This is a genomic window from Butyrivibrio sp. WCD2001 (genome assembly GCF_000424485.1).
Lineage (GTDB): Bacteria > Bacillota > Clostridia > Lachnospirales > Lachnospiraceae > Butyrivibrio.
The window spans coordinates 1-57,671 of sequence record NZ_AUJZ01000006.1; the positions used below are offsets into that span (position 1 = coordinate 1).

Annotated in this window: 62 protein-coding genes (1 of these 62 running past the window's edge); 21 read left to right on the forward strand and 41 right to left on the reverse strand. The window is 40.3% G+C overall.

The annotated features are described in order from the left end of the window. Positions 1–96: 96 nt before the first annotated feature. From G630_RS21010 to G630_RS24595, 5 genes are read right to left on the reverse strand one after another with little or no spacing between them, the layout of a single operon-like run. Entirely contained in the window at positions 97–558 is a 462-nt protein-coding gene (locus G630_RS21010) for an NAD(P)H-dependent oxidoreductase (RefSeq protein WP_155831945.1), read from the reverse strand. 42 nt (positions 559–600) lie between these two features. Continuing rightward, the gene (locus G630_RS0106475; RefSeq protein ID WP_026498105.1) at positions 601–1,200 is read right to left on the reverse strand and encodes a DUF1349 domain-containing protein; all 600 of its coding nucleotides are present in this window, start codon (positions 1,198–1,200) and stop codon (positions 601–603) included. Between the two features lie 2 nt (positions 1,201–1,202). Next, complete coding sequence (locus G630_RS0106480; RefSeq protein WP_081667822.1) at positions 1,203–1,535, reverse strand: SDR family oxidoreductase; 333 nt, start codon at positions 1,533–1,535, stop codon at positions 1,203–1,205. Continuing rightward, the gene (locus tag G630_RS0106485; RefSeq protein WP_026498107.1) at positions 1,504–1,965 is read right to left on the reverse strand and encodes an HD domain-containing protein; all 462 of its coding nucleotides are present in this window, start codon (positions 1,963–1,965) and stop codon (positions 1,504–1,506) included. The genes G630_RS0106480 and G630_RS0106485 overlap by 32 nt, the downstream gene beginning before the upstream one ends. A gap of 47 nt (positions 1,966–2,012) precedes the next feature. Next, positions 2,013–2,162: a hypothetical protein gene (locus tag G630_RS24595; RefSeq protein WP_155829706.1), complete on the reverse strand. Its 150-nt coding sequence runs from the start codon at positions 2,160–2,162 to the stop codon at positions 2,013–2,015. Between the two features lie 440 nt (positions 2,163–2,602). On the opposite strand from G630_RS24595, the gene G630_RS21015 reads away from it, so the two are divergent. Further along, the gene (locus tag G630_RS21015; RefSeq protein ID WP_022761155.1) at positions 2,603–2,950 is read left to right on the forward strand and encodes a hypothetical protein; all 348 of its coding nucleotides are present in this window, start codon (positions 2,603–2,605) and stop codon (positions 2,948–2,950) included. A gap of 125 nt (positions 2,951–3,075) precedes the next feature. Here G630_RS21015 and G630_RS21020 read toward each other — a convergent pair whose 3' ends face one another. From G630_RS21020 to G630_RS0106575, 15 genes are all read right to left on the reverse strand, one after another. Continuing rightward, positions 3,076–3,588 (reverse strand): YfcE family phosphodiesterase, encoded by a 513-nt coding sequence (locus G630_RS21020; protein ID WP_044958889.1) that lies wholly within the window; start codon positions 3,586–3,588, stop codon positions 3,076–3,078. A gap of 256 nt (positions 3,589–3,844) precedes the next feature. After that, on the reverse strand, positions 3,845–4,972 hold the full coding sequence (locus G630_RS0106510; RefSeq protein WP_026498108.1) for a tyrosine-type recombinase/integrase: 1,128 nt from the start codon (positions 4,970–4,972) through the stop codon (positions 3,845–3,847). A gap of 326 nt (positions 4,973–5,298) precedes the next feature. Then, positions 5,299–5,436 carry a hypothetical protein gene (locus G630_RS24140; RefSeq protein WP_196805759.1) on the reverse strand — a complete coding sequence of 46 codons (138 nt, stop codon included), beginning with the start codon at positions 5,434–5,436 and terminating at the stop codon, positions 5,299–5,301. Positions 5,437–5,732: 296 nt separating this feature from the next. After that, positions 5,733–6,044 carry a type II toxin-antitoxin system PemK/MazF family toxin gene (locus G630_RS0106520; protein ID WP_022761159.1) on the reverse strand — a complete coding sequence of 104 codons (312 nt, stop codon included), beginning with the start codon at positions 6,042–6,044 and terminating at the stop codon, positions 5,733–5,735. Further along, complete coding sequence (locus G630_RS0106525; RefSeq protein ID WP_022761160.1) at positions 6,041–6,283, reverse strand: AbrB/MazE/SpoVT family DNA-binding domain-containing protein; 243 nt, start codon at positions 6,281–6,283, stop codon at positions 6,041–6,043. The genes G630_RS0106520 and G630_RS0106525 overlap by 4 nt, the downstream gene beginning before the upstream one ends. Before the next feature lie 104 nt (positions 6,284–6,387). Continuing rightward, positions 6,388–6,846, reverse strand: coding sequence for a GNAT family N-acetyltransferase (locus G630_RS0106530; protein ID WP_026498110.1), 459 nt, complete (start codon positions 6,844–6,846; stop codon positions 6,388–6,390). Beyond that, on the reverse strand, positions 6,843–7,529 hold the full coding sequence (locus G630_RS0106535) for a hypothetical protein (RefSeq protein ID WP_026498111.1): 687 nt from the start codon (positions 7,527–7,529) through the stop codon (positions 6,843–6,845). The genes G630_RS0106530 and G630_RS0106535 overlap by 4 nt, the downstream gene beginning before the upstream one ends. A gap of 49 nt (positions 7,530–7,578) precedes the next feature. Further along, on the reverse strand, positions 7,579–8,541 hold the full coding sequence (locus G630_RS0106540) for an alpha/beta fold hydrolase (RefSeq protein ID WP_026498112.1): 963 nt from the start codon (positions 8,539–8,541) through the stop codon (positions 7,579–7,581). After that, complete coding sequence (locus G630_RS0106545) at positions 8,528–9,259, reverse strand: glycerophosphodiester phosphodiesterase (RefSeq protein WP_026498113.1); 732 nt, start codon at positions 9,257–9,259, stop codon at positions 8,528–8,530. Before G630_RS0106545 ends, G630_RS0106540 begins: the two co-directional genes overlap by 14 nt. A 16-nt stretch (positions 9,260–9,275) precedes the next feature. Continuing rightward, the gene (locus G630_RS21025) at positions 9,276–10,754 is read right to left on the reverse strand and encodes an MFS transporter (RefSeq protein WP_044958891.1); all 1,479 of its coding nucleotides are present in this window, start codon (positions 10,752–10,754) and stop codon (positions 9,276–9,278) included. A gap of 197 nt (positions 10,755–10,951) precedes the next feature. Further along, positions 10,952–11,692, reverse strand: coding sequence for an HAD family hydrolase (locus G630_RS21030; RefSeq protein ID WP_049946127.1), 741 nt, complete (start codon positions 11,690–11,692; stop codon positions 10,952–10,954). Further along, positions 11,682–11,846 (reverse strand): hypothetical protein, encoded by a 165-nt coding sequence (locus G630_RS24600; protein WP_155831946.1) that lies wholly within the window; start codon positions 11,844–11,846, stop codon positions 11,682–11,684. The genes G630_RS21030 and G630_RS24600 overlap by 11 nt, the downstream gene beginning before the upstream one ends. A gap of 13 nt (positions 11,847–11,859) precedes the next feature. Beyond that, positions 11,860–12,618 (reverse strand): YwaF family protein, encoded by a 759-nt coding sequence (locus G630_RS0106565; RefSeq protein ID WP_196805760.1) that lies wholly within the window; start codon positions 12,616–12,618, stop codon positions 11,860–11,862. Between the two features lie 28 nt (positions 12,619–12,646). Further along, the gene (locus tag G630_RS0106570; RefSeq protein WP_026498115.1) at positions 12,647–13,063 is read right to left on the reverse strand and encodes a DUF3592 domain-containing protein; all 417 of its coding nucleotides are present in this window, start codon (positions 13,061–13,063) and stop codon (positions 12,647–12,649) included. A gap of 9 nt (positions 13,064–13,072) precedes the next feature. Continuing rightward, the gene (locus G630_RS0106575) at positions 13,073–13,441 is read right to left on the reverse strand and encodes a hypothetical protein (RefSeq protein WP_026498116.1); all 369 of its coding nucleotides are present in this window, start codon (positions 13,439–13,441) and stop codon (positions 13,073–13,075) included. Between the two features lie 267 nt (positions 13,442–13,708). Between G630_RS0106575 and G630_RS0106580 the strand changes: the two genes are divergently transcribed. Next, positions 13,709–14,629: a hypothetical protein gene (locus tag G630_RS0106580; protein ID WP_155831948.1), complete on the forward strand. Its 921-nt coding sequence runs from the start codon at positions 13,709–13,711 to the stop codon at positions 14,627–14,629. A 71-nt stretch (positions 14,630–14,700) separates the two neighbouring features. Here the strand turns inward: G630_RS0106580 and G630_RS0106585 are convergent, their stop codons facing one another. From G630_RS0106585 to G630_RS0106610, 5 genes are all read right to left on the reverse strand, one after another. Then, positions 14,701–15,207 (reverse strand): shikimate kinase, encoded by a 507-nt coding sequence (locus G630_RS0106585; RefSeq protein WP_022761172.1) that lies wholly within the window; start codon positions 15,205–15,207, stop codon positions 14,701–14,703. Positions 15,208–15,231: 24 nt separating this feature from the next. Continuing rightward, a complete protein-coding gene (locus G630_RS0106590; RefSeq protein WP_026498118.1) occupies positions 15,232–15,756 on the reverse strand; it encodes a sprT domain-containing protein in 525 nt (174 codons plus the stop codon). Positions 15,757–15,774: 18 nt separating this feature from the next. Further along, positions 15,775–16,356: a xanthine phosphoribosyltransferase gene (locus G630_RS0106595; protein ID WP_022761174.1), complete on the reverse strand. Its 582-nt coding sequence runs from the start codon at positions 16,354–16,356 to the stop codon at positions 15,775–15,777. Positions 16,357–16,506: 150 nt separating this feature from the next. Further along, positions 16,507–17,400: a LysR family transcriptional regulator gene (locus G630_RS0106600; RefSeq protein ID WP_022761175.1), complete on the reverse strand. Its 894-nt coding sequence runs from the start codon at positions 17,398–17,400 to the stop codon at positions 16,507–16,509. Positions 17,401–17,705: 305 nt separating this feature from the next. After that, positions 17,706–19,265: an ABC-F family ATP-binding cassette domain-containing protein gene (locus tag G630_RS0106610; RefSeq protein WP_026498120.1), complete on the reverse strand. Its 1,560-nt coding sequence runs from the start codon at positions 19,263–19,265 to the stop codon at positions 17,706–17,708. Between the two features lie 192 nt (positions 19,266–19,457). Here G630_RS0106610 and G630_RS0106615 point away from each other — a divergent pair, with 192 nt between their 5' ends. The 4 genes from G630_RS0106615 (at position 19,458) to G630_RS0106630 (ending at position 22,369) form a co-directional block, all read left to right on the forward strand. Next, the gene (locus G630_RS0106615; protein ID WP_026498121.1) at positions 19,458–20,279 is read left to right on the forward strand and encodes a transporter substrate-binding domain-containing protein; all 822 of its coding nucleotides are present in this window, start codon (positions 19,458–19,460) and stop codon (positions 20,277–20,279) included. Positions 20,280–20,358: 79 nt separating this feature from the next. After that, complete coding sequence (locus G630_RS0106620; protein WP_026498122.1) at positions 20,359–21,030, forward strand: amino acid ABC transporter permease; 672 nt, start codon at positions 20,359–20,361, stop codon at positions 21,028–21,030. Then, positions 21,020–21,763 carry an amino acid ABC transporter ATP-binding protein gene (locus G630_RS0106625; protein WP_026498123.1) on the forward strand — a complete coding sequence of 248 codons (744 nt, stop codon included), beginning with the start codon at positions 21,020–21,022 and terminating at the stop codon, positions 21,761–21,763. The genes G630_RS0106620 and G630_RS0106625 overlap by 11 nt, the downstream gene beginning before the upstream one ends. Positions 21,764–21,778: 15 nt before the next feature. Then, positions 21,779–22,369, forward strand: coding sequence for a cytidylate kinase-like family protein (locus G630_RS0106630; RefSeq protein ID WP_022761178.1), 591 nt, complete (start codon positions 21,779–21,781; stop codon positions 22,367–22,369). Positions 22,370–22,449: 80 nt separating this feature from the next. Here the strand turns inward: G630_RS0106630 and G630_RS0106635 are convergent, their stop codons facing one another. Beyond that, positions 22,450–23,883, reverse strand: coding sequence for a hypothetical protein (locus G630_RS0106635; protein ID WP_026498124.1), 1,434 nt, complete (start codon positions 23,881–23,883; stop codon positions 22,450–22,452). Positions 23,884–24,114: 231 nt separating this feature from the next. On the opposite strand from G630_RS0106635, the gene G630_RS24605 reads away from it, so the two are divergent. Next, positions 24,115–24,723 carry a hypothetical protein gene (locus G630_RS24605; RefSeq protein ID WP_196805761.1) on the forward strand — a complete coding sequence of 203 codons (609 nt, stop codon included), beginning with the start codon at positions 24,115–24,117 and terminating at the stop codon, positions 24,721–24,723. Between the two features lie 38 nt (positions 24,724–24,761). On the opposite strand, the gene G630_RS0106645 is transcribed toward G630_RS24605, so the two are convergent. From G630_RS0106645 to G630_RS0106655, 3 genes are all read right to left on the reverse strand, one after another. Beyond that, positions 24,762–25,493 carry a spermidine synthase gene (locus G630_RS0106645; protein WP_026498125.1) on the reverse strand — a complete coding sequence of 244 codons (732 nt, stop codon included), beginning with the start codon at positions 25,491–25,493 and terminating at the stop codon, positions 24,762–24,764. Positions 25,494–25,499: 6 nt separating this feature from the next. Further along, positions 25,500–26,429: an AEC family transporter gene (locus tag G630_RS0106650; RefSeq protein ID WP_026498126.1), complete on the reverse strand. Its 930-nt coding sequence runs from the start codon at positions 26,427–26,429 to the stop codon at positions 25,500–25,502. A 116-nt stretch (positions 26,430–26,545) separates the two neighbouring features. After that, positions 26,546–26,935 (reverse strand): DUF4342 domain-containing protein, encoded by a 390-nt coding sequence (locus G630_RS0106655; protein ID WP_026498127.1) that lies wholly within the window; start codon positions 26,933–26,935, stop codon positions 26,546–26,548. Positions 26,936–27,142: 207 nt separating this feature from the next. Between G630_RS0106655 and G630_RS0106660 the strand changes: the two genes are divergently transcribed. Beyond that, complete coding sequence (locus G630_RS0106660) at positions 27,143–27,556, forward strand: ATP-binding protein (RefSeq protein WP_026498128.1); 414 nt, start codon at positions 27,143–27,145, stop codon at positions 27,554–27,556. Here G630_RS0106660 and G630_RS0106665 read toward each other — a convergent pair. Both G630_RS0106665 and G630_RS0106670 read right to left on the reverse strand, forming a co-directional pair. Beyond that, positions 27,542–28,717, reverse strand: coding sequence for a phosphotransferase (locus G630_RS0106665; RefSeq protein WP_022761185.1), 1,176 nt, complete (start codon positions 28,715–28,717; stop codon positions 27,542–27,544). The genes G630_RS0106660 and G630_RS0106665 overlap by 15 nt on opposite strands. 58 nt (positions 28,718–28,775) lie before the next feature. Continuing rightward, a complete protein-coding gene (locus G630_RS0106670) occupies positions 28,776–30,401 on the reverse strand; it encodes a hypothetical protein (protein ID WP_022761186.1) in 1,626 nt (541 codons plus the stop codon). A gap of 139 nt (positions 30,402–30,540) precedes the next feature. Here G630_RS0106670 and G630_RS0106675 point away from each other — a divergent pair, with 139 nt between their 5' ends. Next, a complete protein-coding gene (locus tag G630_RS0106675; protein WP_022761187.1) occupies positions 30,541–31,857 on the forward strand; it encodes a diguanylate cyclase domain-containing protein in 1,317 nt (438 codons plus the stop codon). Positions 31,858–31,867: 10 nt separating this feature from the next. Here G630_RS0106675 and G630_RS0106680 read toward each other — a convergent pair whose 3' ends face one another. Further along, positions 31,868–32,227, reverse strand: a complete 360-nt coding sequence (locus tag G630_RS0106680; protein WP_196805762.1) for a hypothetical protein — start codon at positions 32,225–32,227, stop codon at positions 31,868–31,870. Positions 32,228–32,381: 154 nt separating this feature from the next. Between G630_RS0106680 and G630_RS21035 the strand changes: the two genes are divergently transcribed. Further along, positions 32,382–32,972, forward strand: coding sequence for a hypothetical protein (locus G630_RS21035; RefSeq protein ID WP_049946128.1), 591 nt, complete (start codon positions 32,382–32,384; stop codon positions 32,970–32,972). Positions 32,973–33,010: 38 nt separating this feature from the next. Beyond that, positions 33,011–34,762 (forward strand): carbon starvation CstA family protein, encoded by a 1,752-nt coding sequence (locus G630_RS0106690; protein ID WP_022761190.1) that lies wholly within the window; start codon positions 33,011–33,013, stop codon positions 34,760–34,762. 163 nt (positions 34,763–34,925) lie between these two features. On the opposite strand, the gene G630_RS0106695 is transcribed toward G630_RS0106690, so the two are convergent. Beyond that, entirely contained in the window at positions 34,926–36,068 is a 1,143-nt protein-coding gene (locus tag G630_RS0106695; protein WP_026498130.1) for a hypothetical protein, read from the reverse strand. A 240-nt stretch (positions 36,069–36,308) separates the two neighbouring features. Then, positions 36,309–37,253 carry a type I phosphomannose isomerase catalytic subunit gene (locus tag G630_RS0106705; RefSeq protein WP_026498131.1) on the reverse strand — a complete coding sequence of 315 codons (945 nt, stop codon included), beginning with the start codon at positions 37,251–37,253 and terminating at the stop codon, positions 36,309–36,311. Positions 37,254–37,396: 143 nt separating this feature from the next. Between G630_RS0106705 and G630_RS0106710 the strand changes: the two genes are divergently transcribed. Continuing rightward, positions 37,397–38,203 (forward strand): alpha/beta hydrolase, encoded by an 807-nt coding sequence (locus G630_RS0106710; protein ID WP_044958895.1) that lies wholly within the window; start codon positions 37,397–37,399, stop codon positions 38,201–38,203. A 30-nt stretch (positions 38,204–38,233) separates the two neighbouring features. On the opposite strand, the gene G630_RS0106715 is transcribed toward G630_RS0106710, so the two are convergent. Both G630_RS0106715 and G630_RS0106720 read right to left on the reverse strand, forming a co-directional pair. Further along, positions 38,234–38,887 (reverse strand): phosphatase PAP2 family protein, encoded by a 654-nt coding sequence (locus tag G630_RS0106715; RefSeq protein WP_026498133.1) that lies wholly within the window; start codon positions 38,885–38,887, stop codon positions 38,234–38,236. Positions 38,888–38,905: 18 nt separating this feature from the next. Then, positions 38,906–40,216: an FIST signal transduction protein gene (locus G630_RS0106720; protein ID WP_026498134.1), complete on the reverse strand. Its 1,311-nt coding sequence runs from the start codon at positions 40,214–40,216 to the stop codon at positions 38,906–38,908. A 237-nt stretch (positions 40,217–40,453) separates the two neighbouring features. Here G630_RS0106720 and G630_RS0106725 point away from each other — a divergent pair, with 237 nt between their 5' ends. Continuing rightward, the gene (locus G630_RS0106725; RefSeq protein ID WP_026498135.1) at positions 40,454–42,856 is read left to right on the forward strand and encodes a ribonucleoside triphosphate reductase; all 2,403 of its coding nucleotides are present in this window, start codon (positions 40,454–40,456) and stop codon (positions 42,854–42,856) included. Positions 42,857–43,004: 148 nt separating this feature from the next. Then, complete coding sequence (locus tag G630_RS0106730) at positions 43,005–43,517, forward strand: helix-turn-helix domain-containing protein (RefSeq protein WP_026498136.1); 513 nt, start codon at positions 43,005–43,007, stop codon at positions 43,515–43,517. A gap of 72 nt (positions 43,518–43,589) precedes the next feature. Here the strand turns inward: G630_RS0106730 and G630_RS0106735 are convergent, their stop codons facing one another. After that, positions 43,590–45,269: a M3 family oligoendopeptidase gene (locus G630_RS0106735; protein ID WP_026498137.1), complete on the reverse strand. Its 1,680-nt coding sequence runs from the start codon at positions 45,267–45,269 to the stop codon at positions 43,590–43,592. A 281-nt stretch (positions 45,270–45,550) separates the two neighbouring features. Between G630_RS0106735 and G630_RS0106740 the strand changes: the two genes are divergently transcribed. Next, positions 45,551–46,846: an ABC transporter substrate-binding protein gene (locus tag G630_RS0106740; RefSeq protein ID WP_026498138.1), complete on the forward strand. Its 1,296-nt coding sequence runs from the start codon at positions 45,551–45,553 to the stop codon at positions 46,844–46,846. A gap of 13 nt (positions 46,847–46,859) precedes the next feature. Beyond that, the gene (locus G630_RS0106745) at positions 46,860–48,647 is read left to right on the forward strand and encodes a methyl-accepting chemotaxis protein (protein ID WP_026498139.1); all 1,788 of its coding nucleotides are present in this window, start codon (positions 46,860–46,862) and stop codon (positions 48,645–48,647) included. 92 nt (positions 48,648–48,739) lie between these two features. On the opposite strand, the gene G630_RS0106750 is transcribed toward G630_RS0106745, so the two are convergent. The 3 genes from G630_RS0106750 to G630_RS0106760 form a co-directional block, all read right to left on the reverse strand. Continuing rightward, on the reverse strand, positions 48,740–49,606 hold the full coding sequence (locus G630_RS0106750) for a methylenetetrahydrofolate reductase (RefSeq protein WP_196805763.1): 867 nt from the start codon (positions 49,604–49,606) through the stop codon (positions 48,740–48,742). 326 nt (positions 49,607–49,932) lie between these two features. After that, a complete protein-coding gene (locus tag G630_RS0106755) occupies positions 49,933–50,295 on the reverse strand; it encodes a response regulator (RefSeq protein WP_022761203.1) in 363 nt (120 codons plus the stop codon). Between the two features lie 281 nt (positions 50,296–50,576). Next, positions 50,577–50,987 (reverse strand): hydrogenase maturation nickel metallochaperone HypA/HybF, encoded by a 411-nt coding sequence (locus G630_RS0106760; RefSeq protein WP_242829912.1) that lies wholly within the window; start codon positions 50,985–50,987, stop codon positions 50,577–50,579. Positions 50,988–52,493: 1,506 nt separating this feature from the next. Here G630_RS0106760 and G630_RS0106770 point away from each other — a divergent pair. From G630_RS0106770 to G630_RS0106780, 3 genes are all read left to right on the forward strand, one after another. Next, entirely contained in the window at positions 52,494–53,282 is a 789-nt protein-coding gene (locus G630_RS0106770) for a ParA family protein (RefSeq protein ID WP_022761206.1), read from the forward strand. Next, the gene (locus G630_RS0106775) at positions 53,279–54,016 is read left to right on the forward strand and encodes a hypothetical protein (protein WP_026498142.1); all 738 of its coding nucleotides are present in this window, start codon (positions 53,279–53,281) and stop codon (positions 54,014–54,016) included. The genes G630_RS0106770 and G630_RS0106775 overlap by 4 nt, the downstream gene beginning before the upstream one ends. A gap of 943 nt (positions 54,017–54,959) precedes the next feature. Then, the gene (locus G630_RS0106780; RefSeq protein ID WP_022761208.1) at positions 54,960–56,189 is read left to right on the forward strand and encodes a replication initiation protein; all 1,230 of its coding nucleotides are present in this window, start codon (positions 54,960–54,962) and stop codon (positions 56,187–56,189) included. A gap of 68 nt (positions 56,190–56,257) precedes the next feature. Here the strand turns inward: G630_RS0106780 and G630_RS21040 are convergent, their stop codons facing one another. Then, entirely contained in the window at positions 56,258–56,503 is a 246-nt protein-coding gene (locus G630_RS21040; protein WP_022761209.1) for a PTS sugar transporter, read from the reverse strand. A 301-nt stretch (positions 56,504–56,804) separates the two neighbouring features. Here G630_RS21040 and G630_RS0106790 point away from each other — a divergent pair, with 301 nt between their 5' ends. Continuing rightward, positions 56,805–57,458, forward strand: a complete 654-nt coding sequence (locus tag G630_RS0106790; protein ID WP_196805764.1) for a GDSL-type esterase/lipase family protein — start codon at positions 56,805–56,807, stop codon at positions 57,456–57,458. Positions 57,459–57,668: 210 nt separating this feature from the next. Then, on the forward strand, positions 57,669–57,671 hold the start of the coding sequence (locus G630_RS0106795) for a GNAT family N-acetyltransferase (RefSeq protein ID WP_026498144.1). 555 nt of this gene lie beyond the right edge of the window; 3 of the gene's 558 nt are visible here — the first part of the coding sequence; the start codon lies at positions 57,669–57,671; the stop codon falls past the right edge of the window.

Here is a 57,671-nt window from a genome sequence, read left to right on the forward strand (position 1 = left end):
CCCCACCGACTATGTCGGAAGGAGTTTTCTCGCTGATACATCATAATCTGTACATGTACAAAATTGGCTTAGATTCTCCATTTTATTCCTTTCCACTTACACTATAAGCGATTTTCCCATCTCATAGGCCTTTTTGCATTCCTGCGGAAATACTGTCTCATGCCGTTCTTTCTTATGTTCAGGATCAAAGAAGGACCATTCCCAGTCAGTTTTACTGTAATCATTTAGCTGTAATGTATCTCCACTTACAAGTACAGTAGTAGGACCAACGAATTTATCGAGGGTATCCTTGTAACTGTTTAGTAGTTCTGTATAAGCCGTATCAGGTGCATTACTGGTCATTATAAGGAGAACTGGTATCACGTTCTTATTACAGCACGGTGTTTCAGCATTATAAGTAAGGCTCTGAAAAACAAGTCTCTCATATAGAGCTCTGAAAGATGCTGTTAAGTTCGACAGATAATTAGGTGAACCCAATATAAGTCCATCTGCTTCCCTTATGTCATCAAGCACCTTTGTAAGTCCATCCCTACAAATGCAATGCCCTTGGTCCAGCATTTACAACTACAATCCTCTTTGCCATCCTCCTACCTCCTTAAGTTAATCCGGCTGCTGTCCGTCATGCGCCTTCCAGACACATTCTGTTATCTGCATATCACTAAATACAGCCGTAAATGATGAATCTTCCGGTGAACATGCATATATACCAAACTGTATCTCACCACCACCCTTTTCCATATGGCAGATTCTCATCTGCTTCCACGTTTCTCCATTATCAGAGCTTTCTATACAATAATCATCTTCCCTTCTGCTGAAGCGGTACCACATGGATTTAATATCCGCGGGGATTTCTGTAGTAGCCCAGTCTGAATACCCATTATTTGTTACAACGCTCCCAAGGTGCTGGAATCTATCATTTTCATATTCTACAGATCCCTTGATCCAGTTATCGCTGTCCAGATACATAACTATTCCGCATTGATCGAATCTATGATGGCTATCCTCAAAGCTAGTCTTTACTACAAAGCTAAAGAACTTATCACTAGTCTTCATCTGATATACAGGGGCATTATCATTCCGGAAATGATAATAAGTTCTCTGCCACAAATCTGTATGAGGAAGTGTGGTAACAGAAATCGTGCCATCCTTTATCTCAAAACTCTTTGGCTCTCTTGTCCATCTAAATTCATTCAGATCCATCGTTATTCTCCCTTACTGTAATTCCAACCATGTTCTCCGTGATATATCATAAGTTTTGTCATTCCACCATCAATGCAGATATTCTCTCCATTAGTGAAACCTGCTTTATCTGAACACAGAAACATCACCATCTCTACTATATCTTCCGGCTTTCCAACTCGCCCAACAGGCTGCTGAATAGCATCAAGTCCTGTTATGTCAGATCCAGTTATATCGATCCATCCAGGAGATATACTGTTAACTCGATCTTTTCCTGCAAGACTTCCATCCCTTGTATATACATCTATGTATTCCATGAAATGGTCACAGCCCCAATTCTTTGCAGAGAGCGTCATATCTCTTCTGCTCTTTTTCTTTTACAGGCTTCGATGAATCTTTAAAACAATGGTCGATAACATCTGCATCCTTTAGAAGCTCATCCATCGGAGAATCTGTCACAAGTTTATCATCGTGATGATATATTGCAGAACAAATGATATCAGTTTCTTCTTTTGAAGTGATGCTAAGTTCTTCAAGGACCTTTCTTGCCAGATCTGCTCCGAGATGGGCGTGATCATCGTAAGACCCACTCTTATATGCATGAAGATCGTGAAGCATTCCTGATATAGCACCTAATTCCTCATTAAGTCCGCGCTTCTTTGCGAGAATTGTTGCCGCAAGTGATACGCCGTAAAGATGAGCTGTTGCGCTAGTCCTTTTGTCTGAGTCAGTAATGTTAGCAAGTTCCTTGTCGATATATGTCCTCAAATCTTTTAATCTACTCATGTGTACCTCCGGATGCTATGAATTATTTTTTTAATAAATTGGTATTATTACATTTCATCTTCTGTTTCACAGGGGCGGTCTATGATAAAATCCCTTGCATCAAGCTCCTCTTCTTCTCCAAAAAGATTGAGTTGCTTTGCTCCCTGTATCATTTTGTTATACTCATTCTGCTCTTTTTCAGATAGTTCTCTTGCCACAGATAAATTTCCTGCCGGTTAAGTGTTGCAAAGTGCTCTTTTATTATATTCCCTTATTGATTAATAGGCGAGACCAGACAATGCTGAGTTCTGGAACGTCTCGGCACCACCTGGCCTCTGTTGTTTTCTTATGTGTGGGTAAAGGTGTTCCTTTCCCTGTATCAATATTTTAAGATGTCCTAAGCTCGGATTTATATCAGCAAAAGTACCAAAAACAGCCGTTACTGAAAGATATATCCAAACTGAGTTTCAAATTGAAGTAGTTGAATGAACAACTTATCCTGAGAGCGTATTTAATCATACTTCACTTAGCGATCCAAGGGAAATTACACGGATCACAAAAATTTAAGAAAGTGTTCTATTGCAAGATGAGCAATTCAGGGTTATTATTAATGAACATAAGTTCGAGAACATACATTCGCCATTATGAGGAATTGCTTATGGAAAAGAATTATACGATTTATGCTGTGGATTTTGATAATACGCTCTGCTACTCAGCTTGGCCGGAACTCGGAGATCCCAACATCCTACTAATTGAGTATTTGTTGAAAGAAAAGGCTGCTGGAAACAAGCTGATTCTCTGGACATGCAGAGCTGGAAAACCTCTTTCAGATGCCATTAAGTGGTGCAGGGATTACGGACTTACTTTTGACGCGATAAATGACAATTTGCCGGAAGTTGTAGAGTTTTACGGCAACAATAGCCGGAAGATTACCTGTGATATTTATATTGATGACAGAAACGCATACATAGATCCGGACGGCAAGCTTCAGGGAGTTGCGATATAAGTCTCCTTCATGCGTGCAGCCCAAAATAGAATTAGGAGTTTTTTATGAGCAGGATTATTGATGAAGTTGATGTTATCTATAAGGTACCGTCACTGTGGCAGGCTCCCGGTGGCGGTGCTTTGGGGTTATAGATCTTCTCCTATTTCTTTGATTTCTGGGATAATCTCGTAGTCATCCGTAACTGTTATAACTGCATATGTAGGTTTGTCACCTGTGACCTGGGGATAGCAGATACTTCCGGGGTTTACTAGAGTAATGCCGGCTTCCTTATCCTTTACTATCTCTGCATAGTGGCTGTGACCAAAAAGGACAAGATCAGCGCATCTTGACTTGGCTGCTTCCTTTAAGGTCTTAAGGCTTTCCTCATATTTTACGTTGTAGGCATTTCCGTGTGTTGCCCATACGCTTAAGAAACCTGCCTTGAATTCTTCATCAGTGGGAAGGCTGTTTCCAAAGTCGCAGTTACCACGGACTATCTTTACCTCATAAGGCGGATTTTCTCCCGTTATGGAAGAAATGGAGTCCTGGATATCTCCGCAGTGGACGAGGATATCAAAGGGTGATTCTTTTTCGATAGCCTTTTTAGCATATCCCGGATAGCCATGTGAATCTGATATTACAAGGATTTTTACGTTCATAGTGATATTTCCTGTTCATTATGATTTGCTCTTATCTTATTTCAGCCCCTCTAAAAAGTTCTTTACGGTATCAGCCGCATCTCTTCCTTTTTGTTCCCAGTCAGTCGACTCTGCATACTCTCCAAGTATTATATGTAATCAGAGTCACTTAGATTGATGCGCACAATTACGCGTATAATTACATGTAATTGTGTTAAATAAGGACTTTCTGCCATGTTTTACTCTTATGTCCCTCTAGGGTATTCATCATTAATTCCTATGATTTGCCCTCTAGTTGCAACTTATATTCCTGCAAAGTATTCCTTGAGCTCTCAACTTCTTTTTCTACGGCCTTGGCATACACAGTGGTAGTGGTGACTGACGCGTGATTAAGCCTTTTTTGCACAAGTAACAGATTGTAATTACTTGCTTCATATAGTGACATTGCAAAGCTTGATCTGAGTTTGTGAGGAGATATGAGATGGGCTTTATTGGGAAGAGCAGCCTTCACATATTTCTTCACAAGCGTCTCAACAGCCCTGACACTGAGTCTTTCGCCCTTTGTGGTAGTAAATGCAGGTAGTTCGACCTCTGAGGTATAAGGGAATCTGGCTTTCTGTGATTCAAAATAGTCCCATAAATATCCTGCACATTCGTCAGAATAGTAGGCATCCTGCTGATCGCCGCCTTTTCTGATGACGGTAACTTTCCCTTTATTCAGATCAAAATCGACTATATTGGTGTTAAGCATCTCGGATACACGAAGCCCGGTATCCAAAAGCAGCATAAACATTGCAGCATCACGTTCTGCATATATGCTGTGATATTTTCGCGTATTATCGCCAAGCCCTGTGCCATTGATTACGGTATCAATCAGTTTATTCTGTTCTTCAAAATCCAGATATATGAGTTTTTTCTTGGGAATATCAATTTTTCTGGACGCAAGGACCGGATTCATTGTGACCTTACCATTGCTCAAAAGGTATGAATAAAAAGCGGATATAGTGGCCTTTTTTCTCTTTAAAGTGGCTTCACTGGTTTCATCATCCTTTTTCTTTGGCCCTGTAAGGGAATTTTTCTTAGGCCGCATACTTTTTTCATATGCATCATCCGTTCTTTTAAATCTTTTATCCTTAGTATTCCGCAGCGTTGCGATGAAATTATCGATATCCTCGGGAAGAAGTTTTCCAAGATCATCCGTAGTAATATCGATCATTTTCTTATCACAGAATTCCGGGTGAAAATTGATCAGATATTCAAAAAACACGAAAATATCGCGGCTATATTCAAACATAGTTGCAGCTTTGCCGCGTCCGCTATATCTGTTTATAAAACTGACCACATAATCCGGCATATCTTCAAGCAGTTTTGAGGTTCTATCAGTATAATTTATTCCTTCAGACATGTTATTAATCCCCATAAAATAACTGTTTTTTCATCAAAAATCTCCTATATTTATTTTATCATAATCTTATGTATGCGTAAAACTGTTCTTTTACGCATAGCTAACATATTCTTTTCTACCCAAGCTATTAATCGTAGAAGCTATCTAAACTTTTAGCTGATAGTTCACGAATATTTCTCGTTTTTCATAATATAATCCAATTCATACCATGAAATGCTATAATATACCTGTAGTGTGAGTTTTTTAATAAGGACAAATACTCTATGATGAAAAGCATTTCCGCTATCCGAGCATTAAAAAAAATCCACGCCGCAATATAACGGTTGTTATCGTAGCTGCTCTAGTATTTCCGCCTGTTCCTCTGCCGGCAGCTCAGAAAGGTATATGCAGTACTCATTTGGATATCCCCCGACAAACTTCATATGCTCCATACTTATCTGTTTCGGATCAGTAATCCATAACACCTGCTCTCCCCAGAAATTCTTTCCATATCCTGCTTGTATATATTGTATTTCTGTAAAAAATCAAGTATTTCCATCGTGGTCTCCTCCACAAGTAATCATAGAAATCATTGTATCACAGAGTCAAGGCAGGACGGAATGCAAAGAACATGCAATATTTGTGCAATATAAAAATAGTGACCACCTCTCACAGTGATCACCATTTTCCATTTTATCTTTCAAATATTACTCCAAGAACAACCCCGGGCATAAGAACCCCAACCATGTACTGCCATCTTTTCAGCGGAACATGACTACTATTAATCGTACTCAAAAATTCCCTGCACCGCATCCGATACATTCATAATGTCCTCATATGCAAGAAAATCAACTCTATTACACCCTCTTGCCCTAGGATCTATTGCTTTAAACTGCTCACAAATTACAGTTCCAGACTCACCCTTTTTCCCGCACACCGGAATATGTAAAGGCCCGGCGTGAATATTAGAAAGCATAGGGCATACATGAAATATACCTGTTGCCTTTATAAAAGCATTTTTGCTAACTATAACAAACAGCTGTCTTTTGAAACCTGTAATCTTTATAATATCCCCTTGATTAAACTCGCTCATAAAATCTCTCTCCCTACCGGTTCGCCCCAATCAAAATCACAAACCGTTATTTCACCATTAAACTCTGCAAGTCTTTCTTCAAAAGTTTTATGAACAAACTGTTTTCTAAGAACAATACTGTCATTTTCTATTTCTATATCCAACACATCAGAAACCTTTAACTGCAATTTTTCCAAAATATCCTTAGGAATTCGTATTCCCTGGCTATTGCCCCAAGCCCTTATTGCAACCTGCTCCATGTGATCACCTCCTTTTATTGTATATACATTATGCCGTATATACTCCATGTGTACAATCACCTGATATAGCCCCCATAATAATGAGATATGAGGGCTAGTTCATGCTAATTTATTTTGATTGTCATGGGATATTTCAATTTCATCTCTTCCATTCCGCATTCGATAAGGTCTGTATCTTCGAAACCTACGGACTTATATAAGTCTTTAGCCACTGTATTCCCCGGTGCAACTCCGGTGTATATATCCGGCGGATTGAATTTTTCTTTTATATATTCAAGGCCCAATACAAGCGCCTGTCGCCCATACCCCTTATTCTGGTATCTATAATCGATAAGGAATTTCCACAAGGTATAATACTGCTTCACCTCGTAATAGCCCATCATGATAAAACCAACTAAGATATCGTCTTCATAGACAGCAAACGGATAAGCATTTTCGGAATACACATATGCCTGGGCAAGCGATTCCGCAACAGTAGAAACAAAACTCTGCTGGTCCTCTCTTACAGAAAGTTCTATCAATTCTTCGATATTATCCCGTGTAACGGATTCTAAATGGATCATAACCTCAAACCGCCTTTATTATATTCCTTTACTTCGCTTCCACCCCACTCAACAACGGTAAACCCGTTTCTGGAAGGAGTGATTATTTCTTCAGGCTGAGCAATTTCCACAGGGTTGTCACAACCTGTATATGTCATATATACACGGATCAGCGTGTCCGGAGAAGGATTTATCAAAAGCTTTGCTTTCTCCAGATACTGTGAGTTATCAAAAGAAATCAGATTATAGCTGTTCTGGCTAAGCCTTGGAAGCCAGAAAGTGATGAAATCGTCTTTTTCCTTGTCGGTCAGTCCCAGCGCGGTTAGTTTATCTTCGAGGAAGGGGACGAGATCTTCCTTAGCCACACAGTCTCCGCTGGTAATGGTATAGTTTCCGTTATGAGTTCCTTCCCAGAAAAGGTAGCCATATTCCTTATCACTTATACTTATGGTACCGTCTTTATCAGCAATAAAATTCCATGTGTTATCTGATGAAAAGTCGGGATAAACCGTGGAAAATACTCCGTCATAGTCTATAGACGCAGATATTGCAGAATTGTCTTCCGTAGGATAGAAGTACATAACAGGTTTAAGATCTCCATCTTCATCGCTTGTTACTTCTCCTGAATTATTGCAAGCTGATAGCAGCATCGACATAGAGAAAATAAGAGCTGTTAGAATAACGTGTGTTTTTGTTTTGCGCATAAATCCGACTCCTTTCCGTTAATATCCTGAATTTTAAATGGTTTCAATATCAATCCCTATCTATAATCTCCAGTACCTGCCTGAAATATTCATTACGCGTTTCTTCCTCTGCATTGAAAATCTCATGCCTCGAATCCTCAAAAGCAATAATCTTCGCACCGGGAACCTTCCCTGCAAATTCCGTATAACCATCGGAATCAATCAGATGGTCCTGACCTGCAGTAAATACAGTTATCGGCAGCGCGAGTCTTGAAGCATTTTTGAAAATCCTGTCATACACCTTATAGCTTGCCAGCCCCCAGCCAATGGAGGCGCCATAGGTCTGATAATGCTCGTCCTTTAATCGCATCTCAAACATATAGTCATAGCGGGCTCTGGACTTAGTACTGCTTGTCTCAAACACAGACACCCCATCAAAGTGCTTCTGCCCCGGCGCCATAGCTTTGCGCTTACCAAATAGAAATGCATAGATACTAAGCAGACTGCACAACAATTTCGAAGGAACCGACTTCATCTTAAGCATAGGAGAACTTAGAATAGCCTTGTCAAAATAACCCGGATATTTCTCGAGGAAAAGAGTACCCACAGCGCCTCCCATGGAATGCGCAATAAGAATTCGCTTCTTTTCAGGAGTAGCAGGCATAACCACCTTATCCATAAAAATATGAAAATCTTCGACATATGTATCGTAATCATCGATATAGACGACATCCGGCTCCTTCATCTTGCCCTCAGAGTAGCCGTGTCCTCGCTGCTCCGGGAAAAAGAACCCAAATCCGGCCTGGTACAGATACCAGACATACTCATGATATTTTCCGAAGAATTCACAAAAGCCATGAGCAAAGACAACTACCTTAGTCGAATTTTCAGGTATGGCAAAATAGTAATTAAGCGTAGCCCCGTCAAAAGACTGAAATTTTCCCTGTTTTACATGGGTCTTTCGAAACTCACTGTTTTCAGTTTTCATTATCCGGATGAAATCATCTTCACCCAGGAAATTAACCTTGTTCATAGATTTTCCTTGCCTTATCGGGATAGTTGGTAATTACGGCATTTACGCCCATATCACGGCATTTAATCATGTCCGCCTCTTTGTTGACTGTCCATACATTAACGTCAATCTCAAACATGTTGCAGTCATCCATAAAATCAGGATATTGCAGATTATATAAAGCCGGATGGAGCGCATCTACTCCATTTTCTGCGGCGTATCCGGGCATGTTAAGATGGCCGTCCGCATATAGGAAACCAACCTTTGATTCAGGGCTTATATCCTTAATTTTCATCACTGAGTAATGGTTGAAAGAAGAATAGATAACTCTGTCCGAAAAGCCCTTTTTCTTCACAAGTTCGACGATTTTATCCTCCAGATCGGGATAGAATATCTCCCCGGTCTTGAGTTCGATGTTTATGGTAAGTCCTGTCGGTGCCAGTAAATCAAACACTTCTTCCATAGTGGGAATATGTACACCTTCATAAGCCTGATTGCCATTACAAAAATCAAACTTAAGCAGTTCTTCATAGGTGTAATTCTTGATAAAACCCGCACCATTACTGGTTCTGTCTATGGTTTCATCGTGACAGACCACAATGACATCATCTTTTGTAAGCTGAATATCAAGCTCAACTCCGTCAGCTTTCATGTCCGCAGCCATTTTGAATGCGGGAAGTGTGTTTTCAGGCGCATAGCCACTGGCTCCTCGGTGAGCCCATATCAAAGGATAGCTCATAGTTTTACCTTCTTTCTTATTTTTTATTTGAATTCTTTATATCCCACAGATTATCGTAAGCAAAACCCGTGACTTTCTCGCAGATACGCTTCTCTTCTTCTGTCGGAGCTGATGAATCTTCACCTTTTCTGCGGGCGATGTCCTTCTGAATTACTGCAAATTCTTTGCCGGTTATAGGGAAAATCACCGCCACAACAAACAGAAGTGTTATCAGAATTGCAGGACATATAATGAAAATCAGGGATATACCCTGCTGAGTTCCCAGAGACTGACATCCGCCGCTGTTGGCGATCACTTCATCGTAACCTACCGCAGATAAAAGAATTCCGATTACTGCTGCAGATACGCCTGCGGAGATTTTTCTTATAAAGGTAGCCATACCCGAGACGATACCGGGTCTTCTGATTGAAGTGATAAGCTCGTCAACTTCAGCCATATCAGCCATTATCGCAAATATACTGGTGAGAGTCGCAGCGTTACCGATTCCGATAAGAGCTGTCAGAATCAGTATCAGAACAATACTTGCTCCTTCATAGGAAAAGGCCAAAAGTCCCAATGTTCCAAGGAGTCTTATGGGTGCTCCAATGAGTATTGTTGTTCTCTTGGAGGTTTTACTCATCACAGGTCCCCAAATCAGCATGCCGACAAGCTGCGAGATCAGAAGAACCGCCATCAGATAGGTAAAGTAACCGTTTCCATATCCGTTTAGAACATCATCCACATAATAAACAGCCATACCGGAAACAAAGTCCATTCCGCACTGTCCAAAGAGATAGAGACCAAGGAAAAGCCTGAAAGATCTGCTCTTTAAGACACTTACAGATTGAGGGAAGCTCTCGGCAAGAGTTGTGTTAATGGGCTCTTTTTTCTTTTCCCAGGTTCCAAAGAAAGTAACAAGTGATGTGCACAGGAAAAGAACGCTGAAAATAAATGCGCATTTCATATATAGTGATTTATTCAGCGTATCTGTAATTATGAATGTAGGTATGAGTCCGCATACCATGGATCCCAGGGTTGACCAGATCATGCGGCAGTTGGAGAATTTTGCGCGCATTGCATAGTCATCCATCATGTCAGGAAGCAGCCCGTAATATGGAACAAAAAGGATGGTAAAGCCCGTTGAAAACAGGCAATACATAAACAGATAAAAGATATAAAGAATAACAGGTGATGTGGTCGGAATGCTCACCCATAGCAGAAGAAACGTAATCGCCGAAGCAAAAGCACCAATAAGAATATAAAATCTTTTAGGTCCGAATTTTGATGTGGTTCTGTCAGTAATATTGCCCATCATGGGATCTGTGATGGCATCCCACACTTTTCCCACAAGCGGGATCGTACCTGCAAGAGCTGCAGGCATACCAAGAGCCTTGGTCATAAACACCGCAAAAAACGTGTTGATGATGACAAAGGCTCCCCCGTTATAAAACTCCGCCATGCCAAACATCATTCTGTGAAGAAAATTATAATTGGGTTTTCTCCCGTAATACTCCATATGCTTCCCCCTAAACCTTTCTCTTTTTTATATTGTATGTAGAGCATTCCTATAGTTGATGTTCTACTAATATATTTTATATCAAAAAAGGCGGGCTGCATATTTGGAATTGATGCTTAGCAGTTACCTCTTACTAATTTGTATTATCCCGGAGCAATATGATTTTTGCTCTAATTTAACCTGCGGAAATTCTTTCCTTATCTCCTCAATAAACTCAAAATATTTCCGTCATCAACAATATTGACTCTATCAGTATCCGCATGGCATATCTTAAGATCTCGCTGTATTTCCTTCTGCGTGTGAGCATAGGTATTCAGGTAGATTGCATCAATACCGGCGGCAGTTGCAACGCCCACATCCGCAAGAACTTCATTGCCGATCATTACCGATTCTTCTTTCTTTAAACCGTGTTTTTCAAAAAGTGCAAGAAGAAACCTTTCATCGGGCTTCTTTACACCCATATCGGATGAAATGAAGATGTCGTCAAAAAAGTTAGTCAGATTTGTATCCTCAAGCTCCTTCTCCGTAAAAAGTCTTTGAGCATTGGAAAGAAGGAATACCTTTCCACCGGATTTTTTTATGGCTGTTAAAGTCTCAGCCACACCTTCATATTGTACAAGCTTGTCCCTGGATCTCTCCCTGAAGGTATTACAAAGAAGACGCATATCGGCATCAGAGCATGGCTTGCCAATAAGCCTTTCCCATACCCATTCGATCTTTATTTCGGGGAACTTGCTTCCGTTTGCTTTAGCGAGCTTTTCTTCTTCATCTCTGCAAATTCTCAGGTAATCTTTTCTGAGTTTTTTGGCATCGTACTGACATGAGAAGTTTATTGCAAGATAATCCGCCATGAATTCCCACAGGTCCGGCTGCTCCTCGTCGGTATGTATGTCTATTAGCGTTCCGTACAGATCAAAAATGTAATTCTTATACTTCATATTCATTACTTTCCTTTTGAACAAGCTTTTCCGATTTTCTTATCACATACAGTAAAAGAGTTAATGATACAGCCATCATTACAGCTTCCGTGGCAGGTTTTTCCTTGCTAAAGGTGTATATTCGTTTATCTTCTTTTTCTTCTTTGTTTTCCATATAAAAATATCCTTCAGTTTTTGCGGGCTGTAAGCTTATCAATGGTGCCCGTAACGACATACACAATAAAAAGAACTGCAAGTGTAAGCATTCCATAGCCCACAAGGTAATACTTTATTCCGAGTTTATCTGCTATAAAAGCAAGCGGAGTCCCCCTAATGGGCCAGTTTACAAAAAAGTAATTACATCCGAATGCCCTATCAAAAAGGAGAATTGGCGGAACCACAATCAAAAGAAAAATTATCTCGTAATGGATATGCCTTAGAGTCGGTTTTATTTTTCCTTCCAGCTTCAGAAGTAACGGATACAGTACAAGAAGCCCATGCCATAAGTAGCTGTAGAGATTCATGAAATTCCAGACAGGGTACAGATCCGCCCAATCAGGGAAAAGAAGCGCACAAACAGAAGCAGGCATAATGAGGATATATGCTATCTCCCCAAATATGCCCTTTATCTTCACTGATGGAACATATTCCCTTATCAGAAAGACAAATATTCCTATGCTGCATATATGGAGTGGAAGGTATCCTATCCCAAAATGTCCTACCCTTACAAGGTAGAGGTCTTTGAAAATCTCCAATATCAGCATTATCGGCGGTATTGCCTTACAGATTCTTACTTTTTTATCTTCACTGAAACGCCTAATAAGAATGGCTACCAAAACCACAAGAGCAAGGACAACAACGATGCTTATCATATGCTCTGTGCTAAACAAACCATAACCTATACCTTCAGGAAGGTCATCCTGCTGTTTCCAAAAATACTCCATCATTTTCATCACGCCATGCTTCCGGCCTGTTTCACACCTTAATGACTATAAATGCTATTATACTGGCTATGAGCAACCCTGCTGCAAGAACAAAAAATACATAGGTTGAATATTTGAATGTCTCCGCGCTGGTTTCAGTAATCATCCCGGTTTCGGGACTGTAATACATACTTGATATATCTTCATCAGGTCTGAAATCAGACTTCTCTCTCTCCTCATATTCCTGACCGTCATAAGTATAATGAACTGTATACTCATATTGGGTACGAGATGATTTCATTGATCTTATAGTGGTTTCCCTTACATCAGTTATATATGCCGGTACTTCTACGAATGTCTCTCCGAGCTTTGAGGCAATAGAGCATCCTATGCCCAAAATACACATCATTAAAGACGCAAAAAGTAAAACGCCTGATATTATCAGTCGTACCAATTTTCTGTTATTCATATTCACTCCTTAAAACTCATACTTGTTTGCTTTTTTATTATGCTTTTCAAAAGCGCTCTTGATGATAAGACCTGTTCCGACAACTATGGGAACAAACACAAGCAGTATGTCTGTAAGTGATGAATATGCAAAATAAAGGTCTGTACCAAGAATAAGCGATACAACCAAAAAGCACAGGGACAGCACCAGGCATCCCCATGTAAACTTATTTTTATTAACAATAACAGCTATCGCTGAAATAATGAGAAGTACCAGAACTATTGCAGATGTGCTTACCCTGCCGATCCTGTAGAAGCCAAATGATGATACGCGTACCATTTTGAACAGCATGAATAAGCCAATAATGACCAGTATCCATCCAACATTTCTTTTTGTCATACGTTTTTCCTCCAAAAATAACAATTCCCCCGAGCTTCAATTATATGATAAAAAACGTTTTAATTGAAGCTATTAATAATCAGATTAAATTGTCCGATATACTATATGGCTAAGGATAGCGTTTTAATGCAAATGGATTGCATTATGACGCTATTTTTGTACTTTTTAGAAAGGAGAAAAAACAAGTGACGTAATAATGGTTTGCCACTCGGCCCTTTGGGGAGTGGCGTGCACCCGAATGACAGAGGTTGCACAGAAAGGGTATATATGGAAGATCTCAACAATATCGGTGGTTACAGAAGCGTCTATATGGCTTTCGGCGCCTTTAAGGTTGGAACAGGTGCTTCCGAGGTGAAAAACACTGTAAACAGTGACTCGGAAGTTCCAAGCTTTCTTACCGCAATGAACCTTGCCACTGAAAAAGCAACTGAAACGGGGGATGTAACAAATACAGGAGATGATGCCAAAGTAATAAAGGCAAGCGAGTCAAGCCCTTACGGTCAAGGCGCATTCCTGTCATATACGAGAATAATAACTGCCAAGATGCCTTCTGACATAACAGGTGCTACGGAAAAAAGCACCGGTTCGTCAGCATTTGACGTTAGTAGCGGACAGCAGGAGCTGAAGATAACAATAAATGTGTCGGGTGGTTCCAGAATCTATACTGCATCCGGAATAGATAAGGATGGTAATTCATTCTCAAAAGAGATAGATCCCTACAGCGTTGATCCCACAAATACAGATTACGCAGGTTTTGCCACACTCTGCGCCTATATCAGAGATACGGAAGGACTTGCAGACAATGCCATGAAAGCAGTAAAGAATGCAATGCCGGAGGACATTACCGAGAATGGTAATTACCTTTACAAGGTCGGATTTGCTGCAGAAACAGATGGAAATCTTTCCGGTGCAAAGAAGCTGTTTGAGCAAATGGAGACGTTCTTTGAAAAGCTGATGAATATCGGCAGGGAAGATACTACTTCCGAAAAAACCGGCGTAACGTCCGTTTCCACCAAAAGCTATAACAATATTGTAGATGAGCTTAACTCCATGATTCAGCAAATGATCCAGCAGATGCTGAATGAAATTATGGGAAACCGTGACGATGAAAAAGATGTGGCTGACTCGAAAGAAGATGCACCTACTGCTGAGGATGCACTTGATTTAGAAAATGCTAAAACCATATAAACTAAAAGATTCCCCTCATCCGGCACTTCGTGCCACCTTCCCCCCAAGGGGAAGGCTTTGACGGGGAAGTTTTACTTTCCACCTAGTGCATGTAGAGTAAGTTCCACCACTTCTTCAAGGTTGTGATCCTTTTCCTCAATCGTGATGTCCGCATACTTTTCATAAAGCGCGCTTCTCTCGTTATAGAGGGATAATAGAGTCTGCCCTTCTCTCATGACTACTCCGCGCTGTTTCGCATCCTGCAGGCGGTTTGTCAACTCTTCCATATCCACCTTGAGATATACTACCTTCCCTATATTCTTGTAGTGTTCCATTGCCTCCTTGCCGTAAACTACGCTTCCACCGGTAGCAATGACACTTTTTTCTTCCTCTATCTCGGAATTTGTCCTGTTTTCAATCTCAATGAATTTCTCAATTCCCTGCTCTTCGATGATTTCGGACAGCCTTTTTCCTTCCCGCTTCTGGATTACCAGATCGGCGTCCACAAAGTTGTATCCGAGAATCTTCGCAAGAACAACTCCCATCGTGCTCTTACCCGAAGCCGGCATACCAATCAATATAATATTGTCTTTCTTCATTTCCTGTTTATCCAATCTCTAAAATTACAATTTAATTTCGGCTACAGTCTGCCTGGACCATGCAACTGCGCCGCACCTTGTACAACCATAACGCCTGTAATTTCTTGTGAATTTCGAATCGCGTTTTCTGTATATTTTGGCGCCGCAGCCTCTGCAGGTAAAAACATATTTTATCGCCAGCGGAGTGCTCTTGTAATCCTCTACTCCCTTCTCACTGCCCCTGGTTATGCGTTTTATGTTATAGCCGTAGATTCTATTCATAATATCCGCATTTTTCTTCCAGCGCCCTGTATGATTCATACTATCCTTGCAGGTATGCAGTATCTCATGGATCATGGTCTCCAACACGGCTTTTTCGGAAATTCGGTCATCCGTCAGAAGCGCTGATGATATCTGTATTGCGTACGTACCATCAATATTCTTTTTACACTGTCCCCATCTTGTTTTTGCTCTTTTGTTAATCTCCCAGGATACAATATTGCCTATTTGTATCCCCGCGCTTTTTACATCGCTGAGACTCTTTTCTTTTAATGCTTCAAAATCCTTCATGTAGTTCTGTTATCTCCGTTAGTCAGCCTCTCTGAAAATAATCTCGCCGTTGTCCTTCATCTCATCGATAATAGCAAGAGAAGTGACGTCGTATCCCATCTGCCTTAAGTCCGCGCCTCCCTGCTGGAAGCCCTTTTCTATGCAAATTCCTATGCCTTCCACCTTTGCTCCTGCCTGGTCACAGATTTCTACCAGTCCTTTCATGGCATTCCCGATAGCTATGAAATCATCGATTAAGAGAACATGGTCATCCGAATTTAAATATTCTCTCGAAACTGTTGCATCATATTCTTTTCCATATGTGAAGGAACTCACCCTTGATACATATACATCATCACCAATATTAAGACTCTTGGATTTCTTGGCAAAAACAACCGGAACTCCAAAGTACTTCGCTACTGCGCAGGCTATCGGTATCCCTGATGCTTCGATGGTAAGAATTCTGGTGATCTTCCTGTCCTTATACTTCTCATAAAAAGCTTCTCCTATCACTTCCAGAAGCCCTACATCAATCTGATGGTTCAAAAAGCTGTCCACTTTAAGAATGTTTCCGGGATATACCTTGCCACACTCAAGAATCTTTTCCTCAAGAATCTTCATGATTGTTCCTCCTCATAAAAAACTACTATATCCGTTCCTGCTTTTAAACACCAAAGCTGTATATTTATTATATAATAATTTGCTTTGGTAGATTTCTAAATTATTAGTGAAATAAAAAAGCTGCCCGAAGACAGCTTTTTGTATATATACTCATTTTTTGTCTTCGTCATATATCCCGTTAACCATGTTCCAGAATTCCTCTGCGACCTTGGAAAGATTACGCTTTGAGCTTTTTACCAGTACATAGCCTGCGGTGACATCCGGCTTGGCGATGCGCTTAATAACTACGCCTTTACTGATATATTTGGCGGCAGATGCGGGATAAATTGCGATTCCAAGTCCGCCTGCAGTCAGTTCGTAGGCGTTCAGCATGTGCGCTATGCGGCAGATTATCTTTGGTTCACAGTTTAAGGGTGCAAACCAGTTCTCTATCTCTTTTCTTCTGGATCTTCTGGAGGGAATAATAAGCTCATAGGGTGCAAGCTTGGCGATTTCTATGGAATCGCCTTTTTCTGTGGCAAGCGGGTGATTTTCCGGTATCATTGCAACCCAGGGCTCCGTGTAAACAAGCCGCCCGTCCAGACCCTCTTCATCGTAGGGTAGCGTTATAACTCCTATCTCGTTTAGTCCTGCATGAACTCTCTTCACAACATCGTCGGAATTTCCGTTCCACACCTCGTATTCAACAAGCGGATATTTCTTCTTAAAATCGCAGATCCAGCTTGCGAACAGTTCAGGTGCATGTCCTTCAACCGTAGCAAGGTACAGCCTGCCTGTAAGGCCTTCTCTCATCTCTCTGATATCCTCAAGAGACTGATCGGAGAGCTGCTTAATTCTCCTTGCGTACTGCATAAAACGCTCTCCCGACTCCGTAAGCTCAAGTCCTCTTGCTTTTCTTACGAACAGCTGCGTATCAAGCTCTTCCTCCAAATCCCTTATCTGACGGCTTAGCGGAGGCTGTGCAATGCATAGCTTCTCTGCGGCCTTTGTAAAGCTGCCTTCTTCTGCTATTGTAAGGAAATATCTGATATGTCGAAGCTCCATATTGCTCTCCTTTCATATATACCTTTTAGGTATATCTTACCCTCTTATATATGTATTATACAACAGCTATGCAAGGTGTTATGCTGTAATCAGATAAAGGAAATACGAAATAACGCCGACGGAAAACGGCATGAGATGAAACATATAGTACATATCTTGTTTAAGAAAGGGGGACAGGGTTATGAGACATCTTTTGAAAATGATTGAGGAAGCACTTGAAGAATACTATAAGACTTTTGCATAAAGTTTAAAATCCGCGGCCTCGCCGCGGATTTTTTATTTTATACGATATTGGTATCAGCATGTCAGATCTTAGTCGTCCACTTTGTACAATCTATTACTTCCGTAGCAAGATCCTCGTAAAATTCAGGCTCATGACAGACCATAAGCACGGTTCCCTTGTACTCTTTAAGCGCTCTGTGAAGCTCTTCCTTAGCATCTACATCAAGGTGGTTCGTGGGCTCGTCGAGTACAAGAATATTGGATTCCCTGTTCATAAGCTTACACAGGCGAACCTTTGCCTGCTCACCACCGGAGAGTACTTTACATTTGCTCTCTATATGTTTGGTGGTAAGACCGCATTTCGCCAGTGCCGACCTCACTTCATACTGAGAAAATGACGGGAATTCATTCCATATCTCTTCGAGACAGGTAGTCTCGATGTCAGGCGACATTTCCTGTTCAAAGTACCCGATTTCAACGTTCTCACCCCTGGTAACCTTGCCTAAAATAGCTGGTGTTATTCCCAGAATGCTCTTTAACAGTGTGGTTTTACCGATTCCGTTCGCACCGGTAAGTACCAGAAATGAATTTCTCTCAATTGCCAGATTGAGCGGTTTTGAAAGCGGCTCATCATAGCCTATTATGAGATCCTTGAGCTCAAACAGGTATTTCCCCGGTGTCCTAGCTGTCTTGAAATAGAACTCCGGCTTGGGCTTTTCCTGGATCTTCTCTATAAGCTCCATATTATCGAGCTTTTTCTGCCTTGCCATCGCCATGTTTCTTGTGGCAACTCTTGCCTTATTCCTGGCGACAAAGTCCTTTAAATCCGCAATCTCCTGCTGCTGTCTGTTATATGCAGCCTCTCTTTGTGCCTTCTTTACCTCATAGACTTCCATAAACTTATCGTAATCACCCACATACCTATCGAGACTGTGAGTCTGTCCGTCCATGTGATAAATGATATTCACAACATTGTTTATAAATGGAATATCATGCGATATTAAAATAAAGGCGTTTTCATATTCCTGGAGATATCTGGTCAGCCATACGATATGCTCCGCGTCCAGATAGTTTGTGGGCTCGTCCAGAAGAAGAATATCCGGCTTCTCCAATAATAGCTTTGCGAGAAGGATCTTGGTTCTCTGGCCTCCGGAGAGCTCCGTTACATCGCGCTCAAGGCCGAGTTCCAGGAATCCCAGCGCTCTTGATACCTCTTCGATCTTGGAATCTATCAGATAAAAATCGTGATTTGTCAGAAGGTCCTGGATAGTTCCCAGCTCTTCCATATACTCCTCAAGCTGCTTTTCATCAGCCTCACCCATCGCATCACATATTTCATTCATGCGTTTTTCCATATCAAAAAGAGGCTCGTAGGCTGAAGCGAGGACATCTCTTATCGTCATACCCTCTCTGAGGACTGCATGCTGATCAAGATAACCGACCTTAACGTTCTTAGCCCATTCGATATTGCCGGAATCAGGCATTAATTTACCGGTGATTATGTTCATAAAGGTGGATTTGCCCTCACCGTTTGCACCAACAAGTCCTATATGCTCCCCTTTGAGGAGTCTGAATGACACATCATCAAAAATGGCTCTGTCTCCAAAACCATGTGTCAGATGTTCAACATTTAAAATACTCATTTAGCTGCTCCTTTCTATCAATACAGTATATTGCATGGCGGCAGTCATTTGAAGAGCGAATTAAAACCTTGCATTACAGCCGAAAATCCGCTATATTATCAATATCAAAGACAAGGGCGTCTGCTATTTCGATTAGCCGATGCCCCATTTTTTTAGATAAATTCCAATCGTACACGGAAGGAGTGAGAGGTTATGAAAAAGAAATTGTTCGGTATTGTAATGGCATGTATGATGGCTACTGTAGCCGGCTGTGGCGGCGCTTCAGGCGAGTCAGCACAGCCTGCATCAACCACTGATGAGGCAGCTGCAGAGGCTCCCGCAGGCGATGCTTCGGGCAAAGTTTGGAAAATCGCTACAGATACATCCTTCAAGCCATTTGAGTACACCGATGACAGCGGTAATTTTGTCGGAATTGATATGGATATTCTCGCAGCTATCGCTGAGGATCAGGGCTTTAAATATGAGATGCAGATTCTTGGTTGGGACGCTTCAATCGCTGCTTGCCAGGCAGGTCAGGCAGACGGTATGATCGCCGGCGCATCCATCACAGATGAGAGAAAAGAGTCCGGCTGGATCTTCTCAGACGGCTACTATGATGCAAACCAGAGCATGGCTGTAGAAGCATCTTCAGACATCACAGGCTTTGACGGACTTAGCGGCAAGTCTGTTGCTGTTAAGACAGGTACCATGAGTGCTTCCTATGCTGAGAGTCTTGCTGATCAGTACGGCTTCACCGTTACATATTTTGAGGATTCACCGACCATGTATCAGGCCGTTGTAGGCGGACAGGTTGCTGCAACCTTTGATGACACACCGATCATGGCTGCCAACATCAAGGATTCCGGACTCTCCATGAAAATCGTAGACGGAACAGGTAATGATCCTGCTCAGTACGGCTTTGCTATCTTCAACGCAGACAATCAGGAGCTTGTAGACCTGTTCAACAAGGGACTTGCAAACATCAAGGCAAACGGAAAATACGACGAGATCGTTGCTAAATATCTTGGTGAATAAAACTAATTATTATTGCCTGCAAAAAGCCTCATTATGGGGCTTTTGCAGGCTATTGTGTATTTTTATGAGGAACAAATAAATGGTTAAGATTATTACAGTATATGGCGGTATGCTGCTGGTGGCTCTCGGAAGAACACTTCTTCTTGCCCTTCTGGGCCTGTTTTTTGCATGCATCATCGGTATGATCTTCGGAATAATGGGTGTCATTAAAAACAGAGCCTGTAACATCATTTCCCAGATATTCGTAGACGTCATAAGAGGCGTTCCTATGATTGTTCTGGCGTTTTTTGTTTATTTCGGAGTTCCGTACTTTTTCAATACAATCATCGGAGGCTTTTCAATAAGCCTGACTGCACTTCAGGCAGGAACAATCTGTCTTGCACTGAACTGCGGCGCATATATGGCTGAAATTGTCCGCGCGGGTATTCAGTCAGTTGATATCGGTCAGATGGAAGCAGCTAGATCACTCGGTCTCACCTACGGAATGGCTATGAGAAAAGTCGTTCTTCCTCAGGCTATTCGGACCATGATTCCCACTTTCATCAACCAGTTCATAATTACACTTAAGGATACCTCGATTTTGTCGGTAATCGGCTTCCCGGAGCTCGTCAACACCGCTAAAAATGTACAGGCGAACACCTTCATGTCCTTCCAGACATGGGCTATCGTCGGAATCATGTACCTTATCGTTATAACTATCCTTTCACGAAGCGCAAAGGTGGTTGAAAGGAGGCTCAGCGTTGGCAGATAAAAACGAAATCAAGATAAAAGTTCAAAACTTAAAGAAATGCTACGGAAGTCTGGAAGTACTTTCAGACATTTCCGCAGAAATACATAAGGGAGAAGTGGTCTGTGTAATAGGCCCCTCCGGTTCCGGAAAATCGACCTTTCTTCGCTGTCTCAACAAGCTTGAGAAGGTTACATCGGGAACAGTTGTTATTGATGGAAAAGATATCACTCAAAAGCAGATAAACATCAATCATGTCCGCGAAAACATCGGAATGGTTTTCCAGCATTTCAACCTTTTCAACAATCTGAACATATTGGACAACCTGACTCTGGCTCCCGTTCAGCTCAAAAAGTGCAGCAAGGATGAAGCCGTAAAGAGGGCCAAGAAAATGCTTGAGAAGGTCGGTCTTGCTGACAAGGAATCCAGCTTCCCCAGCCAGCTTTCAGGCGGTCAGAAGCAGCGCGTAGCTATCGCAAGAGCTCTTTGCATGGAACCTGACATCATGCTTTTCGACGAACCCACCTCTGCTCTCGATCCCGAAATGGTAGGCGAGGTTTTGCAGGTTATGAAAGACCTTGCGGCAGACGGAATGACCATGGTTATCGTAACGCATGAAATGGGCTTTGCGCGTGAGGTGGCCGACAGGGTTATCTTCATGGATGCGGGCTATATCGTTGAGGAAGGAACTCCTCAGGAAGTTCTCCTTAATCCCAAAGAAGAAAGAACCATAGATTTCTTAAATAAAGTCTTATAAATAACGGTGGAATTTATGAAGAATATAATAACTATAAGCAGACAGTTTGGTGCCGGCGGAAGCACCATCGGCCAGGCTGTCGCTGACAGACTTGGATTCTATTATTGTGACAAGGATATGATATTAAAAGCTGCTATCGAAAGCGGTAACCTCTCTCCGGAGGAAGTCCGCTACTACGACGAACGTGTTCCTACAGAGTTCGGCTTTGGCCAGAGTCTTTTTGATTTCTATAACAAGCCCCTGGATGAGCGCCTTTTCAATGCACAAAAAGAAGCGATAAAAAAAGTCGCTGAAAAGGGTAACTGCGTAATTGTCGGAAGAAACGCCAATATCATTCTTAAAGAGTACGATCACACTCTCCACGTATTCATCGCTGCCTCAGAGCATTTCCGCCTGCAGCGCATGCGCGGAAAAATGCCCGGTGTCTCTGATGAGAAAATTCTCGAGCATATGCATTCAGTTGACAGGACCAGGAAGAAATATTGTAAGCACTACACCGATACCACTTTCGGAAGCGCCGAATTCTATGATCTGGCGGTAAAGAGTTCAACGTTAGGCATTGACGGCTGTGTTGATCTTATATGCAAGGCAGCGCAGGATACCTGATATAATAACATCCAAAACCATTAAAAAGGCCCCGGAGCATGATTAGCTCCGAGGCTTTAACTATATCTGCCAAACCAAAATTATTTCTTTGATTTCTTACCCTTAGGCTGCTTTGCCTTCGCATAGATGGTTGTGCTGGTTACTCCATAGTATTTGTCTTCAATATCGTAGTAGACTACCATAATATTTGTAGGCGCATAGTCTGAGTAATATACTTCGTCAATAGTCGTAGTCTTATTTCCTAGTTTAGCATCCTTGTCAACTTCTGTTGTAGTCCACTTTCCTGAATCAGATCCATATTGTCCAAGCTTTATGGTTTTTCCGGACTTAACCGTCTTGTATTTCATACCACGATTGTACTCGTAATTACCATAAACCTTATCCAATACATCTCCGTCTCCGTTATAATCATGGGGTGTAGCATTAGTCTTACCTTTTGCAGACGAAGATCCATACTCATTATCAACATCATAGTATGTATTGGAATACTTATCATAATCCACGCCTTTTATAGACTTCGGCTTTTCATACGTTCCAACGAGAATTTTTACAATCTTATAGCCCTTATTGGCCTTAACTACAAGCCTGCCTTTTTTCTTTGTTGAAAGATTATAATCATAGGAATTTACTTTTCTGCCATAGTTTATATAGTTTTTGTCCCCATAATGTTTCTGAATCAGGGATTTTCCACCAAAAGAGAAGGTCTTAAAGACATCTCCATCACTTCTTACTGTGATCTTAACAGCAATCTTTCCTGTCTGTTTACCGTATTTATTGTAAACAGCAAAGGAAACCTTTGATGTGCCGCATCTCTTAGGGGTAAGCTTTATGTAGACTGCCGCAGCTGAACCGTTTGAATTCTTATATTCTGCTGATTCTTGGTCGTATCCGGTTCCTTTAGCATTCTTCGGAATTATTATCTTTTGTCCTGTTGAAGTACGGTAATAATAATTTCCATTCTTATCCTTTTCAATATCAGCATTTTCATCAGTCTTTGCAACACCGCCCTTACTACGGTCAATTGTTGCTGTGAGGACACTGTTTTTGGATGATTTAAGCTTCTTTATGGCAACATCGCCATTTCTGAGTCCGACACCCAAAAGAGTCGGTCCATCAGAATTTATATAAATTCGCTTAGTTAATGTCTCCTCCTCAGCATATGTAGCCTTCGGATCTGCATCTGATCCGGTTGCTCCCGAAATCTCGTTTTTAACTGTTGTCCTTACCAAATAATATGTTTTGTTTCCCTTGACTGTAGTGGTCACTCTCTTAACAGTGCTATCGCCGGAATATTTCGCAGCCTCCGCCTGAAATGCCTTATAATCCGTAGTCTGGTATATTATCGTATTATCTTCGGTAATAAGCTTGCTGGAATAAGTAACATTTGTTTTTTCCCTCTCTAACTCAATATACTTGACAGGGTAGTTTGCGGCATTAACAGAAGCCGGCGTAGCGAACGCTACGGACAGCGCAAGCGCAAGTGCGGTTGCACCGATTTTTGAAAACTTTCTCATACACTTTCCTCCATTTTATAAATGTTTTTGTCCCCTCGTACAGTGTTCCATTATATCAAAGCGTGATAAAATAACAATATGTTCATAAACAGAAAAACCCATTATTTATCGGATTCATTATTCTGCGCGTCAGGGATTCATCTCCTGGCGAACTTAATACTGTTTATTGCAAGACAGCTCATCAGATCGAAAAACGCATCCCGTCCGGACATGCTGAATTCCCGCATTCTGATGAGCCAGTTCATCGTGTCATCACTCGCGGTTCTCGTGATGGCAATCGTTTTTGTGTCAAAATGGCGTGCGCTAAAAAAATCCCTCTCTGTCGTGGAGGAATCCGACAAACTCAAAATGGCGGTCCTTCAGCAGGAGGTAATGGGCTCAAGCGTTCCGACTCTCTCCGGTGATGCAATAATCCAGCTCCTTGAGCTCTGGGGCGTGATACTGGTCGGCGTACGCCTTGTTTATGATATTTCTTCAATTGTATACAGGAAATTCATTTTGAATCTTACAGAACTTGCCGATTACACGAAAGAACTTCGTGAGCAATATGTCATGATTTACAACAGCTCTCACGGCTTTAAATATATAAGCCTTCTTGTGGCGCTCCTTCTAGGTCTTTTCATGACGGGAATATGTCTTAAGGACAGACTATTAAAAGCAATGGCCCTTTTACTTATAAGTTTTTTCCTGATATCCTTCGTTTTGCTCGGAATGCAGACAGTAACTGTAGGCGACTATAGAATAGGTATTGTATGGTCCTCACTTATCTTCCACTTCACTGAGACCTTCGGGCTACTGGGTTTAGGTATATACCTTCGCCGAAGATATGTCGGAGTATGACCACCATACAACCACCCATACAATATTGTATGACTCATCTATAGCATTCTGTCAGAAGCCAGAAGAATACTGTTTCCTCTGTTTTCACACATTGTAAGGCTCGTATATTTGAATATCCCCTGCAGGAACTTCTGCGTAATATAAGTCTGCATCTTCACAGTTCCACCTGCATCGTTGATAACATTCATAGCGATAATTCCATCAGGCTTCATGATCATCTTTGTCATTTTCAGCATATTCTCGGTAACAAGCCCTCTTGCTATCCTGTCTCCTACATAGGCATCGTACAGGATAAAATCATAGAGAATTTTCTTGTTATCACTTACTCTAAGGTTATATTCCGCAATCTGTGATATGTAGCTTTCGCCTGCCATGCATTTTATTTCAAGCCTGTCGCTTTCTTTTATTCCAAAGAATCTGTCTGCTACATCTATACAGCGATTATCCATCTCCACCGCGGTCATGGAATTCTTTTTATCAATTCCAAGAAAAACCTCTGCAAAAACCAGCCCTCCACCGCCTATCATGAGTGCCTTATGTAACCCGCTGTATTTTCTGCAGATATCCTTCAGCATCACCATATATTTAAAAAGCGGGTATTTTCGCTTATGCTTCTCCAGATACACGCCCGATTCTCTGGTTTTATCCGAATAAAAAATCCTGACAGCTTCCCCGTCCTCAATCCTGTCGACCACAGAAAGCTTCCGATCCTCACTCACATATACAGTTTTCGGAAAAATAAGTAATCTCAGAATCTCTAATGTAGTCATAACCGGCTACCTCAAGCTTTGAACAAACAATCCGCACAGCGGAATTGTAAACACCGACAAAAGCGTCGTCAGCGCAACGCCCATAGATGCTGTTTCTTTGTCCCCGTCATAGGCCTCAGCCAGCATAGCTGTCATACTTCCTACCGGAGTTGCAACCATAACGAAGCATACACCGAGCAGAATCTTGTCCGTGATGAAGAAATGCAGCCAGAAAATGGTAACAACAGGTATTATGATCAGCTTAATGAGTGCAAATACCAGGAGCCTCTTTTTGGAAAACAGCTCCTTAAGCTTCATTCCCGCAAGAGAATAACCTATTACCATCATACTCATGGGCACCGTAAGGCCGCTCAGAGAATCTATGACACTCTCAATGGAAGCTGGAACCCTCACCCTGAATAAAAAGAGTGCAACGGACACAAAAACTGCTATGACGCCTACATTAAAAATCTTTTTCCACTGGATATTCAGCCCTTCTCCGTCTTTGCTATCACCCTGCATAACACTTATGCCATAGGTGTAGATCAGAAGATTAAAGGGAAACTGGAAAAACGCAGCATATAAAAGTCCCGTCTCGCCATACATCGCAAGAATTATAGGGAAGCCCATGAAGCCTATGTTTGAGAATATTGTCATAACTCTGTAGGTCCCCACATGCTTAGCATCCACTCGAAGGAGCTTTGGCAGGAAAACCGCGATAATTATAAGCTCTGCATAGATAACAACCGTTACTATTGCACAGGTTATCAGCATGTCAGGTCCGATATATGTCTCCTGGTTTATTCCCGCAGACAGAATAAATGCCGGACTTGCAATATTTACTACGATGGCGGACATTCCTTTACTGACCGCATCGTTCATCATCTTAGTTTTTCTGCAGATAATTCCTACGCCCATTAAAACGAACAGAATTATCATCTGCTTAAGCATTATCATTTTAAAACTCCTTCGGGTATAACAAGAATCTTTATCATTATAAACATTTATTCACAAAAAGAAATACCCCAAAAGACTCGGCTTTTGAGGTATTTCTGCGTTACCTTATTCAGTTTTTACTTAATTTCGTCTGTAGAACCATCCTTCTTCACTACGATGAGTTTGCATCCAAGTCCGAAAGCTGCAACAGATCCGGCAATCAGTGCCCAGGGGGCAGTTGCAAGACCAACGATGCCGCCGATAATTCCGACATTTACGGGAACACTGAGAATAACCTCATCATCCTTTTTGATCTGGATACGATCTACATTGCCCTCTCCAACTTTTTTCTTAAGCTGATCAATGAGGCACTTAACGTCATCGCCGATGTCATTTGCGGAAGGCTGAATAAGCTTTACAGCCTCATCAATGTTGCCGTCTGTTTTCTCAAGGGCTTCCTTTGCTGTTTTGTACTCCACGCCTGTAAGTTCCATTACTTTTTCAATAGCTTCAAGTGTTATATTCATGATATCTCCTCCTTTTTGGCTTTAATCATGTTTTTGTTTTGTTCATGGTCTTATTCTAATACGTGTTGTGCTTCTGTTATATATCATATAGAGCAAAACATCCTGCCCTATCTTTCATCTTTTGTGGATTAGTCGATATGCAACTAATATTTTCATATTTTTTGGTGTATGGTATTATTATAACAGATTTATATGAGGGGTACCGCCATGAAAGAAATAACTCTTGAAGCGAAAGTGGAAAAGTTGAACGATCTTCTTGCCATTGTTGACGAAGAGCTTGAAAACGCAGGCTGCACCATGAAGGTTCAGATGCAGATTGATGTTGCGGTTGAAGAGATTTTTGTCAATATAGCAAGCTATGCCTATAGTGATGGCAGCGGTGATGCGACCATTTTAATTGATGTTGATCAAAATGCCTCCAAAGCCACTATAACTTTCATTGATTCCGGTTTTGCCTATAATCCTCTTGAAAGAGAAGATCCGGACACCACTCTTTCCGCTGAGGAACGGAAAATTGGCGGTCTTGGAATCTTCATAGTAAAGAAGAGTATGGATGAAGTCTCATACAAGCGTGAGGACGATAAAAATATCTTCACGATTGCCACTTCATGGAAAAAGTAATGAATCGACCTTCGGAATGAGTTCCTTTATGTGCTCCTTGGTATGCTCTATTCTTACCTGACCGAGGTCCGAATTCTTGTAATCCGATATCTCCAGAATATAGAGGAAGCGTATTGCCGCAGCCAGCTTGATCTTGTCACAGATAGATTCCTTTTCTGCTGCTGACTTTTCGGAAAAATAGTTATCTATTATTCCGTTCCAGATTCTGTCTCCCATTTCATCCGGTATTCCCAAGAACATCATGCAATTTCCGGGTTCATCCTCCACGAATGACTTATAGGAAACATAAAGACCCGCAAGGTCGAAAATCGGCTGTCCCACGGCAAGGGTGTCCATATCTATCAGCATGGGCTCCCCGTCCACCATCATCACATTTTTCATCTGAAAATCGCCGTGTATAACGTGATTATCATCCGGGAGCTTCTGCAAATATCCTTTTAATATCTCGTACTCATCGTCAGATAAATATTTCCGCACCACGTCCAACGCTTGTAAGAAATTATCCCTGGCATAATGCAGTTCGCCGGGGGGCATTTCTGTCTCATGAACCTGCTTAATAAAATCCACATAGGTCTTAATGATATTATCAGCATCCTCAGGATTATCCTTTATTAGATCATTAAAGGTATTTGCCTTTAGCATCTCAAATACAGATCCGTAGCTGTCCCCGATTCTCACAATATCATACGATATTGCTGTGGGAATTCCGTTGAGAAAGGCCTGTTTTGCCTTTTTCTGCTCATTCTCTATCATGGATAAGCTATCCGGCGAGCTATAAGCTTTGACAATGGTATCATCGTCTATCCTGTACACAGTCCCATAAAAGCCGCGCCCGATGACTTCACAGCCATCCACGGAAATCCTGCGATACGCCTTTTTAATATCTAGAATTTCGGTAAAACCGGTCACCTCAAATATCTCGTAAACTGAAGGGCTAAGTTCGGTAAGTTTCATTGAAATTCCGCTCTTTTGGAGCTTCATGAAGGATCGCAGTCCGGCGCTGGAAATATATTCAACCGCCTCCATGTTGATTTCAAATTCTGCGCCTTCATTTTCCGCGGTAATCTCCGCAAGTTCCTTGAAAACCCCGTCAGCTGTATTGGAATCTATCCTGCCCTCAGGATAAACTGTCACTTTTCCGTTTTTACTATCAGTCCTCATATGGTATACCCCTCATAAAAAACTACAGTAGTACTATTATTATACCATTATTCGGGTGTTACTGTGCAAGCCATCCATAGCACGTGATATCAATACTGTAGATGACGCCATCCTCACCTAAATCTATCTCATATCTGTTGCCTGACTGGCTTCTGTCGTCACCGGTCTGATCAAAAGGAATAGTATAAATTGCGATATCCCTGGTATAGTCGTAATTTGTAATATTATTTTTGTTCAAAAAGGTCTTAACCTCATTTTCGGTCATATCAGGATTGAGGCCGCCTGGAAACTCTATATCAACCGGATAATAGTCTGATTGATATACAGTCAGACTGGTCACAATAGTGTTCTTAAGGATGCATGCTTTATCGGAGCTGTTATAAGCCACAATGTAAATACGGCTGTCACCTTTATACATATCAATAACGCCGCCCTGTCCGGCTCCGATTGAATATGATTCGTCATAGTCGTACTTCCAGCCATTGTCCACAAGAACCTGGAGCGGTACTGGAAGGTTGTAAACTACGCCATTTAGCTTGAAATTACCGGATAACGGATCACATCCAAGTGATGAAGGCGCAACGTAATAGCTAAGATAGTCGGGAGCATCCGTGCTTACCTCTGTCTGCTCCAGATCAGTTGGTTCAAGCTCATTACGCACCGAGATTATCTCAACAATGTCATCATCGCCCATCATAATTGTTGTGTATTTATATGAGGACTCATCCTCATCGGCATTTTCCCCATAGTAGTAATATGCGTTATCATTCTCTCTGTCCGGCACTCCAAGAGCCTTTATAACGTCCCCTTTGGTGCTTATGCCGACAGATATATCTTTTCCATGAGCTGTTACGGGTACGCCCATGGTCTGTACCGTAGGTGTGTTGAAATCAATTTCAGTAATATAACAGTCTCTGGCTTCCTTAGCATCAAGGCTGAAGTTCCTGATACTGGTCATTACATGTGCTTCATCCCCGGGATAGTAGAGCCACATGCACTCAAGTCCGCCTGCCGGAATAGTTGTTGATGCATCCTGCTCACTGCTAAAGGACCAGCCGTCCTCCAGAAAGTCGCTAACTTTCTCAGGGAGCTGATAAGTAATTCTTCCAACCGTAAATGCAGAAATATCATAAGGATCACAGGATTTTCTGTCTCCTGAGGGTGTATTTGCCTGAAGCGTATTTTCTTCGGTTACTGCCGGTTCACTCGTAGCCTCCTCTGTGGGCTCCACTGCCGGCTCCTCTGCAGCCTCTTCCACTGCCGGCTCCTCTGCAGCCTCCTCTATAGGTTCCTCGTCTACAGGTTCCTCTGCAGGCTCTTCCACAAAAGGTTCATCTACCACAGGTTCATCCGGTTCTGCGGGCTCTTCCACCGTATTTTGTCCGATAAGCTCTGCATCCTGGTTCGGAAGCTTCTCACTAAAATACTTTGCTGCGCTAAATGCCCCGAAAACTATAAGAACAAGAAACAGCACAGCTCCTATTCCAAGTACTACAAGGGCAAGTTTTTTGTTCCTGGCTGATTGTTCCCTCTCAATAGCTACCGGATCATAAGCATATGTCGTCTGCTGTGTGACAGGCTGTTGATTAATCGGTTTACCTGTCATGGGATCAAACTTATAACCGCTTGAATTTCCCGAATTAATGGGCTGACCCGTCATCGGGTCAAATCTTTGTTCACTCATTTTTATTTCCTCCCAAACTTTTTTCCCTCTCATAAAATTTTCATAAAATTAATGAGCATAGCGAGTCTATCTTACCACAAACATGGTAAAATAGTAACGTTCTCGGAAATCTGCGCACAAAAACAGCCGAGGTATTACTATGCAAAAAATTATGGTTGTAGATGACGAAGAAATATACCGTTACATTACAAAAACCATGCTTGAGAATGATTATGACGTAGTCTGCGCTTCTTCAGGTGAAGAGGCTCTTTCTGTTTTTGATAAAGAAAATCCCCAACTTGTAATTACAGATCTTCTTATGCCGCACATGTCCGGTTTCGAGCTTCAAAAGAAATTCAAGGATAAATACGGCTCAGGCGTACCCATGATTTTCATGACCTCGGATGAACGCGAGGAACAGGAGACAATGGGTTTCAGGGTCGGCGCTGCCGATTATATCCATAAGCCTTGCAGCAAGGACATTCTTCTTAGCCGCGTCGGGCGTGTTTTTGACAATATTCAGCATATGAAAAACCTCGAAGCTGAGGCCAGAACGGATCTGCTTACCGGATTATATAACAAGAGTTATGCTGAATCAGAGATCACAGAGTGCTGTAAGCACAGGTCCGGAGTCCTCATGGTTATCGACCTTGATTCCTTCAAACTGGTTAATGATCTCGTAGGGCACGATGCGGGCGATGAAGTTCTTGTGAGCTTTGCCGGAATTTTAAAAACCGTCATCAGGAATAAAGATGTCGTGGGCAGAATCGGCGGTGATGAGTTCATCATTTTCTGCAACAACATCAAGGATAAATTCATAATAGATGCCAAAACCAAGCAGCTTAACCGCATGCTGAAGGCCGAAGCCGAAAGAATTCTGGGAAATGAGGTGGATATTCCGCTCGGAGTCTCCGTAGGAGCCGTATTTGTACCTGCAGAGGGCACAGAGTACGGAGAACTTTTCAAAAAAGCCGATAAAGCACTCTACCAGGTTAAGCAGAACGGTAAACACAGCTTTTGCCTTTTCCAGTCAGATGATGCAAAGCCACTTCCTGACATCAACACCAACATCAAGAACAGTTTCGCAGTTCTTGATGAACGAGGCGAACCCAGTGGCTCATATGAAGTATCAAACGAGGCCTTTACAACTGTTTACCGCTATTTAAAGCGTTCAATTTTTAATTATAATTCTCTGGTTCAGTTTGGAATAATTACACTGAATTTTGCTGAAGGTATTGAAAGTGACCGGACTGAGGAAATAATGGATGCATTTGCCGGTGTTCTGAGATCATCCATGAGATTCAGCGATGTATTCACAAGAAAGGGTAAAAATCAGTTCTGGCTTCTGATTCCGGAGTCAAATCGCGAAGACTCGGTAAAAGTGGTGCTTGAACGTATCCTTAATAAATGGGCCGGAAATACCGAATCCCAAAACGTATCCGTAACATATGATATCGAAACAATAAAATGCCCTTAAGCTTGGTTATTTAAGGGTATTTTTCTATGTTTGAAAAGACCTGATTAAAATCTCCTCCAGCAATCACATAATTGCCTTTTTCACACTCTTTTTCCAGATAATCCTTAAGAAGCTTCGTCTGCGCAATTTTTCTTTCTCCCTTATCATAGGCCTCCAGGTGGAGATTTATAATCACCAGCTCTTTACCGGTATCTTCGACAGGAATTCTTGTTACCAGCAGACACCTCTTCAGATTTGCCAGCCTTACCGGCCATTTAAACGGGCAGAGAAGAGCAACTCTCTCAGAGCTCTCTATCTCCCCGTCAGATTCAGCACTTGATGCCTCTTTATTAAGTATAAATATAACGCATAAAAATAGCAAATTTCCCAAAATACATTACAAAATTAATCTATTTTCAAAAAAACTGATTAAATTTGTCATCTTGCAATAGCGCGTCAAAGTGATAAAGTGACTCTAAGTTATATTTAATCAGTTAATTCGAAGTGTTTTTATACGAATTGCTGATTATGGGAAAGAGGTTTGTATGAATTTCAGGGATGCCTATTTAAAGGAGCTTCTTCGCAGATACGAAGCCAGCTTCGATATCACTGAAAATTTCAGTTTGGGGGACACTGATTACGCCGCATACGCACGGTTCTGCTCACTCAGCGAAAAGTATGTACTAAAAAAAGAAGCAACTCTCTGGTCCATCAAGGCATTTGAGCATGTTCTTTTTATAAAGGAAGACGCGCTGACAGAGGACACTCTTAATGACATCATGTCGGTCATCACGGATTACGCAGAACCTGAACTGGTAAGACACGGCGAGAAATATCCCGAGAAGGATCACATGTGCACATATCTGACTTTCGTGATTCTGACTTCCAAGACACCGGATAAATCATTAAAAAAGGCCATTCGAAAGTTCCGTTACGACAGAGGTTATCTTTTCAATTTCCGTGGACACAGCGAGGCTAGGCTCGCGGTTATTTCCATGGATGATGGTGAAGTAAGCACCAATTATTCAGGACGCGAGCTGAAAGAACTGCTTTCGGATGTCTATAGCAAAACACATGTTATCTGTAATAACATCACTGAGGCTGCAACTGATCTGGATTATAAATCCGTCAGTTGACATATACCCTAAGGGGATTTCTAAGGAGGAGAAAAAGTATGAATGCAGCAGTATTACTTATTGTAAGTGTTGCAATCCTCGCTGCCGGTTATGTTTTCTATGGCGGCTGGCTTGCAAAACAGTGGGGAATCGATCCCAGCCGTAAGACTCCGGCTCACGAGCTTGAGGATGGCATGGACTATGTTCCCGCAAAAACACCCGTACTTATGGGTCACCATTTTTCATCAATCGCAGGTGCAGGCCCCATCAACGGTCCTATTCAGGCCGCAGTTTTCGGATGGGTTCCGGTTCTGCTCTGGGTTCTTATCGGAGGTATTTTCTTTGGAGGTGTCCATGATTTTGGCGCTCTTTTCGCTTCCCTTCGTCACAAGGGACAGTCTATCGGCGAAATCATTGATGATTCCATGGGAAGAACAGCTAAGAAGTTGTTCCTTACCTTCGGCTATCTGACACTTCTGCTCGTTGTAGCAGCCTTCAGTTCAATCGTAGCAAGTACTTTTGGTACAACTACCGCTGCAGGCGCTGCTGTTGAGGGTGCAACTCTTGCCGCAAACGAGTCCACAGCAATGATTTCATTACTTTTCATAGCACTTGCTATGGTATTTGGTTATTTTGTTTACAGAAAAAATGCCCCTGTAGGTGTTGCTTCTGTATTCGGATGTGTTGGCATAGCTGCTATTGTGGCTATCGGCCTTAACTTCCATCCTATCGCACTCTCATACAACGCTTGGATGTGGATACTTGGAGCTTACATCCTGGTTGCTTCAGTAACTCCTGTATGGATCCTTCTGCAGCCCAGAGATTATCTCAGCTCTTTCCTTCTCTACTTCATGATTGCAGCAGGTGTTATTGCTGTACTCGGTGCAGTAGTTACAGGCCACGGCCAGTTTGCAGTTCCCGCTATGGGAGATGCATCTCTTAAGGGAACCGGCGTATTCACAACAGGAACCGCTTTCCCTGCACTTTTCGTAACAATCGCATGTGGCGCTATCTCCGGATTCCACTCACTTGTTTCATCCGGAACAACCGCTAAGCAGCTTGATAATGAGAAGAACGCACGCCCCGTTGCATACGGCTCAATGCTCATCGAGTGTACAGTTGCTGTTATCTCTCTTTGTGCAATCGGCTTTGTATGGTCTGCAGCTTCTGACGGAACCTACGCAAGCCCCACACAGGTATTTGCCGGCGGTCTTTCAGCTATGATCGGAAGTTTTGCTCCCGGCGTACAGAATATCATGTACCAGATGCTTATCCTTGCAGTATCCGTATTCTGCCTGACATCACTTGATACAGCTACAAGACTTGCAAGATACATGTTCCAGGAGTTCTTCCTTGAGCAAGGCCAGACAGCAAAGGATGCTACCGGATACAAGAAGGTACTTGCCAATCCTTATGTTGCAACAGCAATAACAGTTGTTCTTGGTGTAAGCCTTGGTATGACCGGTTATACAAAGATTTGGCCTCTGTTCGGTGCAGCAAACCAGCTTCTTGCAGCTGTAGGTCTTATCGCTGTTTGCACATGGCTCGGTGCTGTAGGCAAGAACAACAAGATGTTCTTCATTCCTATGATCTTTATGCTTGCTGTAACTGTTTGCTCACTTTTCCAGACAATAACAGCTAAGCTTACTGCTTACACAACAGGTGCAGCAGATGTTTGGGCTCTTATCCAGGCAGGAATCGCCGTACTTCTTGTTGCTCTGTCTCTTGTACTTGCAGGCATTGCTGCCAAGGTACTTATTGCACAGAGAAATCAGAAGAATGCAGGCAAGAAAGACGAGAACGTTGCTTAAATTATTCGAATAATTGTCGTGAAGACGAAAAAAGGCTTCCCCTCATCCGGCACTTCGTGCCACCTTCCCCCAAAGGGGAAGGCTTCGATCGGGGAAGCCTTTTTACTGTTATTCAGTTTTTGCCGAGTACTGTTTAACTGTTTTTATTTCTTTTCATAATCAATTACTTTTTGAGAAGCCATAACTCATATACTTCTCTTACTGTCCTCTTATTCTTTGTATCGTAGTATGTTACACGAAGGAATGTCGGATGAATTATTCCGTTTGTCTTTCTAACCTTGGTCTTGCTATTGTCCTTCTTGTTAACCAGGCTGTAATCTACTTCTGCATCCTCGCTCGTTGTACTGAGCTTTAAGGTCTTCTTATTCTTAATGGTTTTCCAGACTCTGTTTACTGATTTCTCTGACTGACCGTTTACAACATCATCTGTTCTGCCGTTTCCGTTAAGATCAACCTCTTCTGTGCCTTTATTCTTTGTTCCTTCCCATCCGTCATCGGGCTTATCTGCTGCAACAACCGCACTACTTATTTCGAGTTTTTTGATCTTATAACCCTTATTGGCAGTTACAACAAGTTTACCTTTTTTCTTTGTTGTGTAGTTGCCGGTTTTTGCATAATAGTTTCTATAATCGTCTCTGCCATCTCCGTCGGTGTCTTTTAGAACATTCTTGCCGGCAAAGGTAATTGACTTGATTGCTCTCGTATCAGCCTTAGCGATAATCGTAATGCTCTTGTTGGCTACAACAGCGCCCTGAGCGTTAACTGCGTTAAAATTAACCTTGTACTTACCGGGTTTCTTAGCATAGAACTGTAATCTGTACCATCCTGATCCCTTGTACATCTCCTTAAGCGCATCCCACTCAGCAGACTGCATGTTTCCATTAACATCTCTGTAAAAATATAATTTTTTTCCATCCACCTTCTTATAGTACGCATATTTCGGGCTTCCGGTATTTGTTGCTTCGAAAGAATCATACATTCTGAGTTTAAGATTCTTACTGCTTGACTTAAAACCTGTAAACTTTACGACATCCGGTGTGGTATAAATCGAAGGAATCTCCATATACTGACCTACATTGACGTAATAAACCTTCTTTTCGATATAAAGAAGGCTTGTATCCTCCATCTTTCCCTCATCTGCCTTAAAAGTTACAACCTCATTTGTATCCTCGTTACAATAAGTGTATGTATCCGTCGCTGCATCATAATTCTTCATTATTTCCGCATTTGCACTTATCGGTGCAACCATGGAAAATGATAAAGCTGCTACAAGAGCGGCGGCCCCCATTCTAGAAAATTTCCCCATTACTTTTTTCCTCCTTTTTGGTATTGTCTATATGTTTGCAATTTTTTGCAACATAGGAACAATTCTAACATTTGCCAAAAAAATGTCAAGGATTTTTTAAGTGTTTTTTCGATAAATTGAAATATGTGTAACACTTTGGTAACATGTTGGTCATCTAACACGCTGAATATAAACAAAGCCTTCCGCAGAATTTGCGGAAGGCCTCCAGTTATTAATTCAGTTTTATATCACAGTTGTTATTTATTCTTCATAGGTAAGAAGTGCTTCACAGCATCCTTCTATCTCATATTCTCCACTTCCTGCGGGAAGGAAAAAGCTGTCACCCTTTTTGTAAACCATTTCTTCGTTTTCACAGCGTATTACTCCGCTTCCATCCACTATAAGTACATGAAGGAAGGATTCCTTTCCGATATTTCCGCAGAATTTGTTGCCAGTCTGTTGTGATGTAACAACTTTGTCCACAGTGAAATACTTACATGCAGCGATGTGACCGTCCTTAGGGTGAACCTTAGTAACCGGTGCAAGCGTAGTAACATCCATAGCTTTTTCTACATGTAATTCCCTCAGATTTCCGTTTTTATCACGTCTGCCATAATCATATACGCGGTACGTTACATTCGAATTCTGCTGAATTTCTGCAAGAAGTATGCCTGCACCTATGGCATGCAGGGTTCCCGCCTCAATAAAAATCACGTCACCTTTTTTTACCGGATATGCATTCAAAACCTCTGTCAGAGTCTGATTTTCAATCCTTGCCGCAAATTCATCCTTTGTAATCTCACGATTGAAGCCATAGTATAAAAAGGCATCCTTTTCAGCATCGATAATGTACCACATTTCGGTTTTACCATACTGATTTTCATGCTCTTTTGCATATTCGTCGGACGGATGAACCTGAAGTGAAAGATCTTTTTTTGCATCAATGAACTTGATAAGGACAGGAAAATCTTTGAACTGTTCACATTTTGATCCCAGAACTCCCCTGCCGTTTTTTTCTATATATTCGGTTATGGTCTTGTTAGCAAATTCGCCATTTTCAATTACGGATTCACTTCCGGGATAGCACGACAGCTCCCAACTCTCGGCAGTAACCTCACCGGCAGGAGTTTTCCCAAAATCCTGTACAAGCTTGTTTCCGCCCCATAAATAATCCTTTGTAGCCGCTTTAAGCTTTAATAATGACATTTTATCCTCCCCTATCGTATATAAAACTCGTTTGGAATTATAATTATAAACTTTAAAATCATATACATGCAACTATTACAATTATGACTCTCATATTGTGATATACTGAATTAGAAATAATCAAACAAAGAAGGCGTGATGCTTTGAAAAAAATAAAAAAATTTCTTAAATGGATAATAATAGCACTCATTTTTATTGCTGCTGTTCTCATAATCGCTTTCAAGCTGTACACAAGCAGCTACTACCGCGCAGACCTGAGCATTACTGAGAACATTCAGGAATTACTTCGAAATGACGTGCACTCATATTCAACCAAAGACGGAGCGGTCTTTATCCCTCAAAAGCAGGAAATTAAGGCTGTTATTGTATTTTATCCGGGCGGAAAAGTAGAATATACCTCCTACAACGGACTTATGTATGAGCTTGCTGCAAGAGGATATATATGCCTTTTACCAAGAATGCCTGAAAACCTGGCACTGCTTAGCACAAATGCAGTAGACCGAATCACTTCCGGGTATGAGGAATTCAACAAGGAAGCTGAGGAACTCGACTGGTACTTGGCAGGGCATTCTCTCGGAGGCGTTGCTGCATGTGTTCATCTTGGGAAAAACCTCATCCCCGAAGAAGGCGGCAGTTCTGAAGATGTAACTATGTCTTCTGAGTACAGCGGAATTATTCTTTGCGCTTCATATCCGACGGAAGATCTATCAAACAGCAATCTCCGTCTCCTTTCGATTTATGGCTCGAATGACCAAGTACTCGATCGTGAAAATTATGAAAAGAGCAAGAAATACTGGCCTAAGGATTCCGAGGAGCATATCATTCTCGGCGGCATTCATTCCTATTTTGGAAGTTATGGTATCCAAAGCGGTGATGGAGAGCCGGAAATCTCCAATTATAATCAAATAACCCAGACAGCGGACATTATCGCTGACTGGGCCAGTCACTAACTCATATTTATTTAATATCTCTTGCTATTATTATCTTAGATCCTTATCTGCTATGCCTTTAAATAGGAAAAGGAGTGCCGAACTTATAAGAATTCCTCCAAGAATATCTGTAAGCCAGTGTACTCCGCAGATAAGTCTGCCCACTACGGTAACAACCATAATTACTGCGCAGCAGATCTTCAGAAGCTTCAACAGCTTTTCATCTTTAATATAATTCCCAATTACCATAATTGTGCTGGCCATTACCACGCAGATGAGCATTGTATGCGAAGACGGGAATGAAGCTTCCGCTTCGGTAGCATCCGGCATTATTATCGGCCTGTAATTGATAATCACCTTTTCAAACAATGCATAAAGAGCTATAACCACCGCATAAAGGCATCCAAGCTTTATGATAACAGGGTCGACTTCGGTTATGCTTTTTCTTTTTATAAGTTGTAAAAGTCCGATCAAAGCAAACACAGCACACACCAGAAGTGCAAGAATTCCGAAAATCTCCGTTATTTTATACCACATGATATTTATTCCGAAAATGTTATGAAATGCAGTATTTATGCTATAAAATCCCATCGGCTTGCCCGTCTCCGGAACTACGGCAACATCCACATTCTTAACAAGAATAATCAGAATCAGCGCAAGAAGAGCAAAAACCCCCGAAACAACAAAACTTTTTCTACTTTTCATAATTTATTATATCTCCTATTAATTTTTAGTTCTATCCTGCAATTTTTCCTGCAGATTCTCATTTGCTTCCCGAAGCTCAGCTGCTGTCACATTTATGAAATTAGCCAATCTTCTAACCATTGACAGCTGATCATGCATCTTGTGCTCCTCAGGAACCTCTATCTCCTTATCTCCTATACCGGTAGGCTGCGACATAGCCTGTCCGCCCTCTCGCATTCCGATAGCCATAAGCGTAACATGATGTTCGATTATGTATTCACCCATACGCATGATCTCGCCACTTGAATAAAAACCACTTACAGGCGCAATCAGGCTGAATGGACCGGTCTCCTTATTAATCAGATATTTCCAATAGAGGCGTCTGACGCCGCAGGAATACAGAAATACTGCCTGTGGAGCAAAGCTTCTTACATTCCACACAAGGTCCTCAACATCGGATTTAATAACGTCAGGATCTCCGTAGGACAGGTTAACCTTAGAACCCTGCTTAATATCAGCCGCAAGCATTAGTGATCTATCCTCGGTATTGCAGGAAAACGGCATACGCAGTACTTCATGTCCATGCTGGTTGGACATAATCGGGAATTCCAAAATATTGGCAAAGAAATTCTCATCTGCCTGTATGTCCAGATATTTACTGTAGATATCACCTGCCGGCACCCCGTCAAGCTCGTACAGCCTCTTATCCTCTATCCTGGTTACAGTCAGATCTCTTCCGAGCGGCTTCCATCCGATAGCATGATGAATATCTATATGAAAATCATCACCCGAGTAAGTCACAAGAACTACGCCATGCTCCGACGTTTCAGTATCCCCGATAACCATTGTTACGTTTTCTTCAATCTTTTTCCCTGCACTACCTGCCCCAAAGATTTTTACACTTTTCTCGCACTTTTCAGCTTCCCTGAGAATCTTGGTACTGTTTATAGATTTCAAGGTCATTAGTATTTCTGCGGCTTTTATGCTATCCGTTACATCTATGCTGCGACAAATATCTCTTCCCGTGTCCTCTTCGCGGCCTTCCTCTGTTTCAAAAAGATGAACACCAATCTCTGTACTCTCAAAAATAGAAACAGCCATAACCAGTCCGGATTCAGCCAAATGGCCATCACAGATGTCCCCATTTGAACTGGTACCTGCTATATGTGCATCGGGATACATCTCTTTTATTTCCTGCTGGATTTCATGTATCTCTTCCCTGCCAAATGCTATGGTGTACAAGTGGAAAAGTATAGACTTGAACGACGTTCTCTGAGTATATGCATAGACCTCTGATAAAGCCTTGGTTACCTCTGATGCTGCAGTAAATTCATAATTATATTGTTTCAATTGCATTAACCTCTGTCATAAGAAAATAATTTATCACGTCTAATATTATAAGGCAAACAAAACATATCTGAAATAGCTCTTTTAAGAAACACTTGTAATCATGCCGTTTTTGCCGCAAAGAAACGGATAACACAATATATAGTGTTTATAATTAATAAATTGCCTATATATTGACCGTCCACATTTTATGTGATACCTTATATGTAGTGGGTATTTAAGTTTTTTGGGGGTGTTCTTATGTATGATGTAGTAAAACGAGACGGTAGTATTGCGAGTTTTGATATTTCAAAAATATCATCTGCTATAATCAAAGCTTTTGTAGCTCTTGATAAGCCCTATCACACAAGTGTGATAGATCTTGTGGCTCTTCGGGTAGCTTCAGATTTCGAAAGCAAAATCTCAAACAATAAGATAACAGTAGAACAGATTCAGGACAGTGTTGAGAAAGTGCTCTCAGAATCAGGTTATTCCGACGTTGCCAAGACTTACATTCTCTACAGAAAACAGCGTGAGAAGGTCCGCAATATCAACTCTGCACTTTTAAACTACAAGGATCTTGTAAATGACTACCTCAAAATCAATGACTGGCGTGTTAAGGAGAATTCAACGGTTACCTACTCTATCGGTGGTCTCATTCTCTCAAATTCAGGCGCCATTACAGCAAATTACTGGCTGTCAGAGGTATATGACGAAGAGATTGCAAAAGCTCACAGAAGCGCTGCAATTCACATCCATGACCTTGCCATGCTATCAGGATATTGCGCAGGATGGAGTCTTAAACAGCTGATTCAGGAAGGACTTGGCGGCATTCCCGGCAAGATTACATCCGCTCCTGCCAACCATCTCTCCACTCTTTGCAACCAGATGGTCAATTTCCTTGGAATCATGCAGAACGAGTGGGCAGGTGCGCAGGCTTTCTCGTCATTTGATACATATCTTGCTCCTTTCGTGAAAATTGATAACCTTTCCTATGAAGATGTCAAGCAGTGTATCCAGTCCTTTGTTTACGGAGTCAATACTCCAAGCAGATGGGGCACACAGGCACCGTTTTCCAACATCACTCTGGATTGGACCGTTCCTGCCGATCTTAGGAACCTTAACGCTATTGTCGGCGGAAAAGAAGTTGATTTCACCTATGGCGACTGCCAGCGTGAGATGGACATGGTCAACAAGGCATTTATCGAGATAATGATTGAAGGAGATGCCAACGGACGTGGATTCCAGTATCCCATCCCCACCTATTCAATAACAAGTGATTTTGATTGGAGCGAGACTGAAAATAACAAACTTCTCTTCGAAATGACTGCAAAATACGGCACACCGTATTTCTCAAATTATATAAATTCAGACATGGAGCCCAGCGATGTTCGTTCCATGTGCTGCAGACTGCGCCTCGATCTTCGCGAACTAAGGAAAAAATCAGGCGGATTCTTCGGGTCCGGCGAATCAACAGGTTCTATCGGCGTAGTTACTATCAACATGCCCAGAATTGCATACCTTGCGAAGGACAAAAATGACTTCTACAGTCAATTGGATCATCTCATGGATGTCGCTGCAAGAAGCCTTAATACTAAGCGTCAGGTTATTAGCAAACTTCTTGAACAGGGCTTATATCCTTACACCAAGAGATATCTCGGATCCTTCAGCAACCACTTCTCAACCATTGGACTTATCGGAATGAACGAAGTGGGTCTGAATGCAAAGTGGCTTAGAGCCGACATGACAAACGAGAAAGTTCAGCAGTTTACCAAGGAAGTTCTCACCCATATGAGAGACCGTCTATCCGATTACCAGGAGCAGTACGGTGATCTCTACAACCTCGAGGCTACGCCTGCTGAATCCACCACATATCGCTTTGCTAAGCATGATAAGGAACTTTATCCAGATATCATAACCGCGAACATGGCTGAAACGCCTTATTACACCAATTCATCCCATCTGCCTGTAGGCTACACTGAGGATATTTTCTCAGCTCTTGATATTCAGGATGAATTACAGACATTGTATACCTCGGGAACCGTATTTCATGCATTTTTAGGAGAAAAGCTTCCTGACTGGAAAGCCGCTGCCAATCTTGTGCGAAAAATTGCCGAGAACTACAAGCTTCCTTACTACACAATGTCACCAACCTATTCTATTTGTAAGGAACACGGATATCTCTCCGGTGAGCAGACTGTTTGTCCTATATGCGGTGCAAAAACCGAGGTTTACAGCCGTATTACAGGTTATTATCGTCCTGTTGCAAACTGGAACGATGGTAAGGCTCAGGAATATAAAGATCGAAAAGTATATGATGTAGCACATTCAACTTTGAAACGCGAGAATGTATCAGTTTCAGTAAAAACTGCCGCAGAGCTTGAAAACAACCTGATAAATATAAAAACACCCGATATGAATTCGGTACTTTTATTCAAGACAAAGACTTGTCCAAATTGCAAAATAGCCACTGCTCTTCTGGATACAGCCGGTGTCAAATACGAGCTTATGGATGCAAATGACAACTCAGACCTTGCTCAGGAGCTAGGTATCATGCAGGCTCCCACACTTGCCATCCCCGAAGAGGGCGGATATAAGTTATATCCCGGAGTATCAGATATAAAGGGATGGATAAATCTTACAAAGCAGAACACAGCAGTATAATCCTTATTCTATAAACCTTCTTCTACGATAAAAACTCCGGATCTCCGGGGTTTTTATTGTGTAATTTTCAAATTGCCTGCATATATTATTAGACAAGTGCTGTAATCTCGTATATTATTGAATGAAAGAGTTCTATGGAGGAGCAAAAATGGGGAAAAAATCCATCAAGGAAAACAAGAATATTTACTTTGAAAGCCGCGAGGAAGCAGGTCTCACAAGAGCACAGGCCAGTGAGCGTATCGGTTTTATCAGCGAAAGCCGCCTTGAAAAAATAGAAACCGAAAAGACTGCGATTCAGCCGGAAGATGTTGTTGCTATGGCAGAGGCCTATAAAAAGCCCGAATTATGCAATTTTTACTGTACACACGAGTGCAGAATCGGTCAGGATTCCGTACCTGTTGCCAAAGAGTCAACACTCTCCGAGATTGTTCTTGCAATGCTCTCTTCTCTCAATTCGCTTGATGAGCAGAGAAACAGACTTATAGATATCACTGCTGACGGCGTTATATCTGATGATGAGCTTCCTGATTTCGTTAATATCCAGAAGCAGCTCGCTCAGATTGACCAGACAGTAGAGTCTCTTAAGATCTGGATGGCTAATACCGTAGCAAATGGCCAGATTAACAAAGAGAAGCTGAATGCGCTTTTAGCAAAGAAATAACGCATAATTCTACAATTAGAGCATTAAAAATGGCATGTGAAGAATAACACATGCCATTTTATTTTACGTTTTTTATTCCAATTTGGCCTTATCCTGCATGTTTACTGCAAGTTCAGCGATTGTGCCATCCCTGAAGGGACTCTTTAATCCAACCTCATCCAGCATATCTTCATAGAACTTGCTTGCTGAAATCTTACAAAGATCAAGATAATGTTTCCAAGCATCCTTGTAATCCTTGTCCATCCATACCTTAAACTGCATAGCAATTACACTTGCAAGCACATAATCGATGTAATAGAAAGGTGACCAGAAAATGTGTCCCTGCTTCTGCCAGAATCCACCCTCTGCAAAGAAGGGATCACCATCAAAATCAAGCCATGGTCTGTAGGTCTTTTCCAGATCCTTCCATACCTGTTTTCTTTCAGCTGGTGTCATCTCAGGCTTCTCATATACTATATGCTGGAATTCATCAACCATACATCCGTAAGGAATGAATGTAATTGAATCTCTTATGTGCATCTTGAAGTAATCATCTTTTCTGTCACCAAAGAACTTATCCATCCAGTTGTAGGTGAAATACTCCATTGACATTGAATGAATCTCTGCCGTTTCCATCGTTATATCGTTGTGCTCGGTAATCTCTTCATCTTTTGTCACATAACCCTGGAATGCATGTCCGCACTCATGTGTGACAACGTCTACATCACCGGCTGTACCGTTGAAATTAGCGAAAATGAACGGAACCTTGTATTTCGGCAAGAAATCCATATATCCGCCCTGTTTCTTGTTCTTTCTTCCAAGTACATCAAAGAGCTCGTTTTCGATCATAACATCGATAAATTCAGCTGTTTCAGGCGAAAGCTCTCTGTACATATCCTGTCCGGCTTTCATGATCTCCTCAGGTGTCCCGATCGGTGCAGGATTTCCGTTTTTAAAATAAACCTCGTTATCATAGTACTTGAGCTCTGTAACGCCAATCTCTTCGCGGCGTTTCTCCTGAATCTTGCAAACAAGCGGAACAAATGAGTCCTTAACCTGCTTTCTGAAATTCTCAACCTGAGGTCTTCTGTAAGAATTTCTCATCATACGGTTGTATCCAAGCTCGATGTAGTTCTCATATCCCAGTTCTTTTGCCTGTTTTGTCCTGTTTTTAACGAGTTTATCATAAATATCGTCAATTTCATCGGTCACAGACATAAAGTAGTCTGAAAGAGCCTTCCAGGCCGCCTTACGATCATCTCTGTCGTTACCTGTAAGGAATTTTCTCAGCAATGAAATATTGTACTCTTCTCCCTTAAAAGGAATCCTTGCAGACGCGATAATATTGTCATACTTATTGATGAGGGCGTTCTCTTCCTGCATAAGCGGAAGAATTTTCTCGTCAATGGAAGCAAATTCAAGCTCCATATTTTTAAAAGCTACCTTGCCGATCTTTTCCTCAAGATAATCTCTGTAGGGCGAATTATAAATGAGCTTCTTGTAGTCGTTATCATACTGTGCAATAACAGGTCTGATTTCGTCAATATATTCCTGCTCCTTGGCATAAAACTCCTCTTTGGTATCCACATCATGTCTAAAGCATCCTATGGTCATATTAGTTCTGATATCGTTCATAAAATCATAGTAGCTCTTGTGGAGTGCAAATTGCTCCTCACCACTCTTAGCGTCCTTACTGTCCGCCATCAGCTTTTCAAAAAAAGCCTTCACTTTATCCATATCTATGTGTTCATATGGCATCTCTGAAAATTTCATGCGTTTTTCCTCGTCTTTCTAAAAGATACTGCCCTTCGATTATAGTATTTTAGCCGCTATTTTACAAGGAATATTTAATTGTGTGCTATTTGTTGTGGCGCGTGTTGATATATTGATGTTCTGATGTATTGATGTTCTGATACCGTATCTGTTAATATAATTTAGTTAATCTATATAATGATATTTAATAAACGTTTTATTATTCAGCCGACTATTAGCCTATATAATTAAAATAGTACTGTATTATCTCTCTTGTTTGTGCACAGAAAGGATGGGTAAAAATGGTATACAGAAAGATTATTTCCGTAATTACTGCCTTTTCGCTAATTCTTATGTCCGCAGGATGCTCAAAAACTGCCCAGGAAGCAGAACAACCTGCAGAATCCAGCGCTATTACCCTACTTAACATAAAAAGCGAAGTAGGTTCTCAAATCGAGGATCTTGCAAAAGAATACTCCAAAGAGTCAGGCGTCTCTGTAAATGTCATAAATGTTCCCGCCGGCGTAGATGCACAGGCTACGCTTAAGGGATATTATCTTTCCGATCAGATGCCTGATATAATCGCTTGCGAAGCTTCCGGTTTCAGTAACTGGGATGGTCTTCTTGAAGATTTAAGCGACCAGGACTGGGTACAACGCACTGATGCTTCCTATTCCGATAGCACTTATGGCGTTCTGGGATTCCCCTATACTACAGAGGCTATAGGCCTTGCCTATAATGCAAACATCCTGTCCTCATGCGGAATTGATCCTGCTTCAATCACAGGTCCGAAATCCCTGCAATCAGCATTTGAGACCATTGATTCTAAAAAGAACGAGCTTGGTCTTACCGCTGTAATCGGCTTTTGTGCAGAGCCAAATGATGTAGGATGGTCAGCAGGCAACCATATCTTTGGCACCTACCTTGACTCAGGACTTGGCAGGACTGATACCACTTATATTGATATGCTTAATGATAGTGGAAAAATTGATGATGAGCGTTTTTCAGCCTTTGCAAATATGATCAGCCTTTTTATAAAGTATTCTGATCCTGCGGTTCTTACGGAAAGCGCATACAACGAACAGGTTGCCAATTTTGCAGCCGGAAAATATGCTTTCGTAACACAGGGATCCTGGATAGGCGCTACAATGACAGGCGATTCTTCCGCAGATTATGCAGCTGCAGGAAACTTTGAGGTAGGAATGCTTCCATATTGTTTCTTGGACGGACAGGACACAATCCTTACCAGTGCTCCATCCTGGTGGGCCATTCCCAAGGAAGGAAATGTAGAAGAAGCAAAGGCATTCCTCCAATGGTGCTCCGAGGACTCCGGCCAGAAAATTCTTGTTGAAAGCGCAGGATTTATCAGTCCCTTTACGGACTGTAAATATGTAGCTTCTGACCCGTTCGCCAAGGTCATATCAAGTTATATTTCTGCCGGAAAGACATCAAACTGGCACTGGCAGAATATGCCATCCGGACTGGGACAGAACGGTCTCTCATTTGCTTTCTATAAATTCGCCACCGGAGAGCTGGATCCAGAAGGCTTTATAAATGAAGTCAAATCCATCACTTCCGAATGGTATTCAAAGCTTTAAGGAGGGTGGCTGAATGAATAATAACACTAGTAACGAATTAAAAAATCCAGCTAATATAACAGTCAAAAAGAAAGATTCAATCTTGTTTCAACTTATGGCTCTGAATCTTTTAATGCTGATAGCTTTCATAGTTGTAATGAATCTTGTTATGTCATCCATGCAAAGATCCACAAACAGCAGTATTCAGATGTTTGGCTCAATGATGACCCTGACTCAGCATGAAGCGGCATTAAAATCCGATGTAATGTCCTTATACGATCAGACTACGGGATATATCGCTGCTGATGCTGTTGAAACAAAGGAAGCCCTTCTTCCGCAGATAAATGCCGTACGTTCAACCATTGAAAGCGATATAAAGGCCCTGAATGAAGATTTTGCTTCAGCCAATGATGAAGAAGCTACAACACAGCTTGGAGAAATATCAAATCAGTATCAAAGATTATCGAATCTTATCGATTCCGCCATCGCAAAATGTGACGCCGGAGACCGTGATTCCGCTTATAAAATACTCTTTGATAAAGCCGAGATTCAGAAAATCGCAATCTTCCACTCCGCTAAAGCTCTTGATAACGCAATTTCATCTCAGTCGGACGCGACAATAACTTCGATGAATGCCCTCCTTGCATCCGGAAAAATTGTTGCAATGGTCGGTATGGCTGTAATTCTAATACTGATTATTATCAATTTCTTTATAAGTTATAAAAATATTGTGAGAAAGATCCGCTCTATAAGTGATGAAGTAAACAAAATCATCTCGGACATTGAGCAGGGAAATGGTGATTTGACCGCTAGAATTAAAACAAAAACTAAATCAGAGCTGTTATTTATAACAGGTGGTATCAATCATTTTATCGAGACTTTGCAAGGAATCATGCGTGATGTCAAGAATGGTTCACAGATACTTACTTCTTCTTCAGAAGAGGTTGCTTCTCAACTGAGGATGGCTGACGACAATGTTACAAATTCCTCAGCTGCCCTTGAAGAATTGTCTGCAAACATGGAGACACTTGCAGAAACAGTGTCATCTATTAATTCTAAAGTTAATAATGTCACAGGTGCTACAAAGGCCATTACAGATGAAGCTGAGAAAGGTACAGCAACGGCAATCGCTATTAAAGAAGAGGCTAATACGCTAAAATCTCGCGTAACCACTAAAAAAGCCGATGCCGGCAATCAAATGTTCGCTCTTTCCGAAACACTTTCTCAATCAGTTAAGGATTCAGAGAAAGTCGAACAGATCAGCGAACTAACCAATACCATACTTGATATAGCTTCACAAACCAATCTGCTCTCGCTAAATGCTTCCATTGAGGCTGCAAGAGCCGGAGAAGCCGGAAAGGGTTTTTCTGTCGTAGCAACAGAAATTAGCGCCCTTGCCGACAACAGCAGACAAACCGCTGCAAACATACAGGTTATAAGTAATGAAGTAACCGAAGCAGTTAATAAACTGGCTAAAAACGCTCAGAATGCCCTGGATTTCATCAATGGTACCGTTCTTGCAGATTATGATGAATTCGTTGATACAGGCGAAAAATATGAGCATACAGCCGATTTGATGGACGATATGCTTGTATCCTTCACCGAAAAAGCTGAAAATCTAAATGAAATAATGACTGAAATGGCAGAATCTATCCAAATGATAACCACTTCCATTCAGGAGAGTTCTAAAGCTATTTCACTGTCTGCTGAGAGCTCTACCGAGATTGTCGGCGGAATCAAAAAGATATCGCTTGCTATCAATCAAAATACTGATGTTACCGAGCAGTTAAATGAAACAACCGAAAAGTTTAAATCACTGTAATGTATTAAATCTTTAATTAAATATTTAAAGAGGCTATGAATATTCACCATAATTCATAGCCTCTTTTATATATCGTGCGTTATTTTAAGTGCCTATCTAACTGCATCCATCAGTATTTTAGCCAGCTCGGGCTTATTCATGATATAGAAATGAATGCCGTCAACACCTCTGTTCTTTAACTCCAACGCCTGTTTAATTGCATAATCAAGACCATATTTTTTCATTTCCTCAGGATTGTCTCCATATTTGGAAATAATAGATGATAATTCCTCCGGAACGGTAGTTCCCGAAAGGGTTACTGTAGTCCCTAACTGCTTTGCACTCGTAATTGGCATTATTCCGGCCGATATGGGCGCTTTTACATCCAAGTTATGTAATTTATCGATCAGACGATAAAAGTAGTCATTTTCGAAGAATAATTGCGATATGAGCACATCACAGCCCTTATCAACCTTTGTTTTTGTATTGTTTATATCCTCTTCCTCAGTTTTTGCCTCAGGATGCTTATGCGGATAGCATGCTCCAAGCAAAGTAAAATCCATGCCTTTTCCCTTGATATATTCAGCCATATCACTGGCATGGAGGAAATCGCGTGTATTGAACTGCTCATCAGTCATAAGCTTCGGTCTGTCGCCTCTTAAAACCAAGATATTTTCAATCCCAATGTCCTTAAACCTGTTAAGACCTTCCTCTAATTTTTCTTTACTGAAGCCTACACTTGTAATATGGGACACCACTTCGAGTCCCGCCTTATTCTTAGCGTAATCTGCAATTTCAACTGCCTTTCCGGCATTAGATCCGCCTGCGCCATAGGTTACACTGACAAAATCCGGCTTAATTTCCGAAAGCTGCTCAAGTTTTGTATAAATATTGTTAAATTCATCCTCCTTTTTCGGCGGATAAATTTCACATGATAATACTGTTTTACCTTTACCGTAAAGATCCTTAATACTTCCCACTTCTTCCATCCTCCGTTTCTTTTAGAATGTATTGTATCATACTATTCATAACACCTATAAGTTTTTTCTCCCTAAATGGGCCATATTTTATCATTATAAGGGCATAACACGTGAAAGCTGCCAGGGGGCAGCCCGGCAGCTTTCTATATGGTTATCAAGCTTGCGATCCATCCTTTGATCACTGCAACGGTCCCTAAAAAAGGGCATAAAAAACCTGTTTCCATGTCGTTTCCCTTCCATGGAAACAGGTTGCTTTCCGTTGCTAATAAATATATCGGTGCATCTGTAAAAAATATTAGTCCACTTTTATTGATTTATTTTATTATTTATCCGATAGCCTTCTTAACCGCCTCTAATACACGGTCTGCCTGGAAAGGCTTAACAATAAAGTCCTTCGCACCGGCCTGTATTGATTCGATTACCATCGCCTGCTGGCCCATAGCCGAGCACATAATGCAACAAGCATTGGGATCCGCAGCCTTTATACCCTTCAGAGCACCAATACCATCAAGCTCCGGCATGGTAATATCAAGAGTTACAAGATCAGGCTTAAGTTCGTTATACTTGTCGATTGCGATCTTACCATTTTCGGCCTCGCCGGCAATCTCATAACCACCCTTTGTCAGAATGTCTTTCAACATCATGCGCATAAAAGCGGCATCATCTGTAATAAGTACTCTCTTAGCCATTATGAACCTCCATATTTTCTATTCCGGATGTTTAATTTGCGCTCCGGTAAATCTCTCGAATTCATTTTCTATTTTATCATAAATTTTTCAAAAAAAACCCTAAATCGTCGTTCAAACAATTAAAAAATGATAAAATTTCGTTCCGTTTCGAAATAAATTCTAAAAAATGTATATATAAGCCCATCAAGACATCATTATATATAGTTGTATTGTCATCATGTTATATTAGAATGCACTTTTATTTCTTGATTGTCACTTTATTCTGCAAAAATTATCTATATTCATTCCTCAATTTCTAAAGAATTTATCTGGATTCCTTTACCCTTTAATAATTTTCCTTTTCTTTCTCCGCAATCAGGACATTTATATCTGTTTTCTTTGTCCGGATGATATGTATTTCCGCACCCTTCGCACTGAATTTGCACTTCGATCAGGTTGGTTTCCAGCTCTGTATCACTCAAATTCGTTCCTTTTACTGCTTCCGGATAGTATTTGTGTAAATAATACGGCACAACGCCGCTCATCTCACCTACATCAACAATTATTTTTTTTACTTTCCTGATATTATTTTTTTCGGCTTCTTCCTGTACTGCATTAACAATATCTATGATATAGCTCAATTCATGCATTTTATCGACCTCCTTAAATTGTGTATACAATATAAAAAATAATCCAATGACTTTTTCAGTCAATGGATTCTAAATTATTTTCGTTGTTTTTTATTAAATATCTATAGTTATTTGTGATATTGGCTATTTGTAATGCTTTTCAATTTAATAATATATGTTATTTATATACATTAACCTATTGAGTCAATATTTACAATATTAATATATATATGTTTAAATATTAATCATTATCCTCTATATCGCTGAATATCATTATATATAACACATGATATATATCAAATTGTTTCCACAGTTCTATTATAATCTGCTTAATTTATATTATTTTTATAATTTCCAGAATAAACAGATATTTTAAATTTTTCTCAGTCTATTCTTTCCTTCATCTGATCTGGACTTTTAATTTCACTTTATATGTCGAAAAATCAGGATAAAAACCCAGGATTTTTTCACGCATTTTTCCGTGATTTTTTTCTGTTTTACTCTCTATTTTTTTAGATTTTAAAAATACATATTTGTAATCAAAATACATTTATATAATATCATCTTTTTATATTATCATCAAGTATACAAATCAACAAAATATAAATATATATGCACATGTTTATATATTTTCATCTTTATATTTGTTCATCATTATTTATAAATACTATTACATATTGATCATTATTATTCTAAATATATTGTTTTATTTATATATTTATATCATTTTATTTAGATATTTGTACATCATATGTGCATCATCTAATGATACTATTATATCATACTTACATTCTAATAATATAGATATATATCATGTAATCATAATATATTGATGTTTATATATATTGATACATTATGATGTCTATACCTAAATACATGTTTACATGGTGATACAATTATCTCATATTCCATTAATATATTTGTATCATGACATCATGATGTTATATTCAAAATTTCTTGATATGTTTACATAATGATGTCACTACATCATTTATCCAACTTAATAACCATGTATTTTGAAACGTATATAATGTAACAAGTTCAGGCCAAACTCACTACATATATACAAGTCATAACTCAATATATTGCTTTTATTATTATTGTAGGTACTATATATTGTATATAATTATATATCATGATGTCATTACATCATTGTAAAAACGATCATTATTTGCGCGAAAACTCTAACTATATACGCCAAGGCTGCATCATGGATCAACACATCACTGCATCAATATATAGTATGTTGTTTTGATGTATTGATGTATTGTATTATCCACACCATTTTATATGTTCAGCATTAATTATTCTATATGACATCATGTTGTATTGTTATTTTTATATACATCTATATTATTTAAATGATGTCATGGTAACATATTATATTATTCTATTTATATATATGTATCTTATTACATTTATTTTATGATATACATATATACATATATATAAATATATTATTAGCAATATATTTATATATCTATATATTGTTATATCAAATAACACATATATCATTTTATATTTATCTTTACACATCTAATCAGCAATGTTACAATATACAATGATTAAATGTGATAAATGGGAGGGAATATGAAGACAATTTCATTTTGCAACCAAAAAGGTGGCGTTGCAAAAACAACATCTACTTATGCATTAGCATCCGGTTTGGCAAAAAAACGTTACAAAGTACTTATGATTGACTCTGATCCACAGGAAAATCTCAGCCAGGCTGCAGGAATTGATCTATATAACATACCTGCAGCTACATTATCTGACGTATTTAAGTCAGAAAAAGGGGAGCCCGGAGCAGATATAAATGACACTTTGATACCTATAAATAACAATTTAGACCTTATTATAGGAGGAATTGAATTTACTTCTGCTGATTTGGACTATTCAGGTGTTACTTCCAGAGAATTTATGCTTAAAAGAGCATTGAAAAAGCTAAATAAGGAATATGATTATTGTATTATTGATTGCAGCCCTACATTGGCCCTTATTACACAGAATGTACTTGCAATTACAGATAAGATTGTAGTTCCTATGACGCCAGAGGCATTCGCAACAAATGGTGCAAATATGCTGTTTTCATGGATATCTGTCATGTCAGAGAGATTAAATAATCCTGATCTTGATGTAGCCGGAATCCTCGTAACCAATTGCAGAAATACCAATAATGCCAATATTTGGCTCGAAGGTATTGAAATGCTGGCAAAAGAGTATGAAATAAAGGTATATAACACCAAAATACACCAAAATGTCGCTGTAGAGGAGTCTCAGACACTTAATCAGTCATTATTCGAATATGCACCTAATGCACGTGCTACAAAAGATTATGAAGCATTTGTCAAAGAGTTTCTGAAAGGGGAGTCAAAATGAAAAAGAATTTGCACAATGCAATGGCAAAAAACTTCCAGAAAATGGTCAATGACCAGCCCATACAGGAGACACCTGCGAAAGCAGAAAATACAACAAAGAAAGAGACAAAAAAAGATACTGTATCTGACGTTATTGAAACACCCGTTATTGATGAAAAGCCTGTAAATAAGAAGGTTTCGGAACCAGAAATTGAACAAGTACTTCCAGAACCTGTACAGCCTGCTGCGCAGCCTGTACCTGCACAAGAACAGCAAATATCTGTTGCTACTCCTGTAGCTGCATCAGTTTCGACAAATGCTCAGACTGTAGTTCAATCCTCTGTACCAGTGCAGCCCGCACAACCTGTACAGCCAGCTCAGCCGATTCAGCCTATACAACATATACAACCTGTTCAACCAGTAGTTTCTTATGTTCAGGAAGCGGCTCCTGCTATGCAGCCACAGATAGTATATTCAGAGCAGCCTACAGTACAGCCCACTACTGTTTATGAAAATGAAACAATAAAAGCTTCCAAAAATGTTGGACGTAAACCAATTCCTTTAATGCCTGAAGAGAAGAGTAGTGGTGTTCTACATATTAGATTGGGAGAGTTAAGATCATATGTTGATTTTATGACTCAATCCGGTAAAATATCCTATCAGCAATATATTAGTAATCTTATTGAACAGGATTATGAGAAAAATAAAGATCTGTATCTAAAATATAAATCCTTTATGGAACAATTAAATATTTAAACAACGTATGTTGTTAACAATATATATTAATTAACAACAAAATTCTTTATTAATTAGTAACCTCGGAATGCCAGAAGATATGGGCCTTTCGAGGTTTTTTTGTATAGAAAAAGGGCTTATGGTAAGTAGTTATTTGGTACATGATAATTACTTAAATGGAATAAGATGATAGAAAAATGGGTCATATAAAACAAAGAAAAAGTAAAGAATAAGTAGTAGTTAGTAGAAAATAGGGATTTTTAGAAGATTTAATTAGTAGTTTTTGGGATGATAAAAAAGAAAATTGGTAAAACCAAGTAGTTTTTGGGTATATATATCATAATGTCTCCGGATCAGGCCTAAGCGGGGGAATAAGCAGCAAAACGCGTCAAATTCACAGAATTTCTATTATTGATCGCATATACTTTAATAACTTAGTAGAAAAAAGGGATATATAAATCCTTTTTAGTAAGTTTTTGGGGAGGTTTTATAGTAACTTCGATAGAAAAAGGGTACATAAATGTACAGTAAAGTAGATAAAATGAAAAAAATGCGTTTTTTAGCCTAATTTTATTGACCGGAAAAAGATTAATATCAGAGTAGTTAGTAGTAAAAGGGTATATTTAAGGTTAAGTTAGTAGAAAAAAGGTATATAATTTGATTTATTTAGTAGTTTATGGGGAGGGTATACACTAAATTAGTAGCAAATGGGTACATATTTAATTCGGTACTGTATAAGTCAATTTCACAACTGACCCACATAGTCAACTTTAATTATCACTATACCGATAAAATAACATATAATATAATAGAAGATATTAGTTAAGGGGTATATAATATTATCAAAAAGGAAGAAGTTTAATAAAATCAGGTATTTTTTGTTTACAGTGTGATATAATAGCTCTATAATAAGCTAGTATTAAAAAGGTATGAATAAAGACCTTTTGGGGTGAAGGAGGTTGTTTTGGGGCGCAAATCAAAACAGCAGATGGAAGAAGAAACAACTGCTATTGAAAGTTTTTTATCTAATCAGCATTACAAAAAGGCAAATACGCTGATCAATTCTAAAGGAAGATCTACACTTCTTGTCCAGAAACTCTTTGCAGTAAGTATAGCAAAGGCAGAGCTTAATCAGGATAGCAATACACTGGAAGCAAATATATACGGAACTGACTTAAAGAAGATTTTTGGCGTTAAGGGTGGCTCTTTTTATGAACATATAAAGGCTGCCATTGAGCCTGTGAAGTCAAAACCATCAATACTTGACTGGAGAATTATCTATTCCAATGATGATACCAGAGAGATTGAGGCCATAAATGTCATTACGGACGCCTCTTTCAAAAACGGAGTTCTGAATGTGCGCTATAACAGTAAGATTACTCCTTATCTGGCAAATCTTCAGAACAATTATACAGTTCTTAGTCTGGCGGAAGCTGTACAGCTTAACAGCGTATATTCATTCAGATTATACGAGATTTTGAAGGCTGAAATGGACAAACAGCGTGCTATTACAAGAAAAGAAGGGCCATATTACGTTCAGTATCATCTTACAGATTTGAAACTTCGTCTGGGAATAATCGACTCTCAGGCAGATCCGGCAATAATCAGCGCACTTAAGAAGGGAAATCCGGATTACGATGCTATAGAGAAGCAGGCAGACAAGCTGGATGGGGCAGGTAAACTTAAGACTTTTGGTAATTTCAAGAAGTTTGCTCTTGATAAAGCACAGAAAGAATTAAATGAAACCACCAGTATCTGGTTTGATTATGAACCGGTCAAGGCCGGAAGAGGTGGAAAAGTAGTAAGTATCAGATTTAAGATCGATGTAAATCCGAGGGTTAAGAATAAAAATAACGCATGTGATGATTTAAATCAGAAGGAAACAACTATAAATCCTGCACGTGAATTGGAGCTTATGGATCAGGTACAGGATATTATAGACGAAAAGATTAAGATTTCAGAGATCAGGTCTATTTTGAAGGCATCAAATTATAACCTGGATAAGATAAAAAATGCGTATGATTTATATTTGAGACAATCCGGTAATGTGGAAAATTTTGTTGGATGGATGATAGCGGCAATTAAGAATAAATACACATCAGCAGGAGTAAAGGCAAGTCCTATCGTCGGAGAATATGTGCAAAGTACTTTTTCCTATGAGGATATGGAATCGGAACTTCTTGATAATTTCTAAAGAAAAAAGAGCTCAAACGAGCTCTTTTTTTAATACATAAAAAAATATTGGATTAAATTACATCCGAATCAACCGGCTACAAGATGTGATTCCTGATAACCATTGATCAATGCTGCGATCTTGTTCTTATCGCCGATTACAGATACATATAAAGGCTTCAATAAGTTAAGTGAAAGAAGACCAATGATGGATTTGCCATCAATGTAGCTGTGACCGCTGCGAACATCGATCTGGCAAGATGAACTTGAATTCATCTGCACGAACTTAATTACCTGTTTTTTGTCTGTGAAACTGATTTTTACGTCTTTTGTCATAGTACAAATCGCGCTAATTTTGCGCTTCCCCCTATAGAAAATGATTAAAAAATACAGTCAATACGATAACATAAACTTACGAAAAGAACAACCACAAAATATAGCATATAAAAATTTAATAAATACAATATATCGGAAAGTAAAATGATATTATTGCGTCAAAATGTGTAGAAATTGCGAAAATTTGCGAAAAAAAGGCTGAATTCCATAAAAAAACTATAAAAACACAGATTATTCATAATTCGTGTGGTATATTGAATTTGGAAATAAAGAAAAATACAGAAAGGAATGGGCGATGTATATGAAAAAAGTGCTTTTTTACGGTGATTCGAACACATACGGATTTGATCCCAGAGGAATGATGGGCGGAAGACTTCCCGCATCAGAGAGATGGACAGATATATTGGCTTCAAAGGTGTATGAAGATTGGCGAGTTTTTGCTGATGGAATGAATGGCAGAGTAATACCGGATAATCCCTATTCCCTTTTATCTCTAGACAAGACAGTTTTGGAGAATAGTCCGCTTGATCTGTTTGCAGTTATGCTTGGAACAAATGATCTTATAAGCATGTCTCTTCCTGATGCTGAGACGGTTGCGACAAAAATGAGAGATTTTATCGAAAGACAGCTGGCAAGGACAGAGTTTATTGATAATAAAACCGGATTTCTTCTAATTGCTCCTCCAAGAATACTTCCTCATATGGATGAAAATCTGGAAGAGGCAGAGGCTCAGAGAAAGAGATTTTCTGCTGAACTGGATATAATTGCGCAGGAAGTCGGAATATTCTTTGCAGATGCAAGTGAATGGGATCTTGAGATGTCCTTTGACGGTGTGCATATGAATGCGGACGGACAAAGGGTATTCGCAGATAAAATGGCAGATATTCTTCAAAACATCGATCTTACCCAGGAAAGACATGAAGTTGATGATTATGTGTGCGCTCATCTCGCGTGATAACCAATTGTCTATAAATTATAACATTATTTAATATAACTAAAATCCACGAAGTTATCGACTTTGTGGATTTTTTGTTGCATAATATAAGAGTGCATAAAGCATTTTGGAAATGCCAATTAATGACTAGAATAGTCAAAAACTTACTTAATTATAGCACGTGATATTATAAAAATAATTAGTAGTTTTGGGGGATGATAATTTAGCATTATG

Bases quoted from the DNA above. Each gene is read 5' to 3' on its own strand.
- G630_RS0106670 (WP_022761186.1), bottom strand. From the start codon at position 30,401: ATGAGTGAACAAAGATTTGACCCGATGACGGGTCAGCCCATTAATTCG.
- G630_RS0106565 (WP_196805760.1), bottom strand. From the start codon at position 12,618: ATGATGGAGTATTTTTGGAAACAGCAGGATGACCTTCCTGAAGGTATA.
- G630_RS21040 (WP_022761209.1), bottom strand. From the start codon at position 56,503: ATGACAAAAGACGTAAAAATCAGTTTCACAGACAAAAAACAGGTAATT.
- G630_RS24600 (WP_155831946.1), bottom strand. From the start codon at position 11,846: ATGGAAAACAAAGAAGAAAAAGAAGATAAACGAATATACACCTTTAGC.
- G630_RS0106520 (WP_022761159.1), bottom strand. From the start codon at position 6,044: ATGAGCGAGTTTAATCAAGGGGATATTATAAAGATTACAGGTTTCAAA.
- G630_RS21030 (WP_049946127.1), bottom strand. From the start codon at position 11,692: ATGAAGTATAAGAATTACATTTTTGATCTGTACGGAACGCTAATAGAC.
- G630_RS0106695 (WP_026498130.1), bottom strand. From the start codon at position 36,068: ATGGGGAAATTTTCTAGAATGGGGGCCGCCGCTCTTGTAGCAGCTTTA.
- G630_RS0106645 (WP_026498125.1), bottom strand. From the start codon at position 25,493: ATGACTACATTAGAGATTCTGAGATTACTTATTTTTCCGAAAACTGTA.
- G630_RS0106620 (WP_026498122.1), top strand. From the start codon at position 20,359: ATGGTTAAGATTATTACAGTATATGGCGGTATGCTGCTGGTGGCTCTC.
- G630_RS0106530 (WP_026498110.1), bottom strand. From the start codon at position 6,846: ATGATCCATTTAGAATCCGTTACACGGGATAATATCGAAGAATTGATA.
- G630_RS0106485 (WP_026498107.1), bottom strand. From the start codon at position 1,965: ATGAGTAGATTAAAAGATTTGAGGACATATATCGACAAGGAACTTGCT.
- G630_RS0106790 (WP_196805764.1), top strand. From the start codon at position 56,805: ATGAAAAAAGTGCTTTTTTACGGTGATTCGAACACATACGGATTTGAT.
- G630_RS0106725 (WP_026498135.1), top strand. From the start codon at position 40,454: ATGTATGATGTAGTAAAACGAGACGGTAGTATTGCGAGTTTTGATATT.
- G630_RS0106740 (WP_026498138.1), top strand. From the start codon at position 45,551: ATGGTATACAGAAAGATTATTTCCGTAATTACTGCCTTTTCGCTAATT.
- G630_RS0106540 (WP_026498112.1), bottom strand. From the start codon at position 8,541: ATGAACAAGGTTAATTTCCTGGGTGAAGATGATTTCATCCGGATAATG.
- G630_RS0106745 (WP_026498139.1), top strand. From the start codon at position 46,860: ATGAATAATAACACTAGTAACGAATTAAAAAATCCAGCTAATATAACA.
- G630_RS0106575 (WP_026498116.1), bottom strand. From the start codon at position 13,441: ATGACAAAAAGAAATGTTGGATGGATACTGGTCATTATTGGCTTATTC.
- G630_RS21010 (WP_155831945.1), bottom strand. From the start codon at position 558: ATGCTGGACCAAGGGCATTGCATTTGTAGGGATGGACTTACAAAGGTG.
- G630_RS0106475 (WP_026498105.1), bottom strand. From the start codon at position 1,200: ATGGATCTGAATGAATTTAGATGGACAAGAGAGCCAAAGAGTTTTGAG.
- G630_RS0106775 (WP_026498142.1), top strand. From the start codon at position 53,279: ATGAAAAAGAATTTGCACAATGCAATGGCAAAAAACTTCCAGAAAATG.
- G630_RS21020 (WP_044958889.1), bottom strand. From the start codon at position 3,588: ATGAACGTAAAAATCCTTGTAATATCAGATTCACATGGCTATCCGGGA.
- G630_RS0106715 (WP_026498133.1), bottom strand. From the start codon at position 38,887: ATGAAAAGTAGAAAAAGTTTTGTTGTTTCGGGGGTTTTTGCTCTTCTT.
- G630_RS0106735 (WP_026498137.1), bottom strand. From the start codon at position 45,269: ATGAAATTTTCAGAGATGCCATATGAACACATAGATATGGATAAAGTG.
- G630_RS0106595 (WP_022761174.1), bottom strand. From the start codon at position 16,356: ATGAAGATTCTTGAGGAAAAGATTCTTGAGTGTGGCAAGGTATATCCC.
- G630_RS0106755 (WP_022761203.1), bottom strand. From the start codon at position 50,295: ATGGCTAAGAGAGTACTTATTACAGATGATGCCGCTTTTATGCGCATG.
- G630_RS0106675 (WP_022761187.1), top strand. From the start codon at position 30,541: ATGCAAAAAATTATGGTTGTAGATGACGAAGAAATATACCGTTACATT.
- G630_RS0106655 (WP_026498127.1), bottom strand. From the start codon at position 26,935: ATGAATATAACACTTGAAGCTATTGAAAAAGTAATGGAACTTACAGGC.
- G630_RS0106665 (WP_022761185.1), bottom strand. From the start codon at position 28,717: ATGAGGACTGATAGTAAAAACGGAAAAGTGACAGTTTATCCTGAGGGC.
- G630_RS0106580 (WP_155831948.1), top strand. From the start codon at position 13,709: ATGGAAGATCTCAACAATATCGGTGGTTACAGAAGCGTCTATATGGCT.
- G630_RS0106650 (WP_026498126.1), bottom strand. From the start codon at position 26,429: ATGATAATGCTTAAGCAGATGATAATTCTGTTCGTTTTAATGGGCGTA.
- G630_RS21035 (WP_049946128.1), top strand. From the start codon at position 32,382: ATGAATTTCAGGGATGCCTATTTAAAGGAGCTTCTTCGCAGATACGAA.
- G630_RS0106690 (WP_022761190.1), top strand. From the start codon at position 33,011: ATGAATGCAGCAGTATTACTTATTGTAAGTGTTGCAATCCTCGCTGCC.
- G630_RS0106585 (WP_022761172.1), bottom strand. From the start codon at position 15,207: ATGAAGAAAGACAATATTATATTGATTGGTATGCCGGCTTCGGGTAAG.
- G630_RS0106545 (WP_026498113.1), bottom strand. From the start codon at position 9,259: ATGAGCTATCCTTTGATATGGGCTCACCGAGGAGCCAGTGGCTATGCG.
- G630_RS24605 (WP_196805761.1), top strand. From the start codon at position 24,115: ATGAGCCAGTTCATCGTGTCATCACTCGCGGTTCTCGTGATGGCAATC.
- G630_RS21025 (WP_044958891.1), bottom strand. From the start codon at position 10,754: ATGGAGTATTACGGGAGAAAACCCAATTATAATTTTCTTCACAGAATG.
- G630_RS0106705 (WP_026498131.1), bottom strand. From the start codon at position 37,253: ATGTCATTATTAAAGCTTAAAGCGGCTACAAAGGATTATTTATGGGGC.
- G630_RS0106570 (WP_026498115.1), bottom strand. From the start codon at position 13,063: ATGAATAACAGAAAATTGGTACGACTGATAATATCAGGCGTTTTACTT.
- G630_RS0106525 (WP_022761160.1), bottom strand. From the start codon at position 6,283: ATGGAGCAGGTTGCAATAAGGGCTTGGGGCAATAGCCAGGGAATACGA.
- G630_RS0106770 (WP_022761206.1), top strand. From the start codon at position 52,494: ATGAAGACAATTTCATTTTGCAACCAAAAAGGTGGCGTTGCAAAAACA.
- G630_RS0106600 (WP_022761175.1), bottom strand. From the start codon at position 17,400: ATGGAGCTTCGACATATCAGATATTTCCTTACAATAGCAGAAGAAGGC.
- G630_RS0106535 (WP_026498111.1), bottom strand. From the start codon at position 7,529: ATGCGCAAAACAAAAACACACGTTATTCTAACAGCTCTTATTTTCTCT.
- G630_RS0106630 (WP_022761178.1), top strand. From the start codon at position 21,779: ATGAAGAATATAATAACTATAAGCAGACAGTTTGGTGCCGGCGGAAGC.
- G630_RS0106590 (WP_026498118.1), bottom strand. From the start codon at position 15,756: ATGAAGGATTTTGAAGCATTAAAAGAAAAGAGTCTCAGCGATGTAAAA.
- G630_RS0106615 (WP_026498121.1), top strand. From the start codon at position 19,458: ATGAAAAAGAAATTGTTCGGTATTGTAATGGCATGTATGATGGCTACT.
- G630_RS0106480 (WP_081667822.1), bottom strand. From the start codon at position 1,535: ATGACGCTCTCTGCAAAGAATTGGGGCTGTGACCATTTCATGGAATAC.
- G630_RS0106610 (WP_026498120.1), bottom strand. From the start codon at position 19,265: ATGAGTATTTTAAATGTTGAACATCTGACACATGGTTTTGGAGACAGA.
- G630_RS0106510 (WP_026498108.1), bottom strand. From the start codon at position 4,972: ATGTCTGAAGGAATAAATTATACTGATAGAACCTCAAAACTGCTTGAA.
- G630_RS0106660 (WP_026498128.1), top strand. From the start codon at position 27,143: ATGAAAGAAATAACTCTTGAAGCGAAAGTGGAAAAGTTGAACGATCTT.
- G630_RS0106635 (WP_026498124.1), bottom strand. From the start codon at position 23,883: ATGAGAAAGTTTTCAAAAATCGGTGCAACCGCACTTGCGCTTGCGCTG.
- G630_RS21015 (WP_022761155.1), top strand. From the start codon at position 2,603: ATGGAAAAGAATTATACGATTTATGCTGTGGATTTTGATAATACGCTC.
- G630_RS0106730 (WP_026498136.1), top strand. From the start codon at position 43,005: ATGGGGAAAAAATCCATCAAGGAAAACAAGAATATTTACTTTGAAAGC.